This is a genomic window from Maribacter dokdonensis DSW-8 (genome assembly GCF_001447995.1).
GTDB lineage: Bacteria > Bacteroidota > Bacteroidia > Flavobacteriales > Flavobacteriaceae > Maribacter > Maribacter dokdonensis.
This window is the reverse complement of sequence record NZ_LDPE01000004.1, coordinates 57,672-115,342: the sequence shown is the minus strand read 5'-3', so window position 1 is coordinate 115,342 and position 57,671 is coordinate 57,672. Positions and strand designations below refer to the sequence as shown.

Genomic DNA, 57,671 nt, shown 5'->3' with positions numbered 1-57,671 from the left:
TGATGCCATTTACAACACCGAATATTGGACCGTTTTTGGTGAAGGACCTACCGAGGTTAAAAAAGGGCATCATTCTGAAGGTGAAAACAAAGGGTTTACGGCTCAAGATATTAGATTCACTAAAAAAGACAATAAGCTTTATGCCATTCTATTGGCCTGGCCAGAAAACAATTCCGTAACCATTGAAACCTTGGCTTTAGGAAACACCAACGCAGAGGGTCTAGATATTAAATCTATTACGTTATTGGGATCAGATAATGAAATTGCATATAAGCAAACCAATAACGGTCTTGAAATAGCAAACCTTGGAGAAAAGAAAGGTGATCACGCCTTTTGCCTAGAAATTACCCTTGCAGATAAAATTTAGTCTTAAAATAATTGTTTGTGTTAGTTTTAATTAAATGATGCACCCCTAACGGGGTGCGTTTTTAAACGACCACTTGCATTTGAACATTTACGATAATGAAATATATAACTTGCGAAGAACCCGGCACGTTTACCCTAAAAGATAAAGAAGCACCTGTAGCTAAACCTAATGAAGCTACTCTAAAAATTAAAAGAGTTGGTATATGTGGTACAGATCTGCATGCCTATGCGGGCAATCAAGCTTTTTTTAACTATCCACGTATTTTAGGTCATGAACTTGCTGCTGAAATTATTGCTATAGAACCTAATTCAAAAGGGCTCAAACAAGGTGATAAGGTAGTAGTCATGCCTTATATAAGTTGTAATGCTTGTGTGGCTTGCAAGGCTGGAAAAACAAACTGCTGTACCAACATTAAGGTTTTAGGCGTTCATACCGATGGTGGTATGCAAGAAATTATCAACGTACCTATTGCACTACTGCTTCCTGCCAATAATCTAAGTTTAGAGCAAATGGCAATAGTGGAGCCATTGGCCATTGGCGCGCATGCTTTACGTAGGGCACAGATCGTAAAAGGAGAAACCGTTGCGGTTATAGGTTGTGGTCCAATAGGCATAGGAATTATGAAATTAGCACAATTGCAAGGCGCCAAAGTAATTGCCATTGATGTTAATCAACAAAGGTTAAACTATGCCAAAGAAAAAATTGGAGTAGACTATATTGTAAAAGCAGATGATGATGCAATAGCAAAGGTCAATGAAATTACCAATAATGATTTGGCTACAGCAGTTTTTGATGCCTCAGGAAATAAATATGCCTTAGAAACCGGTCCTAATTATATGGCACATGGTGGGCGATATATATTAGTAGGATTATCTAAGGGAGAGTTAACTTTTAATCACCCTGCAATACATGCAAAGGAGTCTACCATTATGTGTAGCAGAAACGCAACCTTGGCAGATTTTGAATATATAATCCATGTTATTGATCAATTCCCCATCACTTCTTTTGTTACACATACCGTACCTTACACAGAAATGATTGCCAATTTTGATGCTTGGTTAAAACCTGAGACCGGTGTCATCAAAGCAATGGTCACTTTCTAAACCTGATATGAAATAGAAGGCAACTAATTGGTACTATTTCACAAACGCTTGTAAACGAATTTATGGATAACAGATTTTTACATATTCACCCAAAAGATAATATACTCGTTGCCTTACAGGATATACCTGAAGGCACGGATATTCATCATGATAATATTACCATTCGTATTCCTAAAAAAGTAAAGGCAAAACACAAGTTTGCCCTATCGCCTATTAAAAAAGATGCCTTAGTATATATGTACGGTTCTATTGTAGGCAAAGCGGTTGTGCCTATTAAAAAAGGAGAGGCTATTACCACTGAAAATTTAGTACATGCAGCATCTACCTATCAAATAGAAAACCAACAATGGAACTTCACCCCACCAAATATTGATACTTTTAAGGACAGAACTTTCATGGGCTATCACAGAAAAGATGGTAGCGTAGGTACCGCTAATTACTGGCTAGTTATCCCTTTAGTATTCTGTGAAAATAGAAATGTTGAAGTATTGAAGACAGCGCTTTTAAAACCGTTAGGATATAAAACATCAGCAGCAGACATCATCTCTACAGAGACGCTCATAAAGCAGTATAAGAATCAAGCTACTAGTGAAGAATTATTAAAAAGCAATATTCTAAAACCTGAAATTCCGAATACGGACGAGCAGGTTTTCCCCAATGTAGACGGTATTAAATTTTTAACACATGATGGCGGTTGCGGCGGCATTAGACAAGATAGCAATACGCTTTGTAATTTACTGGCCGGCTATATTACCAACCCCAATGTAGCAGGTGCTACCGTATTAAGTCTTGGTTGCCAAAACGCTCAGATTCCTATACTAGAAGATGCCATTAATAAAAGGGATGCAAAGTTTTCTAAACCACTTGTTATACTAGAACAACAACAAAGTAAAAGTGAACAACATTTTATTGAAGATGCAGTTAAACAAACCTTTTTAGGCTTAATAGAGGCCAATAAAATCAAACGTGCTCCGGCACCACTGAACAAACTGACCCTAGGGCTGGAATGTGGTGGATCTGACGGGTTTTCAGGTATCTCCGCCAACCCCGCACTAGGCCATGTTTCAGATATGTTGGTGGCACTTGGCGCATCTACGGTTCTTGCTGAATTTCCTGAGCTCAATGGTGTTGAACAGGAACTTCTGAATAGATGTGAGTCTAAAGAAAACGCAAAAAAATTTGCGACACTAATGCAAACCTATGCCAAACGTGCCGAGGAACTGGGTTCAGGTTTTGAAAACAACCCTTCACCCGGTAATATAAAAGACGGACTGATTACAGACGCAATGAAGTCCGCCGGAGCGGCAAAAAAAGGCGGTACTTCCACCATTACCGATGTGCTTGATTATACCGAACCGGTCAAGAAAAAAGGCTTGAATTTACTCTGTACTCCTGGTAACGATGTAGAAAGTACGACGGGACTTGCAGGTTCTGGCTGCACTATTATTTGCTTTACTACAGGGTTAGGAACCCCTACCGGCAACCCTATTGCCCCAACCATTAAAATAGCAAGTAACACGCAACTCAGCGAGCGTATGGCTGATATCATTGACTTTAACACTGGTGGCATTATAGAGGCTACGGCAACTATTGAAAGTAAAGGTGAAGAGCTTCTAGAATACATCATTGCCGTGGCAAGCGGAGAAAAAATACCTAACGCAGTACGTTTGGGACAAGACGATTTTATTCCTTGGAAAAGAGGAATATCACTATAACAATACATATGGAAATTTTAAACAGTAATGCCATAACCGATCGTAAATCATTACCCATAAAAGTAATGCAATTTGGAGGTGGTAATTTTCTAAGGGCATTTGTAGATATTAGTATTCAAAAAATAAACAACGCCACGACCTTCAATGCCGGTGTTGCCATAATTAAACCCACTGCACGTGGTGACTATCAAGAGCTAAAATCACAAGATGGGTTGTTCTCCGTGCAATTAGAAGGATATGAGAACAATACTTTTGTACAAGATTTAACTGTTGTTGATTGCATTCAAAAAGTTATCAATCCTTATTCTGAATGGCAAAAATATATTGACCTTTCTAAGACTCCTGAATTGCGGTTAATTATATCGAACACTACGGAAGCGGGTATCGTTTTTAATTCTGATGATGCCTTTGACCATACACCACCCAAAGAGTTTCCGGCAAAACTTACCGTTTGGCTATTTCATAGGTTTACACACTTTGATGGCGCTTTGGATAAAGGATGCATTCTCTTACCTGTTGAACTTATTGATAAAAATGGGGAAGCATTAAAACAATGTATTTTACAATACGTAGATCACTGGTCTTTGAGCGATGCATTTAAAAACTGGATTTCTGAAGCATGCATATTTTACAATACCTTAGTAGACCGTATTGTATCTGGTTATCCTAAGGATAAAATTGAAGAGATAGAAGCCAAGCTTGGCTTTAAAGACCAACTTGCCGTTGCCGGTGAACTGTACCAAAGTTGGTTATTAGAAGGACCTGATGACATTTTAAATGAATTTCCTTTCAATAAAACCGATTTAAATATTGAATTGGTTTCAGACTTGGAATCCTATAGAAATTTAAAAGTGCGCATTTTAAACGGTGCCCATACATCAATGGTTCCAGTTGCATACCTATTAGGTGAACGCTTGGTTAAAGACGCCATGAAGAATACCCAAGTCGCTAATTTTATTCATCAAGTATTGATGAGCGAAGTGTTGGAGACTTTAGATTTTCCACAAGAATACAAAGAGCAATTTGCTAATGACGTCGTTAACAGATTTAAAAACCCGGCTCTTGAACATCAGCTGATCAGTATTGCATTGAACAGCACCTCAAAATTTGTAACTCGTTTATTACCTAGCTTAAAAGATTATTTGAAAATAAAAGGAAGTCTTCCCGCAAATATCACATTTGCATTGAGTTCTCTAATTCGATTTTATGAAGGAAGTTTCAACAATGACAAAATTGATTTAAACGATACTACTTCGGTACTTGAATATTTCTCTAACACCTGGGAACAATTTAGAGAAAACGACATTGACTTAAATACATTGACTACCAGATTATTGGGCAATTCTGATATTTGGCAAGAGGACCTAAACCAAATAACCGGTTTAACGAACATGGTTTATAACGACCTCAGTAATATTGAAAAATACGGATTTGAAGAAGCTTTTACAATGATAAACTAAGATAACTATTGATCAATTGACTATGACCATAGACGCACATCAACATTTTTGGCAGTATGAGCCCGTAAAGCATTCATGGATCGATGATGATATGAGAGTAATTAGAAGAGATTTCATGCCTAATGATCTCATTGGTGAATTAAAAGCCAATGCCATTGACGGCTGTGTTGCGGTACAAGCTGATCAAACGTTAGCGGAAACTGAATTTTTAATTGATCTAGCCGCAAAAAACAATTTCATAAAAGGTGTTGTGGGCTGGGTAGATTTACGTGCTTCTACCATTAAAAGCGATTTAGAAAAGTTAAGCAACCATACTATATTAAAGGGATTTAGACATGTGGTACAGGGAGAACCTGATCATAATTTTCTATTAAGAAAGCCATTTTTGAACGGTATAAAAGAACTTGAACCGTTTGGATATACTTATGACATTCTAATTTTTCCGCATCAGCTTGGGGCAACTTTAGAGTTTGTAAAGCAATTTCCAAATCAAAAATTTGTGATTGATCATATAGCTAAACCCTACATAAAAGACGGTTTTTATGACGGTTGGGCTACCATGATGAGAGAAATAGCATTACTGGAAAATGTTTACTGTAAACTATCGGGTATGATTACAGAGGCCGACTACAAAAAATGGAAGCCTGATGATCTCTCAAAATATCTAGACCTTGTCCTGTCCTCTTTTGGTTCAAAAAGATGCCTTTTTGGTTCTGACTGGCCTGTTTGCCTGGTAGCGGGAAATTATAGCCAGGTTAAAAACTTAGTCACAGATTTCATTTCTGGTCTAAACGATAACGAACAACATAATATTATGGGAAACAATGCAGTTGAATTTTACAATTTATAAGTATGGATTTAAGACTAAAAGATAAAGTAGTAGTAATAACGGGTGCAGCCGGTCTACGAGGAAGCATTGGGCAAACCATTGTAGAAGAATTAGCTAAGGAAGGCGCTATTCCTGTTATTGTTTGTAGAAATGATCGCGGATTTGAGTATGAAAAAGAGCTACGTGATAAAGGTATAAACAGCATATTTGTAAAGACAGATTTAACCGATGTTGTACAAATAGAACAAGCGGCGAAAACCATTGGTGATAAATATGGAAAAATTGATGCCTTAATCAATAATGTTGGCGTTAACGACACGGTTGGTCTGGAAGATAGCATAGAGAAGTTTATGCGCTCTTTACAACTTAATCTGGTCAGTTTTTTTGCCATGACCAAGTTTTGCCTACCCTACTTAAAAAAGGCGAAAGGCAATATTTTAAACGTAGGTTCCAAAGTTGCACTTACGGGACAGGGCGGTACTTCTGGCTATGCGGCATCCAAAGGTGGTGTTCTTGGCTTAACCCGTGAATGGGCGGTAGATTTAATTCCGTTCGGGATTCGTAGTAATGCTTTGATCATTGCTGAAAGTTGGACACCAGCCTATGAAAACTGGATCAACAGTTTAGATAATGGCGATGAAAAATTACAATCTATTGTAAAGAACATTCCGTTTGAAAACAGAATGACTTCTCCCTTAGAAATTTCCGATGCCGTATTATTCGCTATATCAGAAAGAGCATCACACACCACGGGCCAATTTATAACCGTTGATGGTGGCTATGTGCATCTAGACCGATCTTTATTATCCGAAAAATAATTCTACAAAACCGACCAATCCTTATGAACACATCTGAAAAAATACCTGTTGTTGCCAAATCAGTATTGGTGCCATTTATATTGATTACTTCGCTGTTTGCTTTGTGGGGCTTGGCAAATGATATGACAAACCCCATGGTACGCGGTTTTCAAAAAGTACTGGAATTATCCAACAAGCAAGCATCTTTGGTACAGTTAGCATTTTATGGTGGATATTTTACCATGGCTATTCCGGCTGCTTTATTCGTAAATAAATACTCTTATAAAAAAGGGGTTTTATTAGGCTTGGCATTATATGCCATAGGCGCATTGCTATTTTATCCGGCAGCTGCCTATGAAAGCTACCCTTTCTTTTTATCGGCATTGTATGTACTAACTTTTGGGTTAGCGTTTTTAGAAACTACATCTAACCCGTACATTCTTTCTATGGGTGCAGAAGAAACGGCCACCAGACGTTTGAATTTTGCCCAAATGTTCAACCCAATGGGTTCTATTTTAGGACTATTGGTTGCTCAAAACTTTGTATTGGGCGCATTACAATCTGATGACACAACAGCAGATGGTGTTCCTATTTTTGACACATTGAACGAAAGTGCCAAAGCCGTTATTAGAACATCTGACCTGGAAATTATTAGAAATCCATATGTACTCTTAGGACTTGTAGTTTTAATCTTTTTTGTATTGATCAGCGTGGTTAAGATGCCACAAAACAAACATCAAGAGGCGAAGGTGGTATTTAAGGATTCTATAAAACGATTATGGAAACAACCAAAGTTTGCTTTTGGTGTGGTCACCCAGGCTTTTTATGTAGGTGCCCAGATTATGTGTTGGACCTATGTGTACCAATACGCCGAAACACTTGCCATTGATGCAAAATCCGCTGTTTGGTACGGTTTAGCCGGCTACATTGTTTTTCTAGTAGGTAGAACCATAGGTACTGCCCTCATGGCTAAAATAGACTCTGGAAAATTATTAATGCTTTTTGGATTAGGTGGAATGCTAACCCTGCTGGGCGCAATTTTTTTACCGGGTATGTTAGGTATATATTCATTAGTGGCAACCTCATTGTTCATGTCAATTATGTTCCCCACCATTTACGGTATTGCTTTAGAAGGCCAAGGTGAAGATGCCAAATTTGGAGCTGCATTTTTGGTCATGGCTATTGTTGGAGGAGCACTACTCCCCTTTTTACAGGGTTATATGCTAGATTTAGGTGGTGTTGGATATGAGGACATTACTATTTTTGGAGTTACAGAAATGAGATTTTCATTTGTGCTATCACTTATTTGTCTTGGTGTAGTTGCCTTTTACGGAAGAACAGTTTATAAAAAATATCATACCAACTAATTAATCCATTTTATGAGTTTCAATAAACGTCTTTGTTTTGCTTGCGATTTAAAAGATAACCCAGAATTAATTGCAGAGTACAAAAAGTACCATGCAGAAGGCAATGCATGGCCAGAAATTACAAAGAGCATTAAAGATGCCGGTATCATAGATATGCAAATCTACCTTACAGGTAATAGAATGTTCATGATTATGGAAGTCGATGCTTCTTTTGATCCCGATAAGAAGTCTAAAATGGATGCGGAAAACCCAAAGGTTCAAGAATGGGAAGAACTGATGTGGGGTTTTCAACAAGAACTTCCATGGGCAAAGAAAGGTGAAAAGTGGATAGCTTTAGAACAAATATTTCAACTAGAAAAATAATAAACGCTACGTAAAACCATTTTAAAAACTATCAATCAATTTACTAGCAGTCTGTCATAGCTTTAACAAAAAAGCCAACTTTAACAAGTTGGCTTTTCCTATTTATAGAACTATGGTTATCAATCATTCCAATGGGCATCAATTACCTTTTGTATATGTGGGTAATTTTTATCGGTTTCATTTAATTCTTCCCTAACCTTTATCAACTCTTCTTTTAATTCAGCAATAACCTCTGTATAGTTTTGGTCATTATAAGTATTGTTCATTTCCTTTGGGTCGTTCTTTAAATCATAGAACTCCCACGCTACCGGTGTTTTATTGCTAAAATCATTACCCCAGCTAGCTTTATTATATTCAGCGTTGGGGTCGTCCGTATCTACCCAATACCTGCCGTAAAAAAATATCAACTTATAATCTTTAGTCCTAAGCCCAAAATGTGCCGGATTCTGGTGTCTGTGTGCCAAATGCATCCAATACCGATAATAAGTAGATTGCGGCCAATCTGCCGGTTCTTCCCCTGTTTCTAAAATAGTTTTAAAACTTCTCCCTTGCATGTAATCTGGCGCAGACCCACCTGCCATTTCAATAAGAGTAGGAGCAAAATCAGTATTATTTACCATAGCATTTGAGCGCGAACCAGCTTTAATTTTTTCAGGATAACGAACAAAGAATGGCATACGCATAGATTCATCGTACATCCATCTTTTGTCTATATAATCATGTTCGCCCAACATAAAACCTTGATCACCGGTGTACACAATAATTGTATTCTCTAACAGATTATTTTCCTCCAAATAATGAATCAGTCTTTTTACATTATCATCTACACCCTTTACGCAACGCAAATAGCGCTTTAAGTAATCTTGATACACCTTTGAGGTGATTTCTTTTTCCTCTGGTGTCAACTGCCATTTTTTATGCTCATCTATCCCAATAGTATTTTGATCTCTATATTGTTTATAAATAGAGCTATCTGTATAAATATTCATGGCCTGATTACGAATTAAATTACGTCTAGAGACCGATGAACCAATAATGCGCGTTAAGGAATCGTTTAATCCCCTAGTTGCTACCGAACCGTTGTTCTTATTATCATATAAACTCTCTGGTTCCGGAATAAAGGTATCTGCCAGATAATCATTGTAACGTGGGGCATTTTCAAAATCGTCATGTGGTGCTTTGTAATGGTGCATTAAAAAGAAAGGTTTGGACTTATCTCTTCCTTTATCTAACCATTCAATAGTATTGTCCGTAATAACGTCTGTAGAATGCCCTTCTGTCTGTACTACATTGTTTGGCCATTCCTGCTCTCCACGAACTCTAAAATCAGGATTAAAATATTTGCCTTGTACCGGTAGCACCTTGTAATAGTCAAATTCCGCAGGTTCATCATGCAAATGCCACTTACCTATAATTGCCGTTTGGTAACCTAATTTTTTCATCTCTTTTGGCAGGTATTGCTTCGCTGGTGGCAAGGCACCTTCCAAATCTAGCACACCGTTGGTCTGTGCTCTTTGTCCTGATATAATGGCCGCCCTACTTGGTACGCAAATAGAATTGTTTACAAACACATTTTCCATCAACATGCCCTCATTTGCCAATTTATCCAATGTTGGCGTTGGGTTCAATGATGCCAACCTGCTACCATAAACGCCCAAACCTTGGGTAGTATGGTCATCTGCCATAATGAAAATGATATTTGGCTGTTTTTTTTCTTCTATAGCATCTGTCGATTTTTCGTTACAAGCCAAAGATGAAAGCACCAATGCAAACATTAAAATTTTAAAGACTTTTTTCATTCTGATATGTATTGAGCTTTTATTTTTTAATGATAAATATATAATATACGGGAAGTTTAAGGTTAATAATAGAAATGGCGACCCTTGGCCGCCATTTCTAAACTCTCTTTAATACCCCGGATTTTGTTTAAAATTTGGGTTACCGTCAATCTCATTTTGTGGGATTGCAATATACTCTCTACCAGCTTTATAGGCACTAGTACCAGCACTTTCCGATTTTAACTCAGGATTATTTACGATTCGTTCAACAACTCTGTCCCAGCGTAAAAGGTCAAAATATCGAGTACGTTCAAGAGACAATTCTTTTACCCTTTCATCTTCAATATCTTGCATGGCAATACTTGCATGCGGGGGCATATCAGCCCTTTCCCTAACTTGGTTTATGGCATCTAACGCGGCTTGAGAAGAACCGTTGAGCATAAACTCTGCCTCTGCGAACATGAGTAGAATATCTGCATATCTTAGAATTCTAACATTGTTTCCCGATCCGTACCAGCCTAGCTGCTGAGATTCTGTAAAACCGTTATATTCCCAATCCAAATATTTATTGGCAAAAATATCGGTACCATCTTCAGATAAGGCTTCGGCGTAGGTTTTATTACCATAAGTTCTTGATTTTAAATACCTACCTCTATATTCTGTTGAATCATTTGAGTTAAAAAACAAGGTCGCGAAAGCCCTAGGATCCATTTCTCCGTTGACCGTAGTTTCATCATTGTACAAATCTAAAACCCATTCGTTGATTCGCATTCCATCTTGATTGGTAAAACCTTTAGGAGCCAAATCGGGTTGGAAAGCAGCTCCTTTCCCAACTCCCGGAGCATCAGCGCCCCACCCGGAATTTCCATCAGAAATCAACTGAATTTCGAATAAGGATTCCACATTATTCTCATAAGCCTCAGTAAAATTATGCGTATAATCCTCTGCCAATTGGTAGCGTCCATCCATAACCTTTTCAAATTCTGCCTTTGCCTCGGCGTATTTCTCTTGATACAAGAAAACTTTTCCCAACATTCCTGTTGCCGCACCACTGGTTACCCTTCCAACATCGTCAGCTGACCAAGAATCTGGCAATAACGCTTGCGCATTCTTCAAATCAGATTCAATTAAGGTCCAAACTTCTGCAGGATCTGCCTGCTCTATAAGATTCGGTTGCTCAATTTCAGAAATTGGCGTTGTAATCAATGGAACATTTAACCAGTTATTGACCAAATTGAAATAGTTGAATGCCCTGATAAAATAGGCTTCACCTAAAATATTGTCTTTGTAATCGGCATCCATTTCTATGTTAGGAACATTGAACAACACCTCGTTTGCCCTAGTAACGCATTGGTACATAGAACTCCACACCCAAAATGTGGCATTACTTTCTGATGTACCACTGAAATAACCTACAGCGGTACGTTCTGAAGTATTGAACCCGTTTACGACATCATCTCTATAATCTGATGTGAAAATCTCAAATCTAGTATAGTACCAAATATTGGTAAATGGACTATATGCACCGATGATTCCCTTTTCTGCATCCTCCTCGGTATTCCAAAATGAATTTGGGGTAATTACATTCGGGTTGGTCTGATCAAGAATGTCATCACTACAGCTAATCGTGTAGAACAACATCCCGATAAAGACGATCAATACCCTTTTTGATATTTTTATTGTGTACATAGCTTAACTTTTTTTTGTTTAAAATGATACTTGTAATCCTAGTCTAAACTCCCTTGGTGTTGGATATGTACCTTCGTCTACCCCTGAATTGAAAATACTGTTGTTTCCTGTAGCTCCCCTACTGTTTCTTCCTACCTCTGGATAATAACCAGTATAATTGGTAATGGTAAACAGATTAGTTGCCGATACATACAATCTCATTTTTTTGATTTTCATTTTTTCAAGTAGTGCATCGCTGAACGAATAACCCAACTGGGCATTGCGAAGCCTGAAATAATCACCAGGCTCTAGGTAAAAAGTAGACATCCTTCTATTGAACCCTAAATCTGCTCTGGTATTCTTAGGTATATTAGTAGAAGTATTAGTTGGTGACCAAGCATTTAAGGCGTCTGCAAAATAGTTACCTTCCAAGTCAAAATAGCCTCTATACTTTGTTCCGTTTAGAATTTCATTGCCCGCAACACCGTTGAAAAAGAGGTTAAGGTCAAACTTTTTGTATTCAGCCGTTAGGTTAAATCCATATTCAAGGTCTGGCGTAGGGTTTCCTATATAGGTACGATCATCATCGTCTATATCACCATCGCCATCTAAATCTTTAAACTTAAAATCTCCGGCACTTGGATTACCAACTTGATCGTTGGCAGCAGCAGCCTCGGCATCCGTTTGGTAGATTCCGTCCACGATATACCCATAAAAAGAAGATATAGGTTGACCAACGTCGGTTCTGGTACTGTTAATTGTATTGGATGTAAACGACCCTTGAATGATCGGGGAAGCATCGCCCAATGCGGTTACCTCATTATTAAGCAATGAGAAATTGGCAGAAACCCCTAATACAAAATCATCGGACAACTGCTCTTTATAGTCGGCTAAAAATTCAAAACCCTTATTCTCTACACTGGCTGTATTAAAGGGAACCTCATTACCAAACCCGGTGTATAAGGGTAGTCTAAGACCCACCAATACATCTTCAGATTTTTTAATAAAATAGTCCATTGTAAACCTCAACCTATTGTCCAAAATACCCAGTTCGGCACCAATATCAGTGGTCTTTGTGGTTTCCCAGGTAATGTTTTGATTTACCCCTTGTGTGATGGAATAACCCGTAACCCTGGTCTGCGCTTCACCCAAAATGTACTCGCTAAATAAGTTCAATGATGGATCGATCGCGTAGGCAGAAACATTGTTTGAACCTATTTCTCCATAACTGACCCGTAACTTTAAATCGGAGATCAAGGAATTGTCTTCCATAAATTTCTCGTTGCTTACGTTCCAGCCCAAGGCCATAGAAGGAAAAGTTCCCCATCGCAAATCATCAGTAAACAAAGAGGACCCATCTCTACGAACCGTGGCCGTAAGAAGGTAACGGTCATCGAACACATAGTTTAACCTACCAAAATATGATTGAATGGTGGAAGTGATATCCTCAGAAGGTACATTCTGGATTTCCAAAGCAGCGGACGCCACCCTAATATCATTGGAAGGAAAGCCCCTGGCAATTACCCCTAAAGACCTTGAATTGGTCTCCTGCTCGGTGTACCCACCAAGTAGATTGATAGAATGATTTCCAAATACTTTTTGGTAGTTCAAGGTATTTTCCAATAACCATGATTGGTACGTTATGTTGGTTTCATTCAATTCAGCCATACCACTTGACACCCCTGTTGCTAAAAAAACGGGATGGTTTGGGGTAAAGGTGTAATTATTGTTGTTGTAGTATTCCAGACCTAAATTCAACTTGTAAGTAAGACCATCGATAATCTCATAAGAAGGAGACAAGTTTCCTAAAAAAGTATTTCTGGTAACCGTACGATCTTCCAAAGCGGCCATCCCTAACTCATTATAGATTGACGATTGGCCATAGAACGAACCAGGAGAAGCATCAATTCCTCTTTCCTCCAAATCCGATGAGCTCCAGTCACCATTGGAATCCTTCAATCTTATAGTGGGCAAAATATTTCGCTCTTTGTTAAAATAAGGGTTCGGATTGTTTACGGTTCGTGTTAGTCCTAAGGTTGTTTCTAATTTAAACTTGTTTTTGGTAAAACTTCCATTAGCCCTTGCCGTATATCTTTTAAAATCGGAATATTTAACAATACCATCTTGGTCAAAATAGTTCATCGAAAAGCTGAACAGCGTATTCTCCCCACCGCCTGCCAATCTTATATTGGTATTTTGAACGGCTGCGGACCTCAGCGATTCCTTATACAGGTCACTTGAATATGAGGGGTCAAATTCAGTATCGTTAGCAGGCTTTCTTGCTGAACCGTCATTGTCGTCTGACCTATTTGATATTTCGGCATATTGACTTGCATCGGCCCAATCAAGAGTATTGATTACACTTTGAAATCCATAACTTGTATCAAAATCTACGGAAAGTCCGCCTCGTTTACCTTTTTTAGTTGTGATGATTACAACACCGTTAGCGGCCCTTGAACCGTAAATGGCACTTGCAGAAGCATCTTTAAGAACCGATATCGATTCAATATCCGATGGGTTAAGCGACTCCATCCCTCCGGTCAACATACCGTCGATTACATATAACGGTCCTGCATCTGACATCGTACCCGTACCTCTAATGGCTATAACTGCACTTGCCCCAGGGGAACCACCTTGAGTTTGAACACTGACCCCCGCCATACGACCCTGTAATGCCTGAGAGGCATCGCTATAGGTGTATTTATCAATATCTTTGGATGCCACTTGCGAAACAGCTCCTGTAAGATCACTTTTCTTTTGTGTTCCGTATCCAATTACAACCACCTCATCCAATTGACTTGCATCCTCCTCCAGCACTACATCAATAATGGATTGCCCAGAAATAGCGACCTCCTTAGATTTAAAACCAATGTAACTAAAAACTAAAATTCCATCACTTACATTCCCAATAGAATAGTTACCATCAAAGTCGGTTTGTGTACCATTTGTAGTACCCTTTTCCAAAACCGATGCTCCAGCAAGTGGCATACCCGAACCATCGATTACTGTTCCCGAAACTGTTCCATCTTGAGCCAGGACATATTGGTTACTCGACATTAAAAGACCAATGACCATTAAAATCAATGGCACCCAGCTGTCGAATAATTTCATTGCTTTTGTTAATCCCATAATTTTGTATTCTTTATTATTTTATATCATCAAATGTATTCCCAAGTGCTTAAGGATAATGCAACAATTGTTTTTATCAATGAAACAAATGATTAAACAACTCGTTTTAAGACTGATATGCAGTAACCTTTTGAAACCTTTCTTACGTTAAGTGGAATTACGATCTATTTGAGGTTATAAAAATGATAATTCAACGGGACCAATTAAAAAAAGGTAGGGCAATTGTATTTTAATTGACCACTATCTAATACTTACTTTTCAAATTGTTTTGTAGCACTTAATTCTCTAATAAATCATTATATAACAATATTACCATTCATCATTAAATACGTCTTCTTTGCAAGACCAATCGTTTTCTGAATATCTTTCAATGTGAGTCTGAAAGCATGTCAACCATACACTCTAAAAACAGGTTATTAGACATTTCTAAATATTGAGTAGCTGTTTACTTTACTTATGGTGTATTCACTATTATTTAAATTCAACAGTGTGAATTGCATCTGATTTTAAAATATACTGTGCTGGTTGTGACAGGTAGCCACTACCCCAATATCTTTCTACTTTTCTAATTTTTCCATTCTGCAACTCTAGGACAGCCGTAGTAGTGCCTTTTGGCCAAGAAATTATTGAATCTATCTTAGCATTCTGATATTTAAATCCTTTAGTTCCTCCATTATTTACCGTAACCACAAATTGGGGTTGCTGATCACTATTTTGATACTGAACTAAACTTTTGGTGTCACCGGGCGCGTAAAAACCACTTTCCCTATATGGTAATTCTCTAAAACCTCCTTTGCCATCACCTAACAGAACCAATCCATTACCACCATCTATATACCCAGAAATCACCTCTGTATGATATAGATTACCTACCGCTAACAAATCTAAATTTCCATCAAAATTAACATCGGCAACTTGCATACCCTGTACTGTAGAAAATTGAGCAACCAACGGCAGTTGAATAGGTTCTAACTTACCATCTCCTGTATTTTCCAGATACATTGAGGTAAATTCGTTGGCTTCCAAAATTTGCATAGAAGTAGTGTCTAACACCCGCAATAAATCTTGAGTACTAGATTCTGCAAATTCCTTATAACTTCTAAACACCCCTTTTACACTATTTAACTGTGTAGCTAATAAATTTCTAGGTGCTATACTTACTTCTTTATCACGGATAAATCTTGTAGCTATGGCATCAACACTGCCATTACTATCAAAATCATTCGCATAAATACGTAGCGGTTTTTCCTTGGTGACTTTGTAAGCATGGTTGTTGCCCAGGTTACCTACGACATAGTCGGTATCGCCATCATTATCGAAATCGCCCCCAACGATACTATTCCACCAACCTTTAGCAGAATCAATGGAAGGTGAAATTGGAGTTTTTATTAATTTTCCATCTTTCTTTTTAAAAAATGTAATAGACATAAACTCACCTACCACTAACAAATCCATTTCAGCATCATTATCTACATCAGTAAAAATTGCTGAGGTAACCATACCGATTTCCGATAGTTCTGGCGCCCATTGTAAGGTTACATCTGTAAATGTACCCGCATCATTACGTAATAAATAACTTTTTGGGGCAATTGGAAAACTCCCTGGTGTAACCCTACCACCTACAAACAAATCCAAATCACCATCCCCATCAAAATCAGTGGCCACTGCACAAGAACCACTTGCCAAGATTGGTGGTAATGCATCGGGGTTATATTTAAAATTGCCCTTTCCATCATTTAAGTACAACCTGTCTTGATAATGCCCTTTATCAAAGTATTTTACCGCACTGCCTCCACTTACTATATAAAGATCCAAGTCGCCATCTGTATCGGCATCAAAGAACAATGCTCCTCCATCTTCATAAATAGGCTGTTCGGCTAAAGGCTTAGCGATGAAAGTACCATCATTTTGTTGAAACAATAATTGTCCTGAATTACCCCGGCTACCACCAATAAAAATATCGTCTAAACCGTCTCCGTTACAATCCGCAACGGCAGTTGAAGGGCCATTATAATCGAACTGATGTAAAAGTAGGGGCTCATGGATAAAATCGTTTCCCCTGTTTTCTACGTGGGTATGGTTTAACATGAAAGATGTCAATAAGGTAGAACCCATATTTTTTTCTTTTGCGTTAACCAATTCTATTGTTGATGAATCAATGCGATAAATAGTATCTAAACGTTCCGGAGAAAATTCACCTGAAATTCCATCTGGCCATGTAATAGATACTTTTTGCAACTCTTTATTCTTTGACAAGCCAAAATGTAATTTTTGCTGAGAACTAGACATGTATCCCTTAACCGGATTTTTTTCTTGATACGCCACTGTACCATCTTTAAAATGCAATCCTACTTGTGCACCATATGCATTCTTATTATTTTCTTTACCTATTACGTCTAATTGTAGGTAATGGTTATTATTTGAATTGTTACGATATAAAAATGCAGGGGCATTGATGTTATTAACCACCAAATCCAAATCACCATCATTGTCAAAATCGGCATAGGCTGCACCGTTACTTAAAGAAGCCTTGTCAAAGCCCCAATCTTTCACTTTATTTTCAAATTTTAATTCGCCCTCATTTTTAAACATGTAGTTGGGCAAGTATATACTATCTAAGTCTAAAATTCGCTTCACAACCTTTGCTTCGCGCATTTTACCCGTTCCCTTTTGAAAAATATGTTGCTGACTAGAATAATCTTGAAAATCATGGTCGGTTATATTTCTTCTGAAACCATTCGTAATATATAAATCTTTAGATCCATCATTATCAAAATCCGCTGCCAAGGGAGCCCAACTCCAATCGGTTTCATGCAAACCTGCCAAGCGACCAACTTCGCTATATATTGGCTTACCATCAGTACCCTCACCTCTGTTCAATTGCAACACATTACGAATAAACTGTGGCTGAAATCCTTTTTTTATAGTTTCTTTAAAGTGTTGTGGATTCATGTTTGCCGTCATGGTTTTTTGGCGCTCATTTGACTCGGGAAGCATATCCAAAACAAAAATATCAAGCAATCCATTATTCGTAAAATCAGCCATTTCTATTCCCATACTATTACGGGCGGTATGACTAAAATAAGATGACAATTGATCTGAAAACGTACCATCTTGATTGTTGATGTACAATAGATCACTAGCTAAAAAATCGTTGGCCACATAAATATCGGGCCATCCATCTTTATTGATGTCGGCAACGGCTACTCCAAGACCATATCCTTCTGTTAAAATACCTGCACTTGCCGATACATTTTTAAAAACGGGATGACCGTCTGGACCAATACCGTTATTTCTATATAATTTATCAGTACTGGGACCCGACCCATCTTTTAAGGTATAAAGCTTTTCTACTTGATCTGTATTCTCCTTGGCATGTGTTAACAAGTACAGATCCAAGTCACCATCCTTATCATAATCTAAAAAGGCCGCTTGCGTAGAAAAACCACTGTCGGCAATGCCATAATCAGTTGCTTGCTCAGTAAAGGTAGCATCCCCATTGTTAACATACAGCTTGTTTTTTCTTTTGTTTTCAGTGGTGAATCCACCAACGGAAACATAAATATCCAACCATCCATCTTGATTAATGTCAACAATAGAAACTCCATTGTCCCACGAATCACCAGTAATCCCGGCCACCTCTGTAATATCTTCAAAAATAAAGCCCCCTTTATTCAAATAGAGCTTGGAAGGCACTAGGTTACCCGAAAAGAAAATATCTTCCAAGCCATCATTGTTAAAATCTCCTACCCCAACACCTGCACCAATGTATAAATAAGGAAATGAGAAATAATGCATTTCTTCTGTCTCCCAAATCTTATTATTGAAATCTATATTAGATTGCTTTTCAGATATCAACGTAAATCGTTTCTCCTCTACCTTTCCTTTACAAGCAAATAATAATACTGCCAGTAGAACTATGCACCCATATCTCCAATTAAACTTCAACATCTAGCGTTATATTTTTGATTTAAACTTGGCGTAAGTGGCTGATAAATCTAACGAATCTTTCATCTTCATTTGTAACTGTTGCAATTCTCCAAAAAGCTCTTCCACCTTTGCTTTATATTCTGTTTTGGTTGCTAAATCCTTCATTTCATCTGGGTCTTCTTCCATGCTAAAAAGTAATAGTTTGTTCAACTTTGGGTATACCAACAATTTAAATCCATCTTTTCTGATCATTCGCTGCGAATTAACATATGACCCATAAATTGACGGGTAATTACTACTTTTTTGTGTGCCCTTAACCAGTGGTAATATGCTATTAAAGAACACCTTTTCTTTTGCTGGCGCCCCTGCTAAATCTAGCGCAGTGGCCATAGCATCTTGAATATAGATGTCAGTATTTACCTTTTTGTCTTTAGGTATATCCGGTCCGCAAATTATAAAAGGTGCACGTATACTATGATCGAACAAACTTTGCTTGCCTATTAGCCCATGTTTGCCTATGGCCAAACCGTGATCGGCAGTAAAAACTATATATGTATTCTTAGGATCTAAAGTTTCTTCTACTTTTTTCCAAATTTCCCCAAGTTGTTGGTCTAAATGCGTAATTAATGCATAATATTCTTGAATGTGTTTTTTGGTGGCATAGGCTGTTCTTGGAAATGGGGCCAAAGCCTCATCTCTCAATTGGTAATCATTATCTATACCTACTCTATCTGGGTAAACTTCTTGCCAATTTTTTGGAAGCGAAATTTGCTCTAAAGGATACATGTCCAAAAATTCTTGAGGTGCTTGCCTAGGGTCGTGTGGCGCATTAAAAGCCAAATACATAAAAACAGGCTTCTCTCGGTCTTTGGTCTCATCTAAAAACGCAACTGCATCGTTTTTAACGACCTCGCTCCAATGTGTACCGCCCTCCCAATAACCACCATGTGTTGGGTCTGCAGGATTCCACAAGGTATCCTTTTCATCCTTTGGTCTATTGTATCCCAAAGGCATCACCGTTGCCGGATTGATATCTTTAGGCAACTCTGCAAAAGTTTTTACCATAGCAGCATGGTCCCACCGATCTTTGGGCATACCTGGTCTTTCATTTTTTACATAGTCAAATACTTTCTGAGTCTTGGCGGTAACATGCCATTTGCCTCCCATATAGGTTTCGTAACCCGCAGCTTTCATATATTGCCCCCAAGTATGTTCCAAGTCTTGGTCTTTCTTCCAGGCTTCATACTTCTTTTGTGCATCCCAAACACTTAAGCCAGATATTATCATTGATCTTGAAGCTACACATACAGCACCATTCCACGCGCCCATATTGTAAGCATGGGTAAACGTGGTTCCCGTTGTGACCAAACGATCCAAATTAGGCGTTTTTATTTCTGCATTGCCTAAAGCGTATATAGCATCATATGTGTAATCATCAGCAAATAAAAAAATGAAATTCGGTTTTTCTTTCTTCTGTGTTTTCTCTTGTTCTTTACATGCAATAAAACAACTTATGACCCCTAATAATATAAGTAAACGCTTTTTCATAATTTGGTAATATTTACATAAAATGCTGGGAATTCTGATGTATCTGGAGTAATAAAACTGGCAGCCAACCTATACGTTCCGTTCTCTAACCTACCGGTAACGGAGACATGACTTTCCGATGCATTTCCGTCTTGCTTAAAAACAAGGTCATTTAATTTAATTTGACCACCAACTACCTTTATCCCTATACCTTTTGCTAGTCCGTTCCAATTGGGTTTAGAGGCTATTTCTTTTACAGTGTCGTTTATAGCGAAGTTAGATTCTGGTGGATATCGGTACAAATCGAATTGATAGTTTCCCGGTTCTGTAATTTTTATTAAATAATACCCCTTTGGCTGTTGCTCACCCTTCCGTATCAAATCTTGATTCCACGGTATTGGATCCTCTGAATGTAAATCATGAACGGTAAGCAACACGTTTTCATTGTTTGGCGTGTTTAAAGGAATGCTTGCATAATGCATATCCGCCTCCGTACTTTTCCACCATTCATCATAAAATGCCTGCATATTTTTTACCCGCTCAGGAAACTTATCACTAAGGTTCTCTGTTTGACTTATGTCAGTTTCTATATTATAGAGTTCATCACCATTTACCAAGCGCCACGCTCCTTGCATTACACAACTATTTCTATCTTTTTTGGGCCATTGTAAACGTTGGGTATCTACCACTAACATACGATCTTCCAATTTTGTATTTGATTGGAATACTTGGGAGACGTCGGTACCATCTAAATAGTTCTTAGGTGTATATTCTAATTTGCATAACGCGGCAAAAGTGGGCAAGATGTCTACATGTGCCACCAAATCGTTACTTTTCTTTTGGTTCTTTGAAGTTATATTTCCCTTGGGCCAATGAATTAAGAACGGCACCCTATGACCACCCTCATACGGGCTACTTTTGGTTCCTCTGAGATTTGCATTATAACCCGTAGTCAATCCATTTTTTTTACCAATGCCGGCAGCAGTGCCATTATCCGTCGTAAATACTAAAATTGTATTTTCCAGCTTTCCAGATGTTTCTAGATATTTTAAAAGCTTACCTATGTTATCATCCACATTACTGATCATACCATAAAACCGTTTTTGGGTATCGGTAAGATTTGCATCTGCATACATATCTAAATACTCTTGCGGTACGTTAAATGGACCATGAGGCGCATTTAAAGCTAAATATGCAAAAAAAGGTTTATCCGCTTGATCTTCAATATATTTTATAGTTTCATTGAACCAAACATCTGTACAATAACCTTTAAACTTTTCTGGAATACCGTTTCTAAAATAAGTATCATCAAAATAATCATTATTCCAAAAATCCGGAGTTTGTCCTACACCACCGCCGCCGTGATATAATGCGTTATCAAAACCTCGATCATGCGGTCTAAACGGGTAATTATCCCCTAAATGCCATTTGCCGAACATTGCAGTTGCATACCCATTTTCTTGAAAAACCTCTGACATGGTTTGCTCCTCTTCATTTAAAATAGAGCAGCCCCCAATGGTATGCCAAGCATTGTTTCTATTACTATTTCTACCTGTCATTAATCCCGCCCTAGAGGGCGCACAGGTTGTACCTACATGAAAGTTAGTCAACTCGGTAGACTTCGCCGCTAAAGCATCAATATTGGGCGTTTTTATAATTGTATTACCATGAAAACCTACGTCTCCATAGCCTTGATCATCTGTGATTATAAAAATAACATTAGGTCGTTCAAAATCGTTCGCTTTTTTCTCATCAACCGTATTCCTATCCTTACAAGAACTGAATATCAATACCAATACAGAAAATTTAAAAAATAGGTTGTTACCGAGTTTCATATTTGGTTAAAGGCGAATTAATCTTGTTCCACTTTTGTTTTCTTAATGTATTCACTAGGTACTACACCAAATTCTTTTTTAAAACATTTAGAAAAATAGGAGGCGGTATTGAACCCCGTTCTGAACATAATTTCCTTTACGGAAAAATCACTATTGTCCAGAAGTTGAATGGCTCGTTTTAATCGAATATTCCTTATGAACTCACTTGAAGACAAACCGGTAAGCTCCTTGAACTTTAGGTAAAGATTACTTCTACTATGCCCCATTTCCTTTACCAACATCTCTACATTAAAATCAGTATTCATCATATGTTTCTCTACCGTTTCAACCGCTTGCTGCAAAAACTTTTCATCTAATGAGGTTACGGTAACTTCTTTAGGCTGTAACGTAATTTCTTTCTTGAATCTTTTACGCAACTCTTCCCTATCTTTAAGAATATTGGCTACTTTAAGCTCTAATACCTGTACATTGAACGGTTTCTTTAAATAGGCATCTGCTCCGTGTGATAAACCTTCTATCTCACTCTCTTGCGAAGTCTTGGCAGTCAACATTATTACCGGAATATGACTGGTAATATTGGTTGTTTTTATCATTTCACAGAACTCAATACCGCCCATAACCGGCATAACTACATCCGTGATTATAATATTGGGCAACACTTTTTTAGCTATCTCCATACCACGTTCACCATTATTGGCTTCAAAGACCGTGTAGGTTTTACCCATGACCTGTTTTATGAACTGTATGATATCTGGATTATCATCTACAATAAGCAATACGGGGTTTTTAGATCTAACCTTAGATAAATTGTAATCTTCTAGTTCATCATTCAAATCTATTGCCAAGGACTCGGCCTCAGAAGATCTTACCAAATAATCGTTATCCGTTATTTCTTTACAGCTGATATCTTCCGCATTTTCGTATGCTTGTTTATCCGTTGGTAAGGTCACTGTAAAACAAGACCCTCCACCTTCATTATTTTCAACGGAAATACTGCCTAAGTGCAACTCTACCAAACTTTTGGTAAACGCAAGACCTATACCAACACCTTTGGAGTTTACTTTTTCGTTCTCTTTCTCCGTATAATACTTCTCAAAAATGATATTCTTCTTAACATCTGAAATACCCAGTCCGTTATCCTTTACTTTAATGATAACATTTTCTTTTTCTGTAGGTCCATTTTTGTCAATATCGATTTCTACTATGATCTCACCACCCTCAGGAGTAAATTTGAAGGCGTTGGACAGAAGATTGTTTATCACCTTTTCCAATGCATTATGATCGAACCAAGTTTTAAAATGTTCTTGACTTGAGACAATGTTGAACTTGACCGATTTTTTAAATGCCAATAACTGAAAGGGCTCCGCCACTTCCTTTATAAAAAATACAATATCCGTATGCCTAACAACAAGTGACATCTTACCTTGGTTGATCTTTCTAAAATCTAACAATTGGTTCACCAACCTTAAAAGGTAGTTGGTGTTCTTATGCATTAATTGATATTGCTCTTTCAGATTAGATGCCCCAATTTCTTCCTTACTGCTTAACAAATACTCTAAAGGAGCTTTGATCAAAGTAAGCGGGGTCTTGAACTCGTGCGAAATATTGGTGAAAAAATCAAGCTTTAAAGTTTGCAGTTCATCGTTTTTCTCTTTCTCCAAGTGTTCCAGTTCCAGTTGATGTTTTTTGGTATTACTAATTATGGTAAACCTCCATAAACCGGCCAAAAGAAGCAATAGTAAAAGGCCATAAATAATATATGCCACCGTAGTTCTGTAAATAGGCGGTCTAACAGTTAATTGTAAGGTGTACGGTGTATTATCCCAAAGGCCATCGTTATTGGATGATTTTACCTTTAAGGTATAATTACCAGGTTCAATGTTAGTATAAGTAGCAAACCTTTTGTCCGAACTTGCATATACCCAATCATTATCAAAACCTTCTAACTTATATGCGTATTGGTTCTTTATTGGTGCAGAAAAATGTAAGGAAGAAAATTCAAATGAAAAGCTATTCTCGCTATAATCTAAAGTAATATCCTTTACCTCGGATATATTTTCTTCTAATAAAACCCTACCGTTTATTTCTTCGCCTACAGCTACCTCTTCGTTGAAAATAGATAGTTTGGTAACTACCGTTTCCGGTGCTGTTTTGTTATCATTTATTTCCCTTGGATAAAATGCGTTAAAACCGTTGATGCCGCCAAAAACCAATTCACCATCCTTTCTTTTTAAAGAGGCCAATTCTTGAAACTCACTATCCTGCAAGCCGTCCGAAACATCAAAATTCTTAAAGATTTCTTGTTCAGTATCAAACATGGACAGTCCTTTATTGGTAGAAACCCATAAATGACCTTGTTCATCTTCTAAAATTGCCTTTATTACATTATTAGGCAAACCTTGGGCTATACTATAGTTTTTGAACGTCGCTTCTTCACCATTTTCCCCTGGTATAAGTTTATTTAATCCACCACCAAATGTACCTATCCAAAGCTCTCCTTTTCTATTTTCAAAAAGTGATAAAATATAATTGTGGCTTAATGAATTTGGATCCTCTTCATCCTTTTTGTAATTCTTGAATTTTGGATCCTCTTTATATTTTTCGGTAATTGTTAGCTGACTAAGTCCATCGCCCGTTGCGATCCACATATTCCCCTTACTATCTTCATAAATATTTCTTACAATATTGTTGGCCAAGGAGTTAACATCATTGGTATTTTCCTTAAAATTCTGCTTTGAATAATTTCCATCCACGTCTTTAATCCAGCGGTATAAACCGCCTGAATAAGTACCTATCCATAAATTATCTTGAGAATCGTTCAAGAGACTGAATACACTTCTGTGAATACCTTCTAGTTTAGTAATTTTAGGAGTGTAGTTTTTAGGATTTGTAATATCTATTTTAAACAAGTACGGATGACTTTGACCGCCCGCCAAAAGAAATTTTCTATTTTTTATGGTAATCTCTTCAAGGGCAAAAACTTTTCTTAATTCATTAGTTGAAGTAAATGCGGCATATTTCTCTTTATCAGATTCACCTTTATTTAAACCACCACCCTCTGTACCTACCCAAAATGTACCGTTACTATCTTCAAAAATTGATCTTATTTTATCATAACTAAGACTGTTCTCTTTTAAATTGCGCTTTACGTGTTTAAACTTTTTTCTGTTTGGATCAAACTTGTTTACTCCGCCACCATTGGTACCTACCCATAAAATACCTGTTCTATCTATGAACAAAGAGGTAATAATATTTTTGCTAATGCTATTTTTATCTTCTGGCTTATAGCTGAAGGTTTTTATTAACTGGGGTTGCTTTAAGCTAGAAGAATTATCAAAGTACAACAGCCCGTTATCAGTACCGGCCCAAATGTGGTTCATATCATCAAAAGCTAAAGACGTAAAGTTTCCTTCTCTGATTTTTATAAATTTTTGATCCTTATCATTATTTTGGACAAACAACCCCTGCCCTGTACCAACAATATATTTGTTATATCTGTCTTGTGCTATTACACCTACCGATTCTGTACCAAAACCGATTTCATCACTAATCAGTTTAAAATAAGATTTACCGCCAGCATCTAGTTTTAGCTGATATATACCTAAATGACCGCCCAAAAGTATCTCGCCATCAGAATTTTCATATATAGAATTGATTACACTACCATCTTGTCGCTCATCGGTGTCCTTGATTACAAACTTGAACTTTTCAAACTTTACACTATCCACAGATACCGAGAGGTCAACCATGTTGACATCTTCCTTAGTGGCTATCCACAGTCTATTTTTGCTATCAATATATAGACGTGTTATGTAATTACTAGAAATACTATGGTCGTCTTCTTTATTATATTTAAACTGCCTAAAAGTTTCTTTCTTTTTATCATAATAAAATAGACCATCACCGGTACTACCAATCCACAGATTTCCATTATCATCACCAGTCATGGCGTAAATAAGGTTACTGTTTATGTTCGTGCTTTTTTGATCAGGTTTAAAAACGGAGAAAGAATATCCATCATATCTATTTAATCCATCGTGTGTACCAAACCACATGAAGCCATAGGAATCTTGATATATACAATTCACATCACTTTGCGAAAGACCATCATCTGTACCAATATGATCAAAATAGAAGTTTTCCTGTGCCTCTACTGTAAAGGAAAAGAACAACCCAAAAATCACCAAAAGTGGCTTTGTTATCCTTACTGGTTTCAAACATATTTTTCTAAAGACCTTAAGCATAAATGTATGTTTATAAAAAGCTATTTTCGGGAGAATATTCATGAACAATAAAAGTGATAAAGTTTAGTATAATACCATGAACGAAATGATTTCATATGTAGAAGATATGGTTTTATTTGTCTTTTTCCTCTTCAAAATTCAATAAAACCCTATTCCTCTATATAATATAAGCACTACAAATCATATATTTTTTATACATTTTAAAATAGTTCGTATTTTGTAATAAATTACATGATATGAAACTTCATCTGCTAGATCGCTCTAGTGTTGCCAATACCTCTATTACCGTATCTCAAAATAATTACAAGAATTTTTTGAAGGTGTGGCATTTTCATGAAGAGCTAGAATTGGTATTTATTATTAAAAGTACCGGTACTAGATTTGTTGGAGATAGCATAGAAAAATTTGAAGCCGGTGAGGTTGTTTTAATAGGTAAGAACGTTCCGCATATGTGGTTAAATGACGAGGTATATTTTGAAAAAAACTCCTCACTTACCGCACAAGCTGTTTCCGTTCATTTTAAAGATAACTTCGTTGGTCAAGAATTTTTATCCCTGCCAGAAATGCAACCTGTTGCTCAATTATTGAAGAAAGCGGCACAGGGAATAAAATTCAACCATATTAAGGATAACATAAAAAATGAATTAATAAATCTACATAGTCTTGAACCTGCACTTAAAATTACGAGAATAATTGAATTATTATGCAAATTAGAGCAACAGCAAAACTATACGCTTTTATCAAGTAATGGTTTTATAAATACATTTCATAAATCAGAAAATAAAAGGTTGAATATTATTTATGAATATGTATATCAAAATTTTCATACCCAAATAAGCTCTAAAGATGTAGCTCTGTTGGTTAGTATGAACGCATCATCCTTCAGTAGATTTTTTAAGACAATTCACAGAAAACCGTTTACCAGATTCTTGAATGAAATTAGAATTGGCTTTGCTTGCAAAATGCTACTTGAAAACAAAGAGAGTATTACATCAATTGCATATGCGTGTGGATTTGGAAACATTTCTAATTTTAATCGTCAGTTCAAAATCATAAAAGACGAATCTCCTTCTTCATTTTTAAGCCAACATCGAAAACATTTTTAAACCAAATGCAAAAAAAGTATCAGATTTGGTATTTTATGTGGTGGTTTTAGGTCATCTACTCTCCTATTTTTGAATAAAACAAAATCAATGTCAAATTCAATTATAATTACTGACGTCATCTCTAGGGACATTCGCTTTCCTACAAGTAAGTCTTTAGACGGATCAGATGCCATGAATCCTGATCCAGATTATAGTGCTGCATACGTTATATTAAAGACTAATGCACCTGATGGCCATGAAGGTCACGGATTAACTTTTACTATAGGTAGAGGTAATGAACTTTGCACCCAGGCCATAACATCTCTTTCTCATTTAGTCATTGGTAAATCTTTGGAAAGCTTTACCTCGAATATGGGCGCTTTTTGGAAAATGATTACCGGTGACAGCCAATTGAGATGGTTGGGTCCTGAAAAAGGGGTTATTCACTTAGCCACTGGCGCTATTGTAAATGCCGTTTGGGATCTATATGCCAAGGTAGAGAAGAAACCGCTTTGGAAATTATTGGCAGATATGACTCCCGCTGAATTGGTCTCATGTATAGATTTCACTTACATTACGGATGCCATTACTCCTAAAGAAGCTCTTGAACTTTTAAGTAAAAATGAAGCTACCAAACAAGAACGTATTGCTTTTCTGAAAGACAAAGGCTACCCTGCATATACTACATCGGCAGGTTGGTTAGGGTATTCCGATGATAAAATGAGACGTCTTTGCAAAGAAGCTAAAGAGAGTGGCTTTAAGCATATGAAAATTAAAGTTGGTTCTGACCTAAAGGATGATATGAGACGTGCCGCAATTATTCGTGAAGAAATTGGAGACGATCTAAAACTCATGATGGATGCCAACCAAAAATGGGATGTTGACGAAGCGATCACCAACATGGAATCGCTTAAAAAATTCAACCCGTGGTGGATTGAAGAACCAACTAGTCCCGATGATATCTTAGGTCATGCTAAAATTGCCAAAGCAGTTAAACCCATTGAAGTTGCAACAGGTGAACATTGTCAAAATAGAGTAATCTTTAAGCAACTAATGCAGGCCGGTGCCATTGGCATTTGCCAAATTGATAGCTGTAGGGTTGGTGGCGTAAACGAAATTTTGGCCATATTGTTAATGGCCGCTAAATTCAACATCCCTGTTTGCCCGCATGCAGGTGGTGTAGGGCTTTGTGAGTACGTGCAACACCTATCCATGATAGACTTTATAGCTATAAGCGGTAGTATGGAAAATAGAATTATAGAATTTGTTGATCATTTGCACGAACATTTTTATGACCCTGTGGTTATTAAGGACGGAGCATACATGCCCCCAAAACTACCAGGCTATAGTATTACCATGAAAGAAGAGTCATTGGACACCTATACTTTTCCTGATGGGGCATTTTGGAAAGAAGAATTACAGAACAAATAAACGATAGAAACATGAAGTTTAACCTAAAAGGTAAAAACGCTATAATAACCGGTGGTGGTAGTGGTATTGGTCAAGCAATTTCTACAACTTTTGCTGCGCAAGGAGCAAACGTTCATATTTTGGAATTAAATGCAGACCATGCCCAAAACACTGTAAACTTAATTAAAGAACAAGGTGGATCAGCTACAGCATATAACTGCAATGTTGTTGATCAAAAGCAGGTAGTTGAGGTAATCAATGAAATTGCTTCAAAACATGATATTCATATTTTAATTAATAATGCAGGTATAGCCCATGTAGGTAATATTGAAAAAACTGCCGAAACAGATTTAGATCGCGTTTATGATGTCAATGTTAAAGGCCCGTATAACTGCATGTATGCTCTTATTCCCACTATGAAGAAACATGGGGGAGTCATCATTAATATGGCATCTATAGCTTCTAGCGTAGGTTTAAATGACCGTTTTGCCTATTCTATGAGCAAAGGAGCAATATTGACCATGACCTATTCCATAGCCAAAGATTATATTAAAGACGGTATTCGTTGCAATTGTATTTCACCGGCTAGAATACACACTCCTTTTGTTGACGGGTTCATTAAAGCCAATTACCCGGGACAAGAAGAAGAAATGTTCAAAAACCTTTCTGCCACACAGCCAATTGGCAGAATGGGCAAACCTCAAGAAGTTGCTGACCTAGCCCTTTACCTTTGTTCAGACGAAGCTTCTTTTATAACTGGAACGGATTTCCCTATTGACGGGGGATTCATAAAACTTAACGGATAAATTATATACAATGAAATTAATACGATTTGGAACACCTGAAAATGAGAAACCGGGAGTAATTCTTGATAATGGCGATTGGATAGATACTTCAGGTTTTGGTGAAGATTATGATGAACTGTTTTTTGAGAACGACGGTTTAGCACGACTTAAGTCTTGGGTAGATGAAAAAGCTAATGATTTACCTAAAATAGATAAGAGTACAAGATTGGGACCTCCCCTAAAAAAACCTTCTAAAATTGTTTGCGTTGGGTTGAACTATGCCAAACATGCAGCGGAAAGTGGCATGAAAGTACCTACCGAACCTGTATTGTTCTTTAAAGCAACTTCTGCTATCGTAGGACCCAATGATGATGTTATCATCCCAAAGAATAGTAAGAAGACCGACTGGGAGGTAGAGCTTGCCGTGGTTATTGGTAAAAAAGCAAGCTATGTGGAAGAAGCCGATGCTATGGATTATGTTGCGGGTTACACATTGCATAATGATTATAGTGAAAGGGAATTTCAATTAGAAAAAGAAGGGCAATGGGTAAAAGGTAAAAGTTGTGACACCTTTGCACCTATAGGTCCGTTTTTAGCTACCAAAGAAGAAGTTAGCGATCCACATAATTTAGACTTGTGGTTAAAGGTCAATGGAGAACTATTACAGAACAGTAATACCGAAGATTTAGTTTTCAATGTTCCAAAATTGGTCAGTTATATTAGCCAATACATGACCCTATTACCGGGTGATATCATATCTACAGGTACCCCTTTTGGTGTAGGTTTAGGTTTTAATCCTCCAAGATATTTAAACCCAGGTGATGTGGTTGAATTAGGTATTGAAAAACTAGGTAGTTCTAAACAAGTTGCCAAGGCATATACAAAATGATCATAGACAGCCATCAACATTATTGGAAGTATGACCCGGTTAGAGATAGTTGGATCAATGATGCAATGAAAATTATTCAGCGCGATTTTTTACCTAGTGATTTAAAACCAATACTTACTGAAAACAATGTTGATGGTTGTATTGCCGTACAAGCAGATCAGTCCGAAACCGAGACGACCTTTTTATTAAACTTAGCTACCCATAATAATTTTATAAAGGGAGTCGTAGGCTGGGTAGATTTATGCGATAACAACGTGAAAAAGCGTTTGGAATATTTTGCCCAAAACAAACTTTTTAAAGGTGTGCGCCATATTCTACAAGCTGAAAAGGAAGACTTCATTTTAAATCAAGCCTTTATGAACGGCATTAGTGAATTAGCAGCCTTAAATCTAACCTACGATCTTTTGGTGTTCCCTAATCAATTAAAGAACAGCACTCAATTGGTATCAAAATTTTCAAATCAAAAATTTGTTCTTGACCATATTGCCAAACCACCTATAAAATTAGGTGAAATAAATGATTGGAAAGCTGCTATTACAGCACTTGCCAAAAACCCAAATGTATATTGTAAACTATCGGGCCTAAGTACCGAAGCAAATTGGAGCAGTTGGAAAACTTCCGATTTCACTCCGTATATCGATGTTGTATTTGAGGCATTTGGCACAAACCGCATAATGTTCGGTTCAGATTGGCCTGTTTGTCTATTGGCGGGTAGTTATGCCAAAAACAAAGACATTATCACGTCTTACATCCAGCAACTATCGCTTCCAGAACAAGCACAAATTATGGGATTGAACGCTATGGATTTCTACAACTTAAACGCATAATCAATTAATCATATTAAAATTACCAACGATGGATTTAAATCTGAAAAATAAAGTTATCATAGTATCTGGAGGTTCATCTGGAATTGGTAGAGGTATAAGTATTTGCCTAGCAAAAGAAGGTGCCATACCATATATTCTAGGTAGAAATAAAGCGAATATTGTATCGGTAATTTCTGAGATAGAAAAAGAAGGCGGACAAGCAGGGTATGCTTTTGCCGAGCTTACGGACCCTCAAAAATGTAAAGAGGCCGTTGATAGCTGTATAGCACGTTTTGGTAGAATTGACGGCTTGGTCAATAATGCCGGAGTAAATGATTCGGTAGGGTTAGAAGATGGTAATCATGAAGATTTTATGCGTTCCATTTCCAGAAATCTTACCCATTATTACATGATGGCACACTATGCGCTGCCTGAACTTAAAAGAAACAAGGGAGCAATAGTAAATATCGGCTCTAAAACCTCGGTAACCGGTCAAGGTGGCACTTCTGGTTATGCCGCAGCAAACGGAGGCAGAAATGCACTTACAAGAGAATGGGCGGTCGAGCTACTACCCTATTCCATTCGTGTAAATGCAGTCATTGTTGCCGAATGTTATACACCGTTGTACGATCGTTGGATAAAATCATTTCCAAACCCAGAAGAAAGACTTGGTAAGATTACCGAAAAAATTCCTTTAGAAAATAGAATGACCACAGCAGAAGAAATTGCAGATATGGTCGCTTTCTTACTTTCTGAAAAATCCAGTCATACCACAGGTCAACTCATATTTGTAGATGGTGGCTACAGCCATTTGGACCGCGCCCTATAACGCTGACTTTGCTTTCTAACCTTTCAACTTAACAACAAAACTCACCACCCATGTCAAAGACAGATAAAACACCCATTGTATCAAGAAAAACTTTGTTACCATTTATTTTAATAACTTCTTTATTCGCTCTTTGGGGTTTTGCAAATGCCGTTACGGATCCTATGGTACAAGCATTTAAAAAGGTATTGGAGCTATCTAATTCTCAGGCTGCATGGGTACAAATGGCTTTTTATGGTGGTTATTTTTGCATGGCCTTACCGGCAGCGTTATTTGTTCGCAAATATTCCTATAAAGTAGGTGTTATCATTGGCTTGGCCTTATATGCCGTAGGCGCATTACTTTTTTATCCTGCGGCCATAACAGAACAATTTTGGTTCTTCTGCTTGGGTCTATATATTTTAACATTTGGTCTTGCCTTTTTAGAAACAACCGCCAATCCTTATATATTGGCAATGGGCGACCCTAAAACCGCGACCCAAAGATTAAACTTGGCACAAGCCTTTAACCCTATTGGTCTGTTATTGGGACTTTTAGTGGCCCAGCAATTTGTACTTAAAAATTTACAATCTGACGATGTTGAAAATTATAGTGCCTTATCCGAAGCAAAAAAATCTCTCATAAGAACTTCAGATTTAATGGTGATCAGAGATCCCTATGTAGTCTTAGGCTTGGTTATTTTGGCAATTTTGGTGTTGATCGCCGTTAGTAAAATGCCACAATCAAAAGGTGATGGCAACATACCTAGCCTGTCCCATACATTTAATTCGTTGAAAAAGAATAAAAAATATGTCTTTGGTGTAGTGTCCCAAATATTCTATGTTGGAGCACAGATTATGTGTTGGACCTATATTTACCAATATGCAGAGGCTATTGGTATGGAAAGTGAAACCGCCGCAAATTATCAAATTATCGCCTTTATACTCTTTTTAGTAGGCAGGGTAATTGGCACGTATCTTCTAAGGTTTATATCCTCTGGAAAATTACTGCTATTATATGCCATTGCCGCTATTATCGCATCTTTAGGAACCATGTTCTTAGTAGGTACCATAGGGCTTTATTGTCTGGTAGCACTATCATTATGCATGTCCGTAATGTTCCCAACAATTTATGGTATTGCCTTAGAAAATTTAGAAGAAGAGGAATCTAAAATTGGTGCTGCAGGTCTTGTTATGGCTATCGTTGGTGGTGCCTTAATGCCTGGTCTACAGGGTAAAATAATAGATGTTGGCGGATTTGGTGTCAATGACACGGAAATACTAGGGTTATCCGAGGTCAACTTTTCTTTTATATTACCATTAATCTGTTTTGTGGTTATTGCTTTCTACGGACAAATGACCCATAAATATTATCAGAATTAGCATGAAGAATCAAAAACATTGTTTTGCGTTAGATTTGAAGAACGATGAAACATTGATCAACGAATATATTGAGCACCATAAAAATGTGTGGCCAGAAATTATTGAAAGTATCAAAGGTTCTCACATTGAAAATTTAGATATTTATCTAGTAGAAAACAGGCTTTTCATGATTATGGAAACCAACCCCTTATTCTCATTTGACAAAAAGCAACAAGCTGATGAAAGAAATGTCAAAGTGCAAGAATGGGAAACTTTAATGTGGAAGTATCAACAAGCTATACCAAACTCAAAACCAGGAGAAAAATGGCGACTAATGAACAAAATATTTGAATTATGAGTAAAGCAAGAATTGCCATTAACAACAAATACCCTTCAGTTACCGATTTAAGAAACAAGGCGAAGAAAAAAATTCCAAAATTTGCTTTTGAATATTTGGATGGTGGTTGTAATGAAGATGTGAACCTCATTAAAAATACGAGCGATATCAGAAAAGTGGAATTAACGCCCAGCTATTTAAGTAAGCATACGGGATCCGATATGAAAACCGAACTTTTTGGGCATACATACGATGCTCCTTTTGGTATAGCACCAGTTGGTCTCCAAGGGCTCATGTGGCCCAATGCACCGGAAATTCTAGCTAAGGCCGCTTTTGAGCACAATGTACCCTTTGTTTTAAGTACGGTTTCTACAAGTAGTATTGAAAGAATTTCTGAAATTACCGAAGGTCAGGCATGGTTTCAATTATATCATCCGACCGAAAATAGATTACGCGATGATATGATCAACCGAGCTGCACAGGCAGAATGCCCGGTTCTAGTTATTTTATCAGATGTACCAACTTTTGGATTTAGACCAAGGGATATTAGAAATGGATTGGCTATGCCTCCAAAAATGAGCGTAAAGAATATTCTACAAATTTTAGGAAAACCAGAATGGGCAATGAAAACCCTAATTCATGGTCAGCCCAACTTTGAAACGCTTAAGCCTTATATGCCCAAAAACCTAGATTTAAAACAACTAGGAAAATTCATGGACCAAACTTTTACCGGTAGATTAAACGAGGAAAAAATTAAACCTATCCGCGATATGTGGAAAGGTAAATTGGTACTTAAAGGCGTGGCTTCTGAAATGGATACCGAAAAAGCCATACGACTGGGTATTGATGGTATTATTGTTTCCAACCACGGTGGCAGACAATTAGATGCAGGGGAATCTACTATAAGACCGTTGACTAGAATTGCAGAAAAATATAGCGACCAAATAAAAGTTATGATGGATAGCGGCTTACGCTCTGGTCCAGATATTGCCAGAACAATGGCTTCTGGGGCTGAATTCACCTTTTTAGGTCGTTCTTTTATGTACGGTGTAGCGGCATTGGGAAATGAAGGAGGAAATCATACGATTTCATTATTAAAGACCGAATTACAACAGGTAATGGAGCAAGTATGCTGTGAAAACACGAAAGATTTTCCAAATCATTTGATCAAGAAAATCAACTAATATAAAATGGATGATTGTTTTGCTATGAGTTCATATAACTCAACTATGGTGCAAACAATCATCCGTATAAGTAACCAACTACTTCACTTTAACTTCTAATGGTGCATTCACCTTTTGGGCAAATTCCTTTAAATAAGCGTTCCACTCTTCTTTGGTATTGAACTGTTTGCTTTTTTTCCATCCAAATCCGGTATAATAAACCGCTTCGCCATTTATCACTTTAACTTGTGCATACAAATTACTTAGATCTTTGGTATTGGTCACATATTTATCATATCCCAACATAGCGTTGGAAGGAACTACGACACCCGTTCCTAATTCAGAGCCAAAATATGGTTCCCAATAACTGACCCAACCTTGTTCTACCTCAGCAGCAATTTCCCCATCTTTTTCATGAAGTGTAAGGCCAACGGAAATGGTTTCCGAGCCGTTGACTTCAACTCTGTATTTAGACAGGTTACTTCCACGATCCAAAGAAATAAACTTCTTTTCCTCTATGGTTTTATCTCCTGCCTTCCATGGTGCGTACGTAATCCAAAAACTAGTTCTGAGTGGCCCGGTTTCAATAGTTTTATAATCTGTAAAATTTCTTGAAAATTGATATGTAGTGTCCACCTTGACAGCAATACCACCTACTCCTCTGCTGGTGCCAACATGAAAATTATCTAAACCCTCGCCGTCATCTTCATGGTAAGTGCCTTCAGTTTCCAATTCTTTCTTGTACCATTTATTGATTATTGGATAATCCACCCTTTTTAACCACGCATCCATACCACTGGATAATGTTCCTCCGGGTATACTGTCCTCTATCATTTTTTGCGCCACAGGACCATAGGTTCTAAATGCTACCCTATCATTTTCCCAAGCATAATCATCGGTTCGCTCCGGAACAAATCTTGAATAACATGTTGGAATATCTTCTGACCCTGCTACAGCATCCTTAAGTGTGATGTTAAAAGTTTTACTTGAATTTGCCGCTATTTCCGGTTGAATCAGAAGAACATCTGCCGCGCCATCTCCATCAACATCGCTTAGTTGCGAAACTAATTCAGTTCCACTATCTACTTCACTGACCTTGTAAGATTTCCCCGTGACCAATTTTAAAGATTCGTCAGATTGTAAAAGTGCCAAATCAATTTCAACGGTTTCCAATGAACGATCAATATTCAAATGATTTACAACTTCAATTTCTAACGGTTTTTCACCTGTACAGCCTATTAAAAATAAGGTAATTACTGCTGCACAATACTTTAAATGGATCTGGTTAATCATAATTTTAGTTTTCATTACTTGGTTTACCAATGGTTGCCAAAATACCACCATCTACATACAAAATATGTCCGTTTACGAAATCGCTCGCCTTAGACGATAAAAATACCGCTGCACCTGCCAAATCATCTGGGTCTCCCCATTTTGCTGCCGGTGTCCTATTTACAATAAATTCGTTGAAAGGGTGACCATCTACACGTATAGGCGCGGTTTGACTGGTTGCAAAATACCCTGGTCCTATACCATTGACCTGTATGTTATGTTTAGCCCATTCTGTAGCCATATTTTGGGTCAACATTTTTAATCCGCCTTTTGCCGCCGCGTAAGCACCTACGGTATTTCTACCCAATTCACTCATCATTGAGCAAATATTAATAATCTTACCTTGCTTTCTGGCTATCATGGTTTTCACCACATGTTTAGATACTATAAACGGACTCACTAAATCAACATTGATAACTTCTTTAAAGTCCTCAACTTCCATTTCTTCTAGAGGTGTTCTTTTAATGATTCCTGCATTATTCACAAGAATATCAATGGTGCCAACTGAAGCTTGAATATCGTTAATAGCTTTTTCAACCGCTTTTTCATCGGTTACATTAAACTTGAATCCGTACGCATCTATACCCAATGATTTATAAAATGCAACGGCATCATCAATTTTAGTTTGCGATGAATTACCGTTAACGATCAACTTTGCACCTGCAAGTCCCAATCCTTTTGCCATTGCCATACCTAGACCATGGGTGCTACCGGTTACCAATGCCACTTTTCCTTTTAAACTAAATAATTCTGTAGACATAATTTTACTTTAATTCTGTTATTGCAGCAACATCCATATCACTGTAATCTAAATTCTCACCTGCCATACCCCAGATAAAGGTGTAATTTGAAGTTCCTGACCCACAATGTATAGACCATGGTGGTGAAATTACCGCTTGGTGGTTATGCATCCATATATGTCTTGTTTCTTGGGGTTGGCCCATAAAATGACAAACTGCTTGACCTTCTGGCACATCTAGATAAAAATATACCTCCATTCTACGATCGTGCACGTGTGCCGGCATAGTGTTCCAAACACTACCGGTCTTTAACTTGGTCATACCCATTTGTAACTGACAAGTAGTAACCACACCACCAATGATCATTTGACTAACCGTTCTATGGTTTGCAGTTTCCAAAGACCCCAGCTCCAATTTATTCGCCTCTTCCAAGCTTACTTTTTTAGTTGGAAAATTGGTATGTGCCGGTGCTGAATTGATATAAAACTTAGCCGGTTTATTAGGGTCATCACTTTTAAAAATGACATCTTTTGCCCCCATGCCAATATAGAGCGCGTCTTTATGACCAAGACTATAATTTTCACCGTCTACTTCAACGGCTCCTGAATCACCTACATTGATGATACCCATTTCTCTTCTCTCCAAGAAAAACGCTGCCTTTAAAGGATCAATAGTTTCTAGTTTCAAATTAGATTTTGGCACTGCAGAACCAGCAATATAGCGATCGTAATGGGTGTAGGTTAAATTGATCTCGCCCTCTTTCATAAGGTCATTGATCAAAAACTCGTCCCTTAAAGCGGTTGTGTCATATTTCTTAACTGCCTCTGGGCTAGAAGCGTATCTTGTATTATAGGTTGTAGACATTTAATTATATATTTATTATTGTTTTAATCTGTATACTTTAAAGTTATCAATTGTCATATGATTGTTCACCGTTCTGAACCCAAAATATCCACTGGTATAAGGATCATCATCATTTAGATCGATCATTTTGACTCCATTTCTGTAATATTGAATAACATTGTCATACGCAATGATTTTAATATGATACGTGGTATTGGGCTCTAACAAAAACTCCTGTTTAGAAAAATCATGTGCCGCCAATAACGGTCTTTCTCCATTACCTACATATCTTCTAAATCTGGTTTTGGTATTGTCATGACCACCTACGCCCATATAATACAGCCGTAGACTATCATAATTTGTAAACTTACCGTGTCTTTTGGCTGAATTTTCAAATAAGTTATTAGGATGTTCTACATCTTTCGCCATCCAAAAACAGTTCATATCAGAAACCCGGTCGTTTTCACCTCCGTCAGATATGATATAGGCATCGTATTCGATCATTATTGGTCCGGATAGTTCTTTTTTAAACCAAATTGTACAACCTGCGACATCATCAATTTCAAGCTTTTCATCTTTGATTTTAGCTATTCCCCCAGGCATCTGCTCCACCTGCCAAGTACTTAGGTCTCCACTAAAATTTTCCTCATATAAAAGTGTAGATCGCACTTCTAAAGAATCATTCAAGACCATTACTTTAGCCGTTTGGGCACAGCCATAATTAAACAGAAAGGTCATTAACACCAATGCTGTGAAATTAAAATTTTGATCGTGTTTACTCATAACCTGTTTAAGTTGCCTAATGACCTTATGCAATATGAAAAAATAATTCCCATATACTTATAACTCATGATTCATTATCGATAAATTATGAATCACAATATATTTAACCCTTAAAAATCAATCAATTAACCTATTCAATTTTTTCTAGGCTTACAAAATATGCACCAAGTGTTTCATTGTTATCCAATGTAAACCATGTTTGCAGTTCAGCTTCCCCCTCGGTTAAATCCACCTTAAATTCTGCATATTCCTGAGTAGGATCCACTTTAATTTCACTATCCAAATGCTGCACTTTTAACCTCGCTTTGGTAACTGGTAAAGATTTACCGGGTTTACTTGCAGAAACACTGGTCCCTTCTTTTGCTGGTCTAATAGGTGCCTCTGCATTTAAAGCCAACTGTGTTTCTTCTGGCCATCTACGTAGTTTTACTGAATATGTACCTGGCTGGTCTACATGTATTGCCCAATAACCATTATCCCTATAACCCGTTCTTATATGCCTTTGGTGCCAAGGGCTATCCCCTTCTGTATGCCAATCATGACAATACAATTTGGTAGGATTTTCCTTTTCATGGCCAACATAAATTCTTGGAAGATCATTATACGTTGGAAGCAAATCTTGCCACCATTCATCATATGCATCCTTAAATTGTTTCATTTTTTCAGGATGCATAGAGGCTATATTCTCTCGCTGTTCTGGATCAGTTTCTAAATTATAAAGCTCGGTACTATCTACCAATCGCCATTTACCTTGCATTAAGGATGTTCTACGCCATGGCTCAGGATTCTCAGTACGCTGAGAATTGGTAATTACAATACGTTCTTTAAAATCATTGCTTTCCCCTTTGATTAAGGGCAGCAAACTCTTTCCGTCAAAAGAAATATCATCATCCACCTCTAAACCACACATTTCTACCAAAGTTGGCAATACATCAAAATGAGCGGTCAACTCGTTAATATCCTTGCCAACGGTAATTCCTCCATTCTTCCAATGGATAAATAGTGGCACACGGTGACCACCCTCGTATTTACTTGCTTTCACCCCACGCATACCTGCATTGAAACCTTTCTTAATAAAGCCGTCTAATCGGTGTCCATCTGTATTGGCTCCTTGTGCGGTACCGTTATCGGTGGTGAAGATAAGTATGGTATTATCCATCAATTCTGAGGTTTCCAGATAGTCAACCAACTTACCTATATTTTCATCTATATTGGCGATCATACCATAAAAAGCTGGTAACGGAATGGCGTCATTATCCTTGTATGGTGCTATATACTTATCAGCCACAAAATATGGTGAATGCGCAGTATTGGTAGGTAGGTAACAAAAGAAAGGTTTATCCTTATTTTTTTCAATATGCTTAATTGCCTCATTGAACCAAATATCTGTACTGTACCCTTCAAATCTTTTCAATTCCCCATTATGTATGTACATGTCATCAAAATAATCGTTATCCCAATAATCCATAGTTTGTTCCATACCGCCACCGCCGTGAGACAATACCTCATCAAAACCATTATCCTCTGGCCTAAACGGATAGTTATCCCCTAAATGCCATTTACCAAAAATTGAAGTGGAATAGCCGTTCTCCTTAAATATTTCGGCCATGGTCGTTTCTCGTTCCAATAATAAAGACCTACCGTTAATGGTATGCCAAACTCCCGTTCTATTTGCATTATGCCCGGTTAAAAGTGCTGCCCTTGTTGGCGCACATGTAGGATTTACATGATAATCCGTAAATCTGGCACTTGTAGCGTGCAGCTTATCTATATTAGGCGTTTTTATATATGGGTTACCCAAAGCCGCGATATCACCATAACCTTGATCATCTACCAATATCAATATTACATTAGGCTTTTTTTCAACGGTGGAGACCGAATCTTTCTCCTCTTCACAAGATGCGCATAGTATGGTCATAGCCCCAAAAAGGACTAAGGATATTTTATGAAACTTGAATACCGATAGATTTGATTTTAAAAACATAGATATATTATAATTCTTGTGCGTTAATTGTATTCTAATCTTGAAAAATTGATTTATAAGAAAGGTGATTATTTTGCCCTTCATCTATAACCTTACCCGCAGATACTCCCTTAATACCATTGCTATCTTCATCGAGAACAACCGGATACGCTGTTAAATTATGAAGTAAAATATGCGATGCGGTATAATTTTCATCTGATTTTAGTAGGCCTATCGTTTTGTTATCACCACCAATTTGAATTTTTAAATTCTGATCAGGATCAGGGATAGCACTCCTAAGGGTAATTTTATGATTGCTTCCTATAATGATGGCTGCATGACCACTACCGTTATAGGACTCCCCTTCATACGGTAGCAAGGTTATATCTGCATTTGTACCACTGTCTGTAATATAATCTACCCCAAGCGCTGGACCATATTGGGTATCTGCATAACAATCTACAATATCTCCCGTGCCAATGCAAAAACCTCTTTCACAACCAATAGTTGTAGTTCCCGACACATACTTTTTACCTGTTGCATGGGTCAGCGTTACACCTGCCCTCATATTCTTTACCGTGCAATTAATGATCGTTGGGTTAGAAGTCCCACGGTTATACTCCACACCATTAATTATAGTTTCCCCTCCATTATATGCTCTTATACCTCCTTCGCCAAGGCTCATCATATAACCGGGTGGCAACTTATACCCAAAATATGTCATGAAACCTGCTTTATCTCCATCTGTACCCGTTCCGGTTTCGGCAAGCATATCATCTGTTGATCGCATGGTACCTTCTATATAACAACCTTCAATTAACGGTTCATCTGCCGCCTGCATAAACAAGGCATGTCCATAAGATCGGTGAATTATTGTACAGTTTTTCACATGATTCTTATAACCCCGAACCAAAAAGGCAGAATGCTTAAAATGAGGGATTACATTTTTGCCTCCTTTTCCAAACGTTTCTCCATAACCATACGGGTAAGATCCTTTGGTACTTAAATGTAGACCTTCTATTCTGTTGCTAGCTCCATCCATAACCACATTACAAGCCCTTCTAGTTGGATGGTCATGCACAGATCCTACATCTGCCAGGGTTAAATTCTTTATAACATTGTTATTACCCGTTATTTGAAGTTCATAAAATTCACGATAGTTCTTAAATGCCGTAAGAACCTTTGTTTCTACATTTATAATCACATCCGTAAAATCATAAGTACTATTATTGCCACTAAACAACAATAGCACCAATGCATTATGATCATCAATATTTGTGTGAGACTTAAACGTGCCATTTTCTATATCTTTTACCGTGATATTATATACACCTTTCTTTACAACTACATTGACACTATCTTGCGCTAAATAGGGTACCAAAGCTGCCAATGAAGCAACTTCGGTTTGCGCAGATAAAGACGTACTACAAATCAAAAAATGAACAACAACTAAGGTTTTTATTACAATACTTTTATCTATTTTTTTACCAAAAATCATTTTCCTTTTCTGTTTTCATGTTGTTATAAATCTCTATATACTTCTGATCCAATTCAGATGAATCTCCATATTTTACCCGGAGCTCATCTAACTTTGTTTTCATTTCTTTGACTACTGATGCATACGCTGGGTCATTAAAAACGTTGTTGAGCTCTTGAGGATCTTTTAATCTATCATACAATTCCCATTCATCAACATCATAATAAAAATGGATCAGCTTATATTCTTTGGTCACAATACCATAGTGACGTTTTACCATATGTACACTAGGGTATTCATAATACTGGTAATACACCGCATCTCTATCCCATTTTTCCTTTTCTCCCGTTAGTAAGGGCATTAAGCTCTCCCCTTGCATATCCGTTGGTACAGGAATATTGGCGGCTTCAAGTAAGGTGGGTGCAAAATCCAGGTTTTGTACCATTTCATTTTCTTTACTACCAGGGGTAATTTTATTGGGCCAACGAACCAATAACGGTGTCTTAAAAGACTCATCATAGATAAATCTTTTATCGAACCAGCCATGCTCACCTAAATAAAACCCTTGGTCAGAAGTATAAATAACTATTGTATTTTCTGCCAATCCGCTTTCATCCAAATAATCCAAAACACGACCCACATTATCATCTACAGATGAAATACAGGCTAAATAATCTTGCATGTAGCGTTGATACTTCCATCGCATTTTTTCCTGCTCGGTCATGTTTGGCCAATTTGCTTTAAAATCAGCATTTATTTTGTCTAAAACTACATCGTATTTCGCTTTTTGAGCTGCATTTGCCCTGCCATAAGGACCATAAAAACCATTCTCGAATTCCTCAACTTTTGGTGATACCTTATCACCCATTTCTTGAAGAAGTTCTGGTCTAATTTTACTATCATGACTATACATCATATGGGTCAATAGATTCATTTCCGCCGTTTTTGCAGCGGTGCCTCTATTCTTATAATCATCAAAAAGGGTTTCAGGTTCTGGAAATTCCTTATTCGTAAATTCCGCAAACTTTTCCGGACTTGGCCACCAAGGTCTATGTGGTGCCTTGTGCATGTACATCATCATAAACGGCTTTTCCTTGTTGCGCTTTTCTTGCAACCAACCCAATGTTAAATCGGTAATGATATCCGTAACATAACCAGTAATGGTCGTAGTATCCCCTTTGGTATCTATAAAATCCGGATTCAGATAAAATCCCTGATCTGGTAATATCATAGACTCGTCTACACCTTTTGGATTATTCCCAAAATGTAACTTTCCAAACATGGCTGTTTCATACCCGTTTTCTTGAAAAATCTGAGGAAAAGTAACCTGTGTAGTATCAAAGGGCATTAAATTATCTATTTTACCATTGATATGGGTATGCTTTCCTGTTAATATAGTTGCCCTTGATGGCGCACAAATTGAATTGGTAACACTGGCATTGGTAAACAACATACCTTCTTTTGCCAACCGATCTATATTTGGTGTTTGTATCAATTTACTGTCATACGCACTTATAGCTTGGTACGCGTGATCATCTGACATGATGAACAAAATATTTGGTCGTTTTCTTGGTGCTTCTTCTTTATTTTCAGCACACGAGAAGAACATCATTAGTACCGCAATTACGCATAAATGATTGCCAAATGGCTTTATCTGTTTCATATATTCTTTTTTCTTACACCTTAAAATTGCTCTATTTTCCTAAGAATGATTGTTAGCTTTATCTGGATTGTTGCTTATTTATTTCTTGACCTCAACATCTTTAACAAAGTCATTGATGATTACATTTTCAACTTGAATTTTTTTACCGTCTAGAATTACATTGTCAAAAACTACCCCTTCAACAATGTGATCTTTATCATAACCGATCAATTCCATACTTGCATGATCTTTAATGCTATAAGGTTTCCAATCTGGTCCATCTTGAAACCCTGTTAACGTGGTATCTATTGGCGCGGAAGTTGCCGTAATATTTTTGAAGGTTACATTTTTAATATGTCCGCGTTCCATGGTTTCCGTCCAGCGTGTTTTTCCTATCCAACAGGAAATCAACCTTCGGGCTTCCTCAATTCTGATATTATCAAAAGTGACATCGCTTATTACCGCATCATCACAATGATATACCCTTAACGCTGTCTCCCTACCTACGTCATGTATAACATCACTATCTTCAAAAAGTACGTTACTGATATTTTCATGAACCTCTGCCCCTATACTAAAAGCATGGGCTAGCTCATTCCAAACCACACACTTTCTTGTGTGAACGTTTTTTACCTCTCCATATCCGCCAAAGGACTTTATCACTACAGCATCATCAAACGTTCTCATAAAGCAATTCTCTACCAAAACATCTCTACTACTGGTAATATCAACACCATCTGCATTACCACGCCAACCTATAATTTTTATATTATCAACATGAATATTATCACTACTTTGAATAGGAATGGTCCAATGACTGGGGTCAAAAATTGTTATACCTTCAATTTTTACGTTTTCTGCTTTAAGCGCCAAAATAGTGTATCGTCTTTCTTTTTTTGGAATGCCACTTTGATCAATTATGCCACGACCTTTTATACTAACATTTTTTCCTTCTAAAATAAATGTTGGTTTTTTTCTTAATTGCCCTCTAATTTCAATTTCTTCCTCTATTTCCGGAACCACACAATTTATATAGGCTCCACCTGCAACATACAAGGTCTGCCCATCAGTGACTGTTATTTGTGATACATTATGAATTCCCGGTCCAAAATAAATGACATTAGGATCATTGGGATCGGGTATATTTTCTTCAAAAGGATTGGCTAGAATATGTAAAGATTCATGCCACTCTCCATTAATTTCAATAGTTACATGACCGGGTTCATCTAATTGAAAATCAACGCTATTTCCTTTAAAATTCGGTTTTATGTTATACGACGAGGGCAAAATCTTTACCGATTCCACTTTTTCATGATATGCAATAGAAACTGATGCACTCCCCTTCATATCAAAAGAAGCAATAGATGCTTTACCGAACTCACCCCGTAAAGGGTCCAACCTTGGTATGGGCTTAGACGGTGGTATTTTAGTAGAGTAAATAGGAACATCTAAGCCATTTACCGCTACCTTATATGTTTTAGCTAATTGTATTCCATTTGGTGCAGGATATACCTTAACCTGTGCTACCAAAACCGAACCAAACAAAATAATAGGTAACCATATATTTCGCCGTAACATTTTACAGCATAATGCCATTTTTTGTTCAATAGCCATTAAAGACAAAATACCTACCATTTTTTCTGTATTGATAATTGTCCACTAATATCAATTCTTTGAACTTATAAGGCTATAAATCTATGCTCCATGTATATAAATTATATTGCAAAGTGATGATAACCTATAGCTATACACTTACTTACCAATGGGCTATATATCAATCAGCGAAAACAAAAGCTTTTATTCCCATTTTGGCAGTGATCAATTTTTTTAAATGCCGTACGGTCTCTGGATGATTCTCTGCGATATTGAGCACTTCACCCTCCGGTGTATTATGGTCATACAATTCTACTTCGCCGCTTTTATGCTGAACCAATCTGTATTGATCTGTTCGTATGGTAGTGGCATGTGCCTTAATTGCCACAGCTTCATGACCACTTGCCTTGGCATCTTTTAAAATGGGTATTAAAGATAATCCTTTGGTAAAATTAGGAACGGGCAAATCCGTTAATTCGCATAATGTTGGAAAGACATCGACCGATTCTACAATGGCATTACTTTTTTGACCTTTCCCAGTCATGGAAGGGTCATAAATGATTAACGGCGATCTTAAAGATTCTTCAAATAAGCTATGTTTGCCCCAGATTGCATGTTCTCCCAAATGCCAACCATGATCTCCCCATAAAACCACTATCGTATTTTTATCCGCACCCGTTTGCCTTAACTTTTTAATGATATCACCCACATGCTTATCGGCATAACTAACGCACGCGGCGTAATACCTTTTAAGCCGTAAAGCGAATTCCTTATCAATATTAGGATCCTTATCCCATCTATTATAATTCATGAACTCTGCCGAGCCATGCCATGTAGTTTTCCCTTTTGGTTTATTGGTATGTGGTGATACAGGAATTTCAACGTCATCATAATACTTTAAATAGTGTTCAGGAACTCCAAAAGGAAGGTGTGGTTTTATGAGCCCTATTGCCAAAAAGAAGGGTTTTTCATTTTTAGACAATAAATCAAGCTGCCGCAAACCTTCTTCTGCAATATGACCGTCTGGATAACTTTTATCATCACCATTAACCGTTTCAATGATATCTCTATTATTTGGTGTACGCACTTTACCATTCGCCAATCCATGCATTGCTCCCTTGGGTGTTTCCCATTCTGCAACGGGCATAATATGCTTATCCCAAGCATTAGGTATTTCAGGTACTTGATCATCATTCCAAAGTGTACCTCCTCTACCACCGGGATGATGAGAAACTTTACCTACAGATACCGTGGTATACCCATTTTTGCGGAACCATTCTGGCATACTTGGAGAAATAGCATTAGAATCTTCAGATAGTTCTTCTGCCCTTTTGAATAAAGATTGATTAGCATCACCCCTATACTGCAATCCATATCGTCCTGTTAAAAACGCATAACGCGATGGGCCGCAACTGGGGGCATTTACATAGTGCCTTGTAAACGCCCTACCCTTATTTACTAAGCTATCTATGTTAGGGGAATGTATATATGATGCACCAAAAGATTTTAATTCCGGTCTTAAATCATCTATACAGATAACAAGCACATTTTTTTGTTGGCCCATGAGAAGATAACCTCCAAAAAATAGCAAAGCAACAACCAATATTACTCTATTGTTCATAATGGTTTTAAAAACTAATTGATTTTTTCTAGATGTAATACGTGACCTCCACCTGGTGCCATTCTAATTTTTAAATTACTTTCCTTTGTTAACTCAGTAATGCTTATGGTGTATGATTCCTTATTTTCTAAAAAGTGAGAATCACTTGTATCTTCATAAAATGTAGCTTTGTATTTTTCACCTTCGTCAAGAAAGTCTAACGGTAAATTAATCTCCCTACCTTCCCGATTGGTAAGAGAACCTACAAACCAATTTTCGCCTGCTTTTCTAGCAATACTGACAAACTCGTCAATTTCACCATCCAAGACTTTAAAGCCATTGAATTGTGCCGGCATTTGTCTAATGGCATTGAATAGATCTTCTTTAGCCATATATGCTTCGGGACTGTCTGGCAGCACCATCCAGCCGGTATGTACCGCAATTAGCTTTGCCACTTCTGCAACCACAGTTCCAGGTAATTGTTGAAATACCTTATCACGCTTATGGGCCTCGTTTAAATCAAAATATCCATTGGTCAAATCCAATGGTCCTGAAATCAAATTAATTAAGGTGGCATTTACGGCAGTTTCAGGATAGTATGATCTTTTGGCATCCGCCTGAGCGTGGCCATATTCTTTAGACATTAAATTAGGCCACGTTCTATAATCACCGCTAGGTGTCACAGGACTGTCATGAAAGTTTACCATCAATTTGTATTTGGCACACAATTGAACAACCTCTTGGGTATGTATAACTTTCTGTTTGGGGGTTCCTTTCATAAAACCATATTTAATACCAACGGCACCCCATTCTGCAAACTGCTTAATAACATTTTCCAATCCATAAGTTTTGGCTCCAACATCGTTCAAATACAATATGATACCTACATTGTTCTTTTTACCATAAGCGATACATTCTTCAATATCAATGTCGCTTTTAGACGTGGTAGGATCAGATGATTCATTAAATTCTGAGCCATACCAATCTGCATCTATCAATAAATATTGTATATTATTTTGACTGGCAAAATCAATCATTCGTTTATGGGATACGGTATTACCACCATACACAAAACCATCTTTTGTAGTATAACCCCACACACGCCAATCCCAAAGTGCTTTACCCGGTTTAATCCATGAGCTATCTTCTATTTTATTGGGTTCATTAAGATTTACCAAAAGGTCTGATGAAACCAAGCTTCCAGCCTTGTCACCAATAATAAAAGTTCTCCATGAAGTTTCAAATCCAGAACTAACGCTTATTGGTTTATTATTTATGGATAACACGCCACTCTTGTTTGATACATTAAAAGAAAAGGGCGCCGTGTTCTTAATAGCACCTTCCAACGCCGAAATGTATTTACCCGTATTGGTTTTAATTACCATAGGTGTCTTTACTTTTTCACGTGAACCTTCGGCACTACTAATAGGACCTAAATTATGGCGCTCCCCATTATATGACCAATAGGTGTATTCTTGTTGAATATTCAACTTGGTCAATTCTTGTTGAATGGTTAAACTATCTCCTAAGATTTTCGGAAAATGGTATCTAAATGCGAATCCGTCATTATACATTCTAAACTGAATGTTATAACCCACATTATTATTGGTATTTGAAACAACCTTACATGTGTACTCATTATAGCTATTCTTTACGGTCGGTTGCTTTCCATTTACAGTAGACCAAGTATTATCATAAGTCTTATAAGTTACTTCGCTAATATCTACATTTTGGGTTAAATCAATCTCCCCTAATTCTAGCCCTATTGTAGAAGAGGACAAAATTGTATCTGTGTCATGTACTACTATGAAATGTAGTTTAGACTCGGTGATGGCGAGTTGTCCTTTCAAGTTAGTATTTGGAGAAACAAGTAAATGTTCTACTTGACTTTCACAGCCTGATAAAAAGACAACCACACCAATTACTCCAAAAAATATACTTTTAGGACTCCAATATTTCATCATTTACTATTATTAAACGATTTAAATTATTTAGAATCATTTCTCCATATATGACTACCTTCTAGCAACTTACCGTACTCCGCATGAAGTAATTTTTTCATTTCCGTAAATTTTTCGGGCTTTGTTTCTACTAGATTTACGGACTCCATTTTGTCCTCAATTAAATTGTATAACTCATAATCGGTTAGTTCACTTTCTTTGATCAAAGCTACATTACCGTCGTATACGTTCATTATCTGTGGAAGATATTCACCGTTGTTTTTTAAACGTGCCAATATTTTATAATCACCATATCTCATAGCAACTTTATGTTGGTTTAAGGCATTGTAAAAACCCCAAACCAATGGTTTCTTTCTTTCAAATTTCCCTGTTTTAATCAGGGATAAAAAGGATTCACCATCTAACTCTTTATTTGGTAATTTGGCTCCGGTAAGCTCTGATAATGTAGGCAGAAAATCCAATGCGGATACAACAGCATCCGTAGTACCAGTATACATAGGTTTTCCTATCCAATTCACAATACCAGGAACACGAATACCTGCCTCTGTGGTCCATAATTTTCTCCCTTTTAAACCACCAGTTCGCCCAAAGGTTCTTTTTGCGCCAGGGTAACGTGTAAATGTTTCCGGTCCGTTATCAGAAGTAAAAATGACCAAGGTGTTTTCTGTTCCTTTTTCTTCCAAATATGCCAATAACCTGCCCACAGCCTTATCTACATTGGCAACATTTGCAAAAAACTCGGCTTCAGCAAGACCATTGGAATATGGCAAATATTCCTGTACTAAATCTTCTGGTGAAGCTACCGGTTCATGAGGTTCATGAAACGTTACCTGTAAATAAAATGGATGATCTCCTTTTCTATTATCCAACCAGCTCATAGCTTCATCTACCACCAACTGACAACTGAACCCTTCTTGCTGACCAACCTTCTCTCCGTTTCTTACAAAATTCTTTGGATTTTTATGACTTGGCGAAGCATTGTTATGGGTAGCGTACCAATGGTCGAATCCGAAATAATCTGGTTGTGGTTGTGCAGGATTATTAAATAAAGAACTACAGTGCCATTTACCAACCAAAGCAGTTTCATAACCTACGGTTTTTAACATTGCCGGTATGGTTTCCTCACCTTCTTGCAAGTGGACCTTATCCCTTAAATCCTCACTTTTCTTAGGACCCGGTATAAAATCGTACACCCCTGCCCTATTGGGACTACGCCCCGTCAACAACCCTACACGGGAAGGTGAACAAACCGGTGCTGCAGCATAGTAATTTGTCATTCTAATGCCTGTTGCCGCCAACTTATCAATATTCGGAGTTTTTATGAAAGGATGCCCATAAGATGATAGATCTCCATACCCTAGATCATCACAAAGAAAAATAATGATATTAGGCTGTTCCGTTGTTTTAGCTTGTTGCGCCCAACTCATTAATACGCTAAAAAATAGTAGCGTTAAAATTGTAATATTACGTGTGTTTTTTAAAATCATCATGTATAGTTATTTAGTTTCTTGATCCCATAACCTGAATGGATCTCCGTAATTTTCCATTTCCTCTAAAAGTAATTTTTCCATTTCTGCCAACTTAGCTGCGTATTTTGGGTTTTCTGCCAAGTCATTTTGCATTTCTGTAGGTTTACTATGTTCTGCTATATATTCATTAGGATTTTCCGCAAGATTGAACAATTGTGTCTCACGAACCTTACCGTCTAAAACATCATATTTAATTAATTTCCAATCCCCTTTTTTTACGGTACGCATACCTGGTTTTGAACCGCCAGCATACACGCCGTACATGACATCCCTAAGGCTTTCTTGCTCTCCCATAAGAACAGGCTTAAAACTTTTCCCTTGTACCGTTTCCGGTATTTCTATTTCGGCTAATTCGCACAGGGTTGGCAAAATATCGGTCAGATATATATTACCCTTAACACGCTGATTTGCCTTTATACCAGGACCTTTTACAATTAATGGCACCCTCCATGAATGCTCATATAAATTCTGCTTCCCCATTAAACCGTGACGCCCAACCGCTATACCATGGTCAGAAGTATAAATAACATAGGTGTTATCCAATTCTCCCATAGCCTCTAATTTATTTAAGACCTTGTTCAATTGAATATCAATATTTTCTGAACAGGCATATTCCCTCCCTATTTCGTTTCTAACGGTTTGCTCATCCCTGTTTTTCCAAACACCACTAACATTTTCTTCATCACGTAATTCTAAATGCCCATGATGAAAAGGGTGGGCATTTAAATAATTTTCTGGTAAGGGTGGTTGATTTTCATTTGCAGGCGGAAGATTGTTCTTATCGGTATGATTTGTTGCACCATACTTTGCCAATAATTCTGGCGTACCGTCCCGAATATCATGTGGATGCGAAAGACCAAAATAAATAAAGAACGGATTTTCGTCTGCTGTTTCTTCCCTACCGTCTAAATAAGTCAATACTTGATCAGCGTGCCAAGCACTACCAGACTCTTCTGTTCCTCCGCGTTTTGTAGCATCTTTCACCACGGTAAACTGTTTGTTCGCCTTTGGATATGAATTTCCCTTTTTACATGTGCGCATGGTGCTGTACCCTGCCCTATTGAAAATGGCACCAATGGTGTTTTCCTCTAAATTTTCAGGTGCGTTAGGGTTGATGTATCCTTGCATAGATGGTAAGCTCCAAACCGTTCTCCCACTCATGATCATATGTCTAGATGGGGTACAAACCGCACCCACCATAGCCCCCATGTGTCTGGCATCATCTACTATTAAACCATCTTTTGCCAATTTGGTTATCGTTGGGGCATCTAAAGTTGAAGTAGAATCGTAAAATTTAAAATCGAAAGGAGATTGATCATCTACCAGAACAAATAAAAAGTTAGGTTTCTTTTTTACCTCAACCGGTTTATTCTTCTCTTTACCCTTACAACCAAGACCAACTATAGCTATTAAAAAAACTACGATTACCTTGCTCAAAACTCTGTCTTTATTCATTCTTTGATTTCATTTAATTTCATCAAGATCTGTCCCCTAGTTCAACTTACCAACAACAATAGAACTGCTGAATTATGGATCTTATATCGACGTAATTTTTAATATAGCTATGCGATATAATTTATAGTTCATTCCATATAAATTATAAGCATTTATGAGTTACTTTTAATTTAGAAATTTTTCAATTGGAATAACCTTATCGAATTCTTTGATTTCTATGTTTCGATAAAATATTTCTGCCGTTTCCGATTGAAAACCGATGATACCTTCCTCCACCGAAAGGTTAGTGCCCATATTCACAATTTTACCATTTAACTTGTGAATGGTATATACATTGCCCATTACAATAATTTCGCACTGATTCCATTTTCCGTTCAAGGCATTATATTTGGGAGATGCATACCCATAAATTTCATTTTTCATATTACGCATTTCCTTACCTCCATCTTTGGGCAATAAAAATGTTTTGCCATCTTCAGTAGCTGTCCAATCTAAACTTACACCAGCACCCCAAAAATCGCCTGTATGGTTTCTTTCGGTAATATGGTTATATCGAACCTGATATTCCAAACCCTTAGGCCACACTTTATCATCAAAAACATGGTAATAGCAGCCCGCATCATACTGCCATTCATCAAAATTATTGGTGATTTTCTCTCCCCATTTATATTCAAACCTAAGTATGTACTTACTATACTTCTTATTAGTATAGAATAAACCATGAGTGGCATTTTCTCCCGTGTTTAGATTTAAACTATCTGGCATATCCTTAAAAACATGTACCATACCATCTTCTATAGCGTATACTTCTTTTGCCATGATACTATCACCTTTTTTTAATTTGAGATGCCAGCCATCAAAATTTTTACCATTGAACAGTTGTACAAAACCTTCCTCTAATTTCTTGTGATATTGCCCATTGATGAAATTCACATTTACCATTAATATGAGCAAAACAAGTAGTAATTGGCGCATTCTCCTTTTTTTCATTTTATCAGTTTTTACTTGGTCTATTTATACTGTTGTATTCATTATTTATAAAATCCTGAAGGACTGCAGGATACGTATCTCCCATAGCTGTTCCTCTACCAACCATTCCGCTGCCATAGGTAATAGAATCGCCTAAACAAATAATCTTTTGTGGATTTTTCAATAACAGGTTTTCCTTTAAATATCGAAATACAAATTCTCCAATAAACCGATAGCCCAATGCCGTAGGATGCACGCCGTCCGCAGCTCCACTATTGCTACTATTCTTAAAAAATAAATCGCTGTTATGCTTGGGCAAATTCATATCATTAAAAACCTGAAATAAATCCAAATAATGCACCGATAATTTTTTTGCCACATGATGAACCCTATTTCGTGCACTATCCAACTTCACATTAGGCGATTCTTTAAACAACTTCTTATCATGTCTTTTAAATAAATAGACAGAATCTGCCGGTGGAGATGTCATAAGCACAACGTTACTTTTCATTTGCTTTATGCGTATGACAATGCGCTCTAAATAATCCTCATACGCGTGATATGAAACCAACTTTTTAGAATTCAGCATATCATTTGTACCAACCATTACTATCACCAAATCTGGAGATTTAATCAATACATCATCATTTAATCTTTCTAAAAGATCTACTGCAGTATTACCTCTCACTCCTGCATTTATTACTTGAGCATAGGTTGATATTGAAGATGTAATTAACAATATGATGAAAACAATATGTCCTGTACTTATTCTCATTTAGCTTCATCATCTGGTCCGTGATATTCCAACACCTGGCCGTCTTTAATCAATTGCTGCTTTAAAGCAGAATATGCAACATCATGAATATTTTTCTCCCCATCTATGGCCATTCCTGCCAAGGTACCGGCACTCTGACCTAAAATCATAAATACAGGCTCCATTCTTATGGACCCAAAGGCAATATGCGAACTAGAGACTGCAGCAGGAACCAATAAATTTTTACATTCTTTCTGCTTTGGCAATATTGTACCTAAATGTATTTGATAGGGAGCGTCTGGCTCTATACCCAAATCACCTTCGTTTTGCACATAGCCTTCTTTGGTTATATAGCGTTGAACGTTATGTGAATCCATGGCATAGGAGCCCATACCTATAGGTTTTAATACTTTCTTTTTTCCAAGTATCTCATTATCCGTCATGACAAATTCCCCGATCATCCTCCTTGCTTCGCGAACGTAAATTTGGTAGGGCCAATGACCGTTGTCCACAAACTCATCTTTGGCAAGACCCCACTTTTTTATGCTTGTCCTAAACCGTTCTGGCACACTTTCATCATGACCCCAGAAATAAAGCAAACCTTTGTGATAGTCTATATGCTCTTGTAAAATTTCCTTTCTCCTTTCATAAGATGCTTCCGGATAGTCATAATTCATTCCAATATTATCAGAGCTGAACGGTCCTACGTTATTAACATCGCGCTTTTTATTGGGAATCTTGCCCCCTCCGAACATGGAATATCTACCACCTTCAAATACTCTTCTCAGCAATTCATATTGTGCTGGATCATAATTCTCAGGCTTCTCAAAAGGAACCACATTGCCTTCTGCGTTAGTAGTGCATAATCTATAATTATAAGCCTGCACCCCTTCATCTCCTGAACCATTTTCACCCGGTGGTGCTGTTGATATCCTAGGAAGTACTCCACTAGTAGAATCGCCGGGTATTACATACGGACTAATATTCAACTGTTGAAAGTTGTGGCTGTGGTGGTAAATTCCTTTTTGTACACCGTTCCATTCCTCACCATAAACACTATTAGCTTCTCTACCAACGTGGTAATTTACACCTGCGGCAGCCATTAAATCTCCTTCATAAGTGGCATCAACAAAAATCTTGGCTTTATAATTCTCCCCGTTCAGCATGGTAATAGATTTGATCACTCCGTTCTCGACTTCTACACCTTTTTCCCTATCTAGCCATTTATTGCGATGTATGGTAATGTTATGCTCCCTTACAAATTGCTCAAAAATTTGTTCAGCAACATGGGGCTCAAATGTCCACATGGTCTTGAGCTCATCATCTATGGCGGTGGTGCCTTGCCCTTCATTACCATATTCCTCTCTTGGTTGCCAGTTCCAAGCTTCTTTATTCTGGTAGTGTTTGTATACTTCTTGATAAAACTCTTTTGAAATACCCCCAATGACTTCCTTATTTCCCAGATCGGTAAATCCTAGTCCGCTAGATGAGAGACCGCCTATATGGGTTTCCGGACATACAATAATGACCGATTTATTCATTCTTGCCAATTGTACCGCTGTAGCAATTGCTGCAGATGTGCCACCATAAATAACCACTTCTGCATCTATATTCTTTTCATTATTTGGTGCGCATGCTATTTGGATCAGCAAAAATGCACAAACAATGGACTTGAAAATTGAAGTGTTCGATAAAAAATTCCACATAGGTAAGAATGAATTAAAAGTTGTTGATTATTGATCTATACAAGTTTATTCTTTATTGAATAAAACATGTATCTCTTATTATTCAACTTCTATAAATTATTGCCTATTATGCCTAGAAATAAGGTTTTTAAGTAATTGCAAAGCAAACCTGATTTTAATTCATAAAACTACTTGGCAAATAGCATAACTTCTTGCCCAACTTTTGTAGCTAAGTCATATAAGAATGTAGGTTTTAAAATAAGCTCTTCAGGATTTGTTATTGATATGACGGGCTTTTTAATTTGTGGCACTTGATAAAACGGATTCACGTTTTCCGTGGTTGCAACTTTAAATTCATTACCGTTTTGATCCTGCAATTTGTCATACCCTCTTACACGAAGGTTTCCGCCTAGATTAGATCGGATTATAGCTTTTACAACTCTACCATCTTTCCATTCTAACTCCTTGATTTCAAAACCTCCCCTAGCCCGAAGACCCATTACCTTGCCCTTTCCCCATATATCTGGTAATGCAGGTAATAAGTGAATTGCCCCATCATGACTTTGAACCAACATCTCCGCTACACCAGAGGTGAACCCAAAATTACCATCAATTTGAAATGGCGGGTGAGCATCTAGCATATTGGCATAAGTACCTCCGCCTTTAGGCGAGTCTGGTCTGCCAACTAATTTTATTTGATCGCCCATTAATTTATAGGCATGGTTGCCATCTAACATTCTAGCCCACAAATTAATTTTCCAATTCATTGACCACCCGGTAGATGGGTCTCCCCTTTGAATCAAAGTATTTTTGGCACCTTGAAATAACTCCGGATTTCTATAGGGCGATATTTGATTTGAAGGATATAAACCGTACAAATGAGATACGTGACGGTGATCATCGATGGGGTCATCTAAATCTTGCATCCATTCTTGAAGCTGATGATGTTGACCTATTTTCATTGGAGGTAGTTTCGCTAAAGCCCACTGCATTTTAGATACCATTTTATCATCTACCCTTAGTAATTTTGCCGCTCTTATTGTTTTTGTCAACATATCGAACACCAATTGATTATCCATGGTAGTACCTGCCGCGATAAATACATTTTTAGAACGGTTTTTGGGTCCATGTTCAGGGGATATCGAAGGTGAAATTACCAACCAACCATTTTCAGGTTCTGGAGTTAACATACTCAAACAAAACTCAGCGGCACCTTTCATAGCTGGATAAACCGTTTTTAAATACGCTACATCACCACTAAATTCATATTTATCGAATAAATGCTGACTTAACCATGTTCCGCCAGTTGGCCACATTCCCCAAGTTGCCCCATCTACAGGACCGGTAATTCTCCATAAATCTGTATTGTGATGGGTTACCCACCCATCTGCACCGTACATAACCTTTGCGGTTTCTTTTCCCGTTACTGCAAGATCTTTTACCATATCAATTAATGGCTCATGCATTTCAGATAAATTGGTAACCTCAGCAGGCCAGTAATTCATTTCTGTATTGATATTTACGGTATAGGCACTTTTCCAAGGTGGTACCAATAGGTTGTTCCATAAGCCCTGTAAGTTGGCCGGCTGACCACCTGGTTGCGAAGATGAAATCAATAAATACCTGCCAAATTGAAAATACAGGGCAACTAGCGATGGATCTATACCGGTACTAAATTCTTTTATTCTAACATCAGTAGGATTTTTTGCCGCATCTGTACTACCTAAATGTAATGAGACCCTATTAAAATACTTTTGGTAAAAATTTGAATGACGGCTTAACAATTGATCATATTTTTTAGAGGATACTTTAGCCAAATAATCTGTTGCCTTTTTATGAGCATCTGCACTTACATCATTGTAGTCCACAAAACTTGTAGCTATTGAAATGTACAGCATCACACTATTTGCATTTGTTACCTTTAATTCACTTGCCGTTGAAACTATTTTTCCGCCTTCCGGAACAATTTTTATTCTGGTATCAAATTCTACTTCACCTTTAACCGGCTCAGACTCTTCTGGCAAACGCTTGTTCTTATTATCACTACCAAAACCTGTCATGACCAAAACATCACTGTTTTCAGTAAACAACCTAACTTTAGCCGGTTCTGGGCGATCCATAGTTGCCGTAAAACTAATTTGAGCTTCTTTATTGGCTGTTAACCTCATTACAATGACCTCATCCGTAAAAGAGGTAAAAACCTCTCTTTTAAATTCCACACCATTGACCGAATACATGGTGGTATTCACTGCATTTTCAATATCCAATTCCCTGTAGTAATTGGTGTAATTTTTTTGGTCTTTAAAATTCAACCTTAAATTCCCCACCGTTTCATAGGGCATGCCATGAGAGGTTTTTGAAATAAAATCGCGATTAGCGATACCGTGAGCTTGATCATAGTCTTCTTCAAAAATGAGTTGTCGTATATTGGACAAAGATTCTTTTGCCCTTGGATTATCATTACGGTGCGGACCGCCAGCCCATAAGGTACTTTCGTTCAATTGAATATTCTCGTTAATGGGATTCCCAAAAACCATAGCCGCCAAACGACCGTTACCAATTGGCAAAGCTTCATTCCAATCTGCCGCTGGT

At 37.4% G+C, this 57,671-nt stretch carries 40 protein-coding genes (2 of these 40 cut by a window edge); 17 read left to right on the top strand and 23 right to left on the bottom strand.

Features of this window, described 5'->3' with window-relative positions:
- The 8 genes from I600_RS15315 to I600_RS15280 form a co-directional block, all read left to right on the top strand.
- Positions 1-367, top strand: the 3' end of a protein-coding gene (locus I600_RS15315) for an alpha-L-fucosidase (RefSeq protein ID WP_058105518.1). The gene continues 1,190 nt to the left of window position 1, outside the view; the window shows 367 of its 1,557 coding nt (coding positions 1,191-1,557); its start codon lies beyond the left edge, outside the window; its stop codon occupies positions 365-367.
- 95 nt (positions 368-462) lie between these two features.
- Positions 463-1,470, top strand: a complete 1,008-nt coding sequence (locus I600_RS15310; RefSeq protein ID WP_058105431.1) for a zinc-binding alcohol dehydrogenase family protein — start codon at positions 463-465, stop codon at positions 1,468-1,470.
- A 62-nt stretch (positions 1,471-1,532) separates the two neighbouring features.
- Positions 1,533-3,185, top strand: coding sequence for a UxaA family hydrolase (locus tag I600_RS15305; protein WP_058105430.1), 1,653 nt, complete (start codon positions 1,533-1,535; stop codon positions 3,183-3,185).
- 8 nt (positions 3,186-3,193) lie between these two features.
- The gene (locus I600_RS15300) at positions 3,194-4,645 is read left to right on the top strand and encodes a tagaturonate reductase (protein WP_058105429.1); all 1,452 of its coding nucleotides are present in this window, start codon (positions 3,194-3,196) and stop codon (positions 4,643-4,645) included.
- A gap of 22 nt (positions 4,646-4,667) precedes the next feature.
- Positions 4,668-5,495, top strand: a complete 828-nt coding sequence (locus tag I600_RS15295; RefSeq protein WP_058105428.1) for an amidohydrolase family protein — start codon at positions 4,668-4,670, stop codon at positions 5,493-5,495.
- A 2-nt stretch (positions 5,496-5,497) separates the two neighbouring features.
- Positions 5,498-6,292, top strand: a complete 795-nt coding sequence (locus I600_RS15290) for an SDR family oxidoreductase (protein ID WP_058105427.1) — start codon at positions 5,498-5,500, stop codon at positions 6,290-6,292.
- A 23-nt stretch (positions 6,293-6,315) separates the two neighbouring features.
- Positions 6,316-7,638 carry an L-fucose:H+ symporter permease gene (gene fucP, locus I600_RS15285; protein WP_058105426.1) on the top strand — a complete coding sequence of 441 codons (1,323 nt, stop codon included), beginning with the start codon at positions 6,316-6,318 and terminating at the stop codon, positions 7,636-7,638.
- A gap of 12 nt (positions 7,639-7,650) precedes the next feature.
- Positions 7,651-8,001 (top strand): L-rhamnose mutarotase, encoded by a 351-nt coding sequence (locus I600_RS15280; RefSeq protein ID WP_058105425.1) that lies wholly within the window; start codon positions 7,651-7,653, stop codon positions 7,999-8,001.
- 119 nt (positions 8,002-8,120) lie between these two features.
- Here I600_RS15280 and I600_RS15275 read toward each other — a convergent pair whose 3' ends face one another.
- From I600_RS15275 to I600_RS15245, 7 genes are all read right to left on the bottom strand, one after another.
- Entirely contained in the window at positions 8,121-9,800 is a 1,680-nt protein-coding gene (locus I600_RS15275; protein ID WP_058105424.1) for a sulfatase family protein, read from the bottom strand.
- 108 nt (positions 9,801-9,908) lie between these two features.
- A complete protein-coding gene (locus I600_RS15270; RefSeq protein ID WP_058105423.1) occupies positions 9,909-11,468 on the bottom strand; it encodes a RagB/SusD family nutrient uptake outer membrane protein in 1,560 nt (519 codons plus the stop codon).
- Positions 11,469-11,486: 18 nt separating this feature from the next.
- Positions 11,487-14,576 carry a SusC/RagA family TonB-linked outer membrane protein gene (locus I600_RS15265; RefSeq protein ID WP_058105422.1) on the bottom strand — a complete coding sequence of 1,030 codons (3,090 nt, stop codon included), beginning with the start codon at positions 14,574-14,576 and terminating at the stop codon, positions 11,487-11,489.
- Between the two features lie 471 nt (positions 14,577-15,047).
- Positions 15,048-18,527: a VCBS repeat-containing protein gene (locus I600_RS15260; RefSeq protein WP_058105421.1), complete on the bottom strand. Its 3,480-nt coding sequence runs from the start codon at positions 18,525-18,527 to the stop codon at positions 15,048-15,050.
- A 6-nt stretch (positions 18,528-18,533) separates the two neighbouring features.
- Complete coding sequence (locus I600_RS15255; RefSeq protein ID WP_058105420.1) at positions 18,534-20,054, bottom strand: sulfatase-like hydrolase/transferase; 1,521 nt, start codon at positions 20,052-20,054, stop codon at positions 18,534-18,536.
- On the bottom strand, positions 20,051-21,868 hold the full coding sequence (locus I600_RS15250) for an arylsulfatase (protein ID WP_058105419.1): 1,818 nt from the start codon (positions 21,866-21,868) through the stop codon (positions 20,051-20,053). Before I600_RS15250 ends, I600_RS15255 begins: the two co-directional genes overlap by 4 nt.
- A gap of 17 nt (positions 21,869-21,885) precedes the next feature.
- Entirely contained in the window at positions 21,886-26,112 is a 4,227-nt protein-coding gene (locus I600_RS15245; RefSeq protein WP_058105418.1) for a hybrid sensor histidine kinase/response regulator transcription factor, read from the bottom strand.
- A 236-nt stretch (positions 26,113-26,348) separates the two neighbouring features.
- Here I600_RS15245 and I600_RS15240 point away from each other — a divergent pair, with 236 nt between their 5' ends.
- The 9 genes from I600_RS15240 to I600_RS15200 all read left to right on the top strand — a co-directional run bounded on the left by I600_RS15240 (position 26,349) and on the right by I600_RS15200 (position 34,774).
- Positions 26,349-27,218: an AraC family transcriptional regulator gene (locus I600_RS15240; RefSeq protein WP_058105417.1), complete on the top strand. Its 870-nt coding sequence runs from the start codon at positions 26,349-26,351 to the stop codon at positions 27,216-27,218.
- An 87-nt stretch (positions 27,219-27,305) separates the two neighbouring features.
- Positions 27,306-28,628: an L-fuconate dehydratase gene (locus I600_RS15235; RefSeq protein ID WP_058105416.1), complete on the top strand. Its 1,323-nt coding sequence runs from the start codon at positions 27,306-27,308 to the stop codon at positions 28,626-28,628.
- Positions 28,629-28,639: 11 nt separating this feature from the next.
- Positions 28,640-29,413, top strand: a complete 774-nt coding sequence (locus tag I600_RS15230) for an SDR family NAD(P)-dependent oxidoreductase (RefSeq protein WP_058105517.1) — start codon at positions 28,640-28,642, stop codon at positions 29,411-29,413.
- A gap of 10 nt (positions 29,414-29,423) precedes the next feature.
- Entirely contained in the window at positions 29,424-30,281 is an 858-nt protein-coding gene (locus I600_RS15225; protein WP_058105415.1) for a fumarylacetoacetate hydrolase family protein, read from the top strand.
- Positions 30,278-31,108, top strand: a complete 831-nt coding sequence (locus I600_RS15220; protein ID WP_058105414.1) for an amidohydrolase family protein — start codon at positions 30,278-30,280, stop codon at positions 31,106-31,108. The genes I600_RS15225 and I600_RS15220 overlap by 4 nt, the downstream gene beginning before the upstream one ends.
- Before the next feature lie 28 nt (positions 31,109-31,136).
- The gene (locus I600_RS15215; RefSeq protein ID WP_058105413.1) at positions 31,137-31,916 is read left to right on the top strand and encodes an L-fucose dehydrogenase; all 780 of its coding nucleotides are present in this window, start codon (positions 31,137-31,139) and stop codon (positions 31,914-31,916) included.
- Positions 31,917-31,966: 50 nt separating this feature from the next.
- The gene (fucP, locus tag I600_RS15210; protein ID WP_058105412.1) at positions 31,967-33,274 is read left to right on the top strand and encodes an L-fucose:H+ symporter permease; all 1,308 of its coding nucleotides are present in this window, start codon (positions 31,967-31,969) and stop codon (positions 33,272-33,274) included.
- Position 33,275: 1 nt separating this feature from the next.
- Positions 33,276-33,611 (top strand): L-rhamnose mutarotase, encoded by a 336-nt coding sequence (locus tag I600_RS15205; protein ID WP_058105411.1) that lies wholly within the window; start codon positions 33,276-33,278, stop codon positions 33,609-33,611.
- Positions 33,608-34,774 (top strand): alpha-hydroxy acid oxidase, encoded by a 1,167-nt coding sequence (locus tag I600_RS15200; RefSeq protein WP_058105410.1) that lies wholly within the window; start codon positions 33,608-33,610, stop codon positions 34,772-34,774. The genes I600_RS15205 and I600_RS15200 overlap by 4 nt, the downstream gene beginning before the upstream one ends.
- Before the next feature lie 78 nt (positions 34,775-34,852).
- Here the strand turns inward: I600_RS15200 and I600_RS15195 are convergent, their stop codons facing one another.
- The 16 genes from I600_RS15195 to I600_RS15120 form a co-directional block, all read right to left on the bottom strand.
- Positions 34,853-36,046, bottom strand: a complete 1,194-nt coding sequence (locus tag I600_RS15195) for a DUF4861 family protein (protein ID WP_058105516.1) — start codon at positions 36,044-36,046, stop codon at positions 34,853-34,855.
- Between the two features lie 4 nt (positions 36,047-36,050).
- Positions 36,051-36,845, bottom strand: a complete 795-nt coding sequence (locus I600_RS15190) for a gluconate 5-dehydrogenase (RefSeq protein ID WP_058105409.1) — start codon at positions 36,843-36,845, stop codon at positions 36,051-36,053.
- Between the two features lie 4 nt (positions 36,846-36,849).
- A complete protein-coding gene (gene kduI, locus I600_RS15185) occupies positions 36,850-37,689 on the bottom strand; it encodes a 5-dehydro-4-deoxy-D-glucuronate isomerase (RefSeq protein WP_058105408.1) in 840 nt (279 codons plus the stop codon).
- Between the two features lie 15 nt (positions 37,690-37,704).
- Complete coding sequence (locus I600_RS15180; protein ID WP_058105407.1) at positions 37,705-38,451, bottom strand: DUF6250 domain-containing protein; 747 nt, start codon at positions 38,449-38,451, stop codon at positions 37,705-37,707.
- A 130-nt stretch (positions 38,452-38,581) separates the two neighbouring features.
- Positions 38,582-40,435, bottom strand: a complete 1,854-nt coding sequence (locus tag I600_RS15175; protein WP_058105515.1) for an arylsulfatase — start codon at positions 40,433-40,435, stop codon at positions 38,582-38,584.
- A 34-nt stretch (positions 40,436-40,469) separates the two neighbouring features.
- Positions 40,470-41,912: a hypothetical protein gene (locus I600_RS15170; RefSeq protein WP_058105406.1), complete on the bottom strand. Its 1,443-nt coding sequence runs from the start codon at positions 41,910-41,912 to the stop codon at positions 40,470-40,472.
- Positions 41,899-43,554, bottom strand: coding sequence for a sulfatase family protein (locus tag I600_RS15165; protein ID WP_058105405.1), 1,656 nt, complete (start codon positions 43,552-43,554; stop codon positions 41,899-41,901). The genes I600_RS15170 and I600_RS15165 overlap by 14 nt, the downstream gene beginning before the upstream one ends.
- Before the next feature lie 78 nt (positions 43,555-43,632).
- Positions 43,633-45,168: a glycosyl hydrolase family 28 protein gene (locus tag I600_RS15160; RefSeq protein ID WP_058105404.1), complete on the bottom strand. Its 1,536-nt coding sequence runs from the start codon at positions 45,166-45,168 to the stop codon at positions 43,633-43,635.
- 139 nt (positions 45,169-45,307) lie between these two features.
- Complete coding sequence (locus I600_RS15155; RefSeq protein WP_058105403.1) at positions 45,308-46,747, bottom strand: sulfatase; 1,440 nt, start codon at positions 46,745-46,747, stop codon at positions 45,308-45,310.
- Positions 46,748-46,761: 14 nt separating this feature from the next.
- Positions 46,762-48,690, bottom strand: a complete 1,929-nt coding sequence (locus I600_RS15150; protein ID WP_082642992.1) for a glycoside hydrolase family 97 protein — start codon at positions 48,688-48,690, stop codon at positions 46,762-46,764.
- Between the two features lie 23 nt (positions 48,691-48,713).
- Positions 48,714-50,177, bottom strand: a complete 1,464-nt coding sequence (locus I600_RS15145; protein ID WP_209439203.1) for a sulfatase-like hydrolase/transferase — start codon at positions 50,175-50,177, stop codon at positions 48,714-48,716.
- A 6-nt stretch (positions 50,178-50,183) separates the two neighbouring features.
- Complete coding sequence (locus I600_RS15140; RefSeq protein ID WP_058105400.1) at positions 50,184-51,671, bottom strand: sulfatase-like hydrolase/transferase; 1,488 nt, start codon at positions 51,669-51,671, stop codon at positions 50,184-50,186.
- A gap of 165 nt (positions 51,672-51,836) precedes the next feature.
- Positions 51,837-52,661 carry a 3-keto-disaccharide hydrolase gene (locus I600_RS15135; RefSeq protein ID WP_082642991.1) on the bottom strand — a complete coding sequence of 275 codons (825 nt, stop codon included), beginning with the start codon at positions 52,659-52,661 and terminating at the stop codon, positions 51,837-51,839.
- A gap of 4 nt (positions 52,662-52,665) precedes the next feature.
- A complete protein-coding gene (locus I600_RS15130) occupies positions 52,666-53,415 on the bottom strand; it encodes an SGNH/GDSL hydrolase family protein (protein ID WP_058105398.1) in 750 nt (249 codons plus the stop codon).
- Positions 53,412-55,100, bottom strand: coding sequence for an FAD-dependent oxidoreductase (locus I600_RS15125; RefSeq protein WP_058105397.1), 1,689 nt, complete (start codon positions 55,098-55,100; stop codon positions 53,412-53,414). The genes I600_RS15130 and I600_RS15125 overlap by 4 nt, the downstream gene beginning before the upstream one ends.
- A 167-nt stretch (positions 55,101-55,267) precedes the next feature.
- Positions 55,268-57,671 carry the 3' portion of a glycoside hydrolase family 95 protein gene (locus tag I600_RS15120; protein WP_082642990.1) on the bottom strand. Its footprint extends 119 nt past the window's final position, so 2,404 of the gene's 2,523 nt are visible here — the last part of the coding sequence; its start codon lies off the right edge, out of view; the stop codon is at positions 55,268-55,270.

Bases quoted from the DNA above. Each gene is read 5' to 3' on its own strand.
- I600_RS15180 (WP_058105407.1), bottom strand. From the start codon at position 38,451: ATGAGTAAACACGATCAAAATTTTAATTTCACAGCATTGGTGTTAATG.
- I600_RS15230 (WP_058105517.1), top strand. From the start codon at position 28,640: ATGAAGTTTAACCTAAAAGGTAAAAACGCTATAATAACCGGTGGTGGT.
- I600_RS15140 (WP_058105400.1), bottom strand. From the start codon at position 51,671: ATGAATAAAGACAGAGTTTTGAGCAAGGTAATCGTAGTTTTTTTAATA.
- I600_RS15175 (WP_058105515.1), bottom strand. From the start codon at position 40,435: ATGTTTTTAAAATCAAATCTATCGGTATTCAAGTTTCATAAAATATCC.
- I600_RS15310 (WP_058105431.1), top strand. From the start codon at position 463: ATGAAATATATAACTTGCGAAGAACCCGGCACGTTTACCCTAAAAGAT.
- I600_RS15220 (WP_058105414.1), top strand. From the start codon at position 30,278: ATGATCATAGACAGCCATCAACATTATTGGAAGTATGACCCGGTTAGA.
- I600_RS15235 (WP_058105416.1), top strand. From the start codon at position 27,306: ATGTCAAATTCAATTATAATTACTGACGTCATCTCTAGGGACATTCGC.
- fucP (WP_058105412.1), top strand. From the start codon at position 31,967: ATGTCAAAGACAGATAAAACACCCATTGTATCAAGAAAAACTTTGTTA.
- kduI (WP_058105408.1), bottom strand. From the start codon at position 37,689: ATGTCTACAACCTATAATACAAGATACGCTTCTAGCCCAGAGGCAGTT.
- I600_RS15280 (WP_058105425.1), top strand. From the start codon at position 7,651: ATGAGTTTCAATAAACGTCTTTGTTTTGCTTGCGATTTAAAAGATAAC.
- I600_RS15125 (WP_058105397.1), bottom strand. From the start codon at position 55,100: ATGTGGAATTTTTTATCGAACACTTCAATTTTCAAGTCCATTGTTTGT.
- I600_RS15255 (WP_058105420.1), bottom strand. From the start codon at position 20,054: ATGAAAAAGCGTTTACTTATATTATTAGGGGTCATAAGTTGTTTTATT.
- I600_RS15240 (WP_058105417.1), top strand. From the start codon at position 26,349: ATGAAACTTCATCTGCTAGATCGCTCTAGTGTTGCCAATACCTCTATT.
- I600_RS15295 (WP_058105428.1), top strand. From the start codon at position 4,668: ATGACCATAGACGCACATCAACATTTTTGGCAGTATGAGCCCGTAAAG.
- I600_RS15135 (WP_082642991.1), bottom strand. From the start codon at position 52,661: ATGAAAAAAAGGAGAATGCGCCAATTACTACTTGTTTTGCTCATATTA.
- I600_RS15205 (WP_058105411.1), top strand. From the start codon at position 33,276: ATGAAGAATCAAAAACATTGTTTTGCGTTAGATTTGAAGAACGATGAA.
- I600_RS15300 (WP_058105429.1), top strand. From the start codon at position 3,194: ATGGAAATTTTAAACAGTAATGCCATAACCGATCGTAAATCATTACCC.
- I600_RS15160 (WP_058105404.1), bottom strand. From the start codon at position 45,168: ATGGTAGGTATTTTGTCTTTAATGGCTATTGAACAAAAAATGGCATTA.
- I600_RS15250 (WP_058105419.1), bottom strand. From the start codon at position 21,868: ATGAAACTCGGTAACAACCTATTTTTTAAATTTTCTGTATTGGTATTG.
- I600_RS15195 (WP_058105516.1), bottom strand. From the start codon at position 36,046: ATGATTAACCAGATCCATTTAAAGTATTGTGCAGCAGTAATTACCTTA.
- I600_RS15245 (WP_058105418.1), bottom strand. From the start codon at position 26,112: ATGCTTAAGGTCTTTAGAAAAATATGTTTGAAACCAGTAAGGATAACA.
- I600_RS15305 (WP_058105430.1), top strand. From the start codon at position 1,533: ATGGATAACAGATTTTTACATATTCACCCAAAAGATAATATACTCGTT.
- I600_RS15260 (WP_058105421.1), bottom strand. From the start codon at position 18,527: ATGTTGAAGTTTAATTGGAGATATGGGTGCATAGTTCTACTGGCAGTA.
- I600_RS15165 (WP_058105405.1), bottom strand. From the start codon at position 43,554: ATGAAACAGATAAAGCCATTTGGCAATCATTTATGCGTAATTGCGGTA.
- fucP (WP_058105426.1), top strand. From the start codon at position 6,316: ATGAACACATCTGAAAAAATACCTGTTGTTGCCAAATCAGTATTGGTG.
- I600_RS15170 (WP_058105406.1), bottom strand. From the start codon at position 41,912: ATGATTTTTGGTAAAAAAATAGATAAAAGTATTGTAATAAAAACCTTA.
- I600_RS15275 (WP_058105424.1), bottom strand. From the start codon at position 9,800: ATGAAAAAAGTCTTTAAAATTTTAATGTTTGCATTGGTGCTTTCATCT.
- I600_RS15155 (WP_058105403.1), bottom strand. From the start codon at position 46,747: ATGAACAATAGAGTAATATTGGTTGTTGCTTTGCTATTTTTTGGAGGT.
- I600_RS15270 (WP_058105423.1), bottom strand. From the start codon at position 11,468: ATGTACACAATAAAAATATCAAAAAGGGTATTGATCGTCTTTATCGGG.
- I600_RS15200 (WP_058105410.1), top strand. From the start codon at position 33,608: ATGAGTAAAGCAAGAATTGCCATTAACAACAAATACCCTTCAGTTACC.
- I600_RS15215 (WP_058105413.1), top strand. From the start codon at position 31,137: ATGGATTTAAATCTGAAAAATAAAGTTATCATAGTATCTGGAGGTTCA.
- I600_RS15290 (WP_058105427.1), top strand. From the start codon at position 5,498: ATGGATTTAAGACTAAAAGATAAAGTAGTAGTAATAACGGGTGCAGCC.
- I600_RS15145 (WP_209439203.1), bottom strand. From the start codon at position 50,177: ATGATGATTTTAAAAAACACACGTAATATTACAATTTTAACGCTACTA.
- I600_RS15130 (WP_058105398.1), bottom strand. From the start codon at position 53,415: ATGAGAATAAGTACAGGACATATTGTTTTCATCATATTGTTAATTACA.
- I600_RS15150 (WP_082642992.1), bottom strand. From the start codon at position 48,690: ATGATGAAATATTGGAGTCCTAAAAGTATATTTTTTGGAGTAATTGGT.
- I600_RS15265 (WP_058105422.1), bottom strand. From the start codon at position 14,576: ATGGGATTAACAAAAGCAATGAAATTATTCGACAGCTGGGTGCCATTG.
- I600_RS15190 (WP_058105409.1), bottom strand. From the start codon at position 36,845: ATGTCTACAGAATTATTTAGTTTAAAAGGAAAAGTGGCATTGGTAACC.
- I600_RS15225 (WP_058105415.1), top strand. From the start codon at position 29,424: ATGAAATTAATACGATTTGGAACACCTGAAAATGAGAAACCGGGAGTA.